The sequence below is a fragment of the Longispora urticae genome (assembly GCF_053902585.1).
In genome coordinates this window covers 1-54,802 of sequence record NZ_JAQZSH010000003.1, presented here as the reverse complement: position 1 = coordinate 54,802, position 54,802 = coordinate 1, and the positions used below count along the sequence as shown (strand labels likewise).

Here is a 54,802-nt window from a genome sequence, read left to right as displayed (position 1 = left end):
CACTGGAACATCTAGCAGGGGAGGCACGGCCATGGGTTTACTGCGCTGGATGCGTGGCGGCGACGAGGACAACGCCTCGGCCGGCTCGCTGTCTGCCGGCATGGCCGAGCTCGGCGGTTTCTTCTCCCCCGGGCAGCGCAAGCAGACCGAGCACGTGGAGCAGCAGAAGCGGCTCCGCAGGGACGTGACCTCGGCCGACGGCGGTAACCGGATCGATCTGGAGAGCGGCGTGGCCGTCATCCGCCGCGTGGCCCCCGCCGAGGGCTAGGCACCAGACCCGCCTAGAAGTGGGTCTTGACGTACTCCACGATCGCGTCCGCGATCAACTGCACCGCGATGGCCGCCAGCAGCAGGCCCGCGATCCTGGTCAGCACCTCGATGCCGCTCGGCTTGAGAATCCGCACGATGATCGTCGAGAACCGCAACACCAGGAAGATGATGAGGTGTACGGCCACGATCGCCCCCGCGATGGCCAGATAACCGCCGACCTCGTCCGTCCCGCGCACCGCGAGCATCGTCGCCACGATCGCGCCCGGCCCGGCCAGTAGCGGGGTGCCCAGCGGCACGAGGGCCACGTTCGAGGTGACCTCCCGGGACGGGTCGTCCGCCTTGCCGGTCAGCAGCTCCAGCGCCACCAGGAGCAGCAGGATGCCGCCCGCCGCGCGCAGGGCGAACAGCTCGATGTGCAGGTACTTGAAGATCTGCTCCCCGACCACCGCGAACGTCACGATCACGCCGAACGACAGCAGCACCGACTGGAGCGCGGCGCGCCGCCGGTTGCGGATATCCATGGTGGAGGTGAGCGCCAGGAAGATCGGCACCAGCCCCGGGGGGTCGGTGATCACGATCAGGGTCAGGAAGGTCGCCCCGAGCAGCTTGAGATCCACGAGCCCACTCTAGGGTCGCGGGCCCCGGGCAGGTCAGGAAACCCGGGGCGGCGTGCCGTGGCTCTCGGCGACGATCCGTTCGTACACCTCGGGGGCGGTCGTCCGGGCGCCGAGCCGGACCGTCTTGTTCGTGCCGTGGTAGTCGCTGGAGCCGGTGACGAACAGGCCCAGGTCGTGGGCGAGGGCGACCAGCTCGTCGCGTTCGGCGTCGGTGTGGTCGGTGTGCTCCGCCTCCAGCCCGAACAGGCCGTGCGCCGCCAGCTCCACGATCATCGAGTCCGGTACCACCCGGCCGCGTTTGGAGGCCCTGGGGTGCGCGAACACCGGCACCCCGCCGGCCGCGCGGACCAGGTCGACGGCCTCGAACACGTCCACGGCGGCCTTCGGCAGCTGCCACCGGGTGCCGAGGTACTCCGCCCCGAACGCCTCGTCGACCGTCCCGACCACGCCGAGTTCCACCAGGGCCCTGGCCAGGTGCGGCCGGCCCACGGAGCCGCCGGCCGCGTAGCCGAGGACCTGCTCCCAGGTGATGTCGACGCCGTCGGCGCGGATCAGGTCGACCATCCGCTCGCCGCGGTGCGCCCGGTCCTCGACCAGGCCGGCCATGGTGCCGGCCAGCTCGGCGTGCTCCGGGTCGAAGAGGTAGGCCAGCAGGTGCAGTTCCATGCCCTCGCGTTCGGCGGCGGGCCGGGCGGCCTCGCGGGCCTTCCACACGGACGCCCCGTGGTCGTCCCACTGGCTGTTCGAGGCGCCGCCGTCCCACACACAGGAGATCTCCGCGCCGGGGATCAACGTCAGGCCCGCCGGCAGCGCCTCGGTGGCCGCGTCCCAGCCGGCGGTCGTGTCGTGGTCGGTGAGGGCGACGATGTCCAGCCCGGCGGCGCGCGCCTCGGCCATCAACGGGCCGGGCGGCACCGTACCGTCACTCGCCGTGGAGTGGACGTGAAGATCGATCCGCATCGGGCCGACGCTACGCGTCCTCGCCGCCGCCGCTCTCCTCGCCCCGGCCGAGCCGTGCCTCGACGGCCTCCGGCTCGTACATCTCCTCACAGACCCGCAGGTAGAGCTCGTTCGGGTTCGGCAGGTGCTTGACCTCGCGGAGCGCCTGCTCCTGGCCCGCGGACTCCAGCACGAAGGTGCCGTAGTTGAGCATCCGGCCGACCGGCGACTGCTCGTACTTCATGTCGGTGACGCGCATCAGCGGCATCATGGCGACCTTGCGGGTGACGATGCCGGAGACGACCATGACCCGCTTGTTGGTGAGGATGAAGCGGTCGAAGTACCAGTCGAGGTGCTTCCAGCCGACCCACACCAGGACCGCGATCCACAGGGCCACGACGACCCCGGTGACCCCGCCCTGGTTGTGCTTGGCGAGCAGGCCCGACGCGTACCCCATCACGAACGTGGCCCCGACGCCGATGGCCAGCTCGGGGACCAGGTGGATCCAGTGCCTGCGCCACTCGCCCCGGTACCGCTCCGTGGGGAACAGGTAGCGCGAGACGAGCGGGCTCGGTTCTGGCTCGAGCGGCAGGACCCTGCGGGGACCCACCGGCAGGCCGGCGGCGTCGAAACGCAGACCCTCGAGCTCCTCCTCCGAGAGAACGGGAGGAGGAGCAAGGTAGTCCACAGACGTGGAGGCAGTCAGATCCTCCACCGATGGCTCCGGGCGTGCCCGGGGGATCGGCTCGGTATCCCGGTTCGGTGTCTCGTCCGGGCCGTTACGTCCGTCGTCGGCCATATCAGCGATCAGCCAACCACACCAGCGAGGAAGTCGCCCATTCCACTCAGCACTTCTCCGATCGTGTCGCCGATCTTCCCAGCCACACCGGCTGCGGAATCAGGCCGATACGCGATGAAGAAGACCAGGAACGCGAGGCCACCCCACGTGAGAATCTTTTTGACCATGGCGAGAATTCCCCTCCCCACTTGCATTGCCGCGGCGTTACCCAGAGTATCAGTTACGGCTCGTACGGTGAATGTCTCAGTAGAACTTCAGCCCTCCCCATGAAGATACGGGGACAGAGCCCCGAACACGAGTGCACTGGGGAGCGATTCCACGAGGTCGTGGAGGACCACTTCGTCCACCAGTACGTCACCCGCTGTAGTCGGTCGTGCCACCGCGTACCTCCGGAAGCCCGGGTCCGTCCACTTCTGCGCTGTGGTCCGGCGGTGTACCGGAGGCCCACAGTGGAGCGCGACGGGGACGGCGGTGGTACTTCTCCGCCGTGCTGCGGACAACGGACCGCGACGCTCACAAAGTCAGGCTACTCCGCATTGGAGAAGAAAATCCCTTCCGAAATTTTCATTCACGCGGACTGTCGGATACCTGGAGGCAGCGCCGCGGACACCGTGCATTCAGGCGTACCGGCGACGGCACGCGTGGCGTTCAGGCGTGCTGGCGGATCCACGCGTGCATCGCGATGCCCCCGGCGACCCCGGCGTTGATCGACCGGGTGGAGCCGAACTGGGCGATCGAACACACCAGGCTCGCCGCCGCGCGGGCCGGTTCGGAGAGCCCCGGCCCCTCCTGCCCGAACAGCAGTACGCACCGGCGGGGCAGCTCCACCGACTCCAGGGGCACCGCCCCGGGCAGGTTGTCGATCCCGACGATCGGCAGGTCCTCGGACTTGGCCCAGGCCAGCAGGTCATCGATGGTCTCGTGGTGGAAGACGTGCTGGTAGCGGTCGGTCACCATGGCCCCGCGCCGGTTCCAGCGCCGGCGGCCCACGATGTGCACGGCCCGGGCCAGGAACGCGTTGGCGGTCCGCACGACGGTGCCGATGTTCATGTCGTGCTGCCAGTTCTCGATGGCCACGTGGAAGTCGTGCCGGCGGAGGTCCAGGTCGGCGACGACCGCCTCGCGGGTCCAGTACCGGTACCGGTCCACCACGTTGCGGCGGTCGCCGAGTTCGAGCAGCTCCGGGTCGTACCGGGCGTCGTCCGGCCACGGGCCCACCCAGGGGCCCACGCCGACCTCGACCTCGTCCTCCGTCACCCGGTCAGGCTAGCGCCTCCGCCAGGTCGTCCATGAACCGCTGCTCGGCGGCCGTGACCCGGTCCCCGCCGATGCCGAGGAAACCGCCCGTCTGGGCCGCCTCCGCGACAGAACCGGCGATCCGGTGCAGCCAGACCCGGTACGCGGCGGCGTCGGCGGGCTCGGCCTTCTCGGCGAGCACCCGGGAGGCGCGGCGCGCGCCGTCGAGCACCTCCGCGAGGCCGGCCGCCCGGTTGTTGAACTCCTCGGCGGCCGGCAACTCGTCGGCGTCGGGGTCGGCCTCGTTGAGGAAGAGGTCCGCGTACACCGCGCGGACCAGGGCGCTGTCGTCCACCTCGCCGGCCTGGATGCCCGCGTGTCCCGCGAGGCCCTCGTTGACGGTGCGCCGGGCGCCGTCCGCCTCCGCCGAGGTCGCCGCGATCACCACCGCCCGGGGCAGTTCCACGAGCAGATCCCACTCGGTGCCGGTGTACTGGTCCCGCATGCCGACCTCCCTGTAGTCACCTGGTGACTCACAGGATATGGCTATTGGGGAGCTTTCGGCACCATGACGCGACGGCGGAAAATGCACACCATCGTGCCGTCCTGGTTGTACCCACGGGTCTCCACGTAGACGATGCCGCGGTCCGGCTTGGAGCTGGACTCCTTGACCTCGAGCACGGTCGTCTCGCCGTAGAGGGTGTCCCCATGGAAGGTCGGCGCGACGTGCTTGAGCGACTCGACCTCGAGGTTCGCGATGGCCTTACCGGACACGTCGGCGACCGACATGCCGAGGAGCAGCGAGTAGATGTAGTTGCCGACCACCACGTTCTTGCCGAATTCCGTCGACGTCGCCGCGTAGTGCGCGTCGATGTGCAGCGGGTGGTGGTTCATGGTGAGCAGACAGAAGAGGTGATCGTCGTACTCGGTGATGGTCTTTCCGGGCCAGTGCTTGTAGATCGCACCGACCTCGAACTCCTCGAAATACCGACCGAACTGCATCTGCGGGCTCCTCACGCGATGGGTTACCGGTCAGTAGCATAGTCGGATCCCTACAAACAGCAACGAGCGGCGAGGCCTATAGACGCCCGCCGCCCGCGCTTTTTGTTGTGCTGCCGATCCTGCTCTGTAAATCTTTGGTTTGCTGTGACCTGCGCCATAGTTACGCAAACGTAAGCACCCATCGACCGAAAGGACTACGTCCGCCCTGGCCGGGTGAAGGATCCACCCGATCCTAGAATCTCCGATATGCGACTCCGAGTGACGATCACCACACTCGTCGCGGTGGCTCTGCTCCTCGGGACCCTGTTCGGCTCCGATGACGATTTTCCCGTCGGCCCCTTCCGGATGTACGCGACGACCGACGTCCTCGACGCGCCCGTCCGCGACACCCGGGTCGCCGCCCTCGACGACACCGGGGCGGCCCTCGACCTGACCGAGACCAACACGGGGCTCCGCCGCGCGGAGGTCGAGGGACAGCTCGGCCGGCCGGACCTCCCCCGCCTGCTCGCGGTGGCCTACGAACGCCGCAACCCGGCCGCGGCCCCGATCCGCCGGGTCACCGTCGTGGTCACCTGGCACGAGCTGCGCGACGGCCGGCCGACCGGACGGGCCACCGAGGAGACGGTCGCCGCATGGGAACGGTGACCGCTACCCCGGTCCCGACCCAGGTGCCCGGGTGGCTGTGCGCGCCCGTACCCCTCGGCCGGGTCGCTCTGTTCCGGGTGCTCGTGTACCTGTTCGTCGCGGCCGACCTGGTGATCTTCACGCCCTGGGTCCGGGGCCACGCCACGGTGCCCGTCGAGCTGTACCGCCCGGTGTTCGTCGCGCGGATTCTGCACCTGCCGGCCCCCACCCCGGCACTCGTGCACGGCATCTTCTGGGTACTGCTCTGCGCGGCGCTCGCCGCGGCGTCCGGCCGGTGTCCCCGGCTCCTCGGCGGGACCGTCTTCCTGCTGTACGCCGAGTGGATGGTCCTCGCCATGAGCTACGGCAAGGTCGACCACGACCGGTTCGGGCTGCTCGTCGCACTCGCCGCCCTGCCCACGGCCGGCCGGGCCCGGTTCGGTTCCACGGAACCGTCGGCCGCCGGGGGCTGGGCGCTGCGGGTCACCCAGCTGGCGGTGGTCGCGACGTACTTCCTCGCCGGCTGGGCGAAGCTGCGGTTCGGCGGGATCGAATGGCTCACCGGGGCCACCATGACCCGGGCCGTGATCCGCCGGGGCACCTGGCTCGCCCAGCTGGTCGTCGGGGTGCCCGGGCTGCTCGTGCTGAGCCAGTTCGGCATTCTGGCGTTCGAACTCGCCAGCCCGGTGGTGCTGTTCGTCCGCGAGCGGGCCCGGTACGTCCTCGTCGGCGGGTTCTACCTGTTCCACGCGGTCGTGTTCGCCACGGTCACCATCACGTTCCTGCCGCACCAGGTGGCCATGGCCAGCTTCCTCCCGCTGGAGAGGGCGGTGAGTAGGCTGCTCGGGTGCCATACGGACTCGCGAAGGTGATCGCCGGCCCCCTGTTCCGGGTGTACTGCCGCGCCACCGTCACCGGCCTGCACCACCTGCCGGCCACCGGACCCGTCCTGCTCGCCTCGAACCATCTCGGCACCCTCGACCCGCTGATCCTGCCCGCGCTCCTGCCGCGCCGGGTGACGTTCGTGGCCAAGTCCGAATACTTCGCCGAGGGGCGGCTCACGGGAAAGCTGCTCCGGGCGTTCGGCCAGCTGCCCGTCGAGCGCCGGGCCGGGGCGGCGGCGACGGAGGCCCTGGAGACGGCCCTGGCGGTACTGCGGTCCGGCGAGGTGTTCGGCATCTACCCCGAGGGCACCCGCTCCCCCGACGGCCGGCTGTACCGGGGCCGGGTCGGGGTCGGCTGGCTCGCGCTCGCGTCCGGGGCGACCGTGGTGCCGGTGGGGATGGTCGGGACCGACCGGGTGCTGCCGCGCGGGGCCGCGCTGCCCCGGCCGGCGAAGGTGGAGATCCGTCTCGGCGCGCCCGTGGCGGTCAGCGGGTCGGAGACCAGCGCGCGGGACCGGCGGGCGGCGACCGACACGATCATGGCTGCGATCGGGGAACTGACCGGACAGGACCGCGCCGGGGTGTACGCGCCGCTGCCGGCCTAGAGGGCGTCGCGCTGGGCCTGGGGCAGCGAGCAGGCCGGGGTGCCGCCGGGCATCCGGTGCCGGTTGCGGGCGAGCAGGCGGTAGAGCGGCCAGGCCAGCCACAGCACCGGGGGCAGGCCCAGGAGCCAGCCGAGGGGGCGCCAGGGGCCGCCGGCGTCGCGCAACAGCCGGGCGATGCCGGCCGGCCCGGCGGACACCACCCCGCGCCCGTCGATCCACTGCACGGCGCTCTCCGCCTGCTCGCGGGTCACGCCGAGCGCGGCCAGGTCGGTGAACTGCCAGGGCACGATCCTGGCCCGGGTCGGGATCCGGCGCTCGATGAACTGCGCACAGGTGGAGCAGAAGGCGCAGTCGCCGTCGTACACGAAGGTGGCGCTCATGGCCCCATCATCCTCCCGTGTCGGGCCGGAGAAACGGTGAGTCGCGCCACGCGGTGAACATGGACAGTCCTTCGAACATGTGTTCTAGTATTGAGCATGCGCTGGAGTCACATGCAAGCCACCGAGCCGACCGCCACCGACGGCGAGCTGCCCCTGCGCCTCCCCGACGCCACGGTGCGGACCTTCGACACCCCCGGCTTCGCGGGCATGACCTTCTACGAGATCAACGCCAAGTCGATCATCAACAAGGTCCCGGGGGACGGCGCGATGTTCCAGTGGACGGTGAACCCCTACCGTGGCTGCTCCCACGCCTGCGTCTACTGCCTGACCGGCGACACCCCGATCCTGATGGCCGACGGCCGCACCCGCCCGCTGGCCGAGATCCAGGTCGGCGACGAGATCTACGGCACGGAACGCCAGGGCAACTACCGGCGGTACGTGACGACGACCGTCCTCGACCACTGGTCCACCGTGAAGCCGGCGTACCGGATCACCCTCGCCGACGGCACCTCCCTCGTGGCCAGCGGCGACCACCGGTTCCTCACCGAGCGCGGCTGGAAGCACGTCACGGGCGCCGAGCGCGGCTTCGGCAAGCGCCCCTACCTGACCACCAGCAACAAGCTGATGGGTACGGGGCGGTTCGCCACCCCGCCCGACGAGTCCGACGAGTACCAGCTCGGGTATCTGTCCGGCATCATCCGCGGCGACGAGGGCCTGAGCAGCTTCCCCCGCTCGCCGTACCGGTTCCGGCTCACCGTCGCCGAGGTCGAGGCGCTCGACCGCACCCGGGCGTACCTGGCCCACTTCGACGTCGCCACCGAACGACTCACCGCGTCCACCCGGCCCGGCCGGCCCCCGACGCTGCGCACCTCCCAGCGTGACGCCGTCGAGGCCATCGGCCGGCTGGTGTCCTGGCCCGGTTCGCCCTCCGACGACTGGTGCAAGGGCCTGCTCGCCGGCATGTTCGACTCCGCCGGCAGCTACTCGCGCGGCATCCTGCGGATCCCCAGCGCCGACAAGGACATCGTCGACGCGTTGGAGGCCGCCCTCACCGCCCTCGACTTCGACTACGTCATCGAGGACCGGGGCTTCGCGTGCTTCCGGCTGCTCGGCGGCCTGCGCGAACACCTGCGGTTCTTCCACACCGTCGACCCGGCCATCACCGGCAAGTGGACGATCACGAACACGGCGCTGAAGAGCAACGCGCCGCTCGGCATCACCGCCATCGAGGACCTGGGCGTGCAGCTGCCGATGTTCGACATCACCACCGGTACGGGGGACTTCATCGCCGACGGGGTGGTCAGCCACAACTGCTTCGCCCGCAACACCCACACCTACCTGGACCTGGACGCCGGCAGCGACTTCGACTCCCAGGTCGTCGTCAAGGTGAACTCCCCCGCCCTCCTACGCCGCGAGCTGTCCGCCCCGAAGTGGCGCGGCGCGCACATCGCCATGGGCACCAACGTCGACTGCTACCAGCGCGCCGAGGGCCGCTACGCGCTGATGCCCGGCATCATCGAGGCCCTCACCGACTTCCGGAACCCGTTCTCCATCCTCACCAAGGGCACCCTGATCCTCCGCGACCTCGACCTGCTCCGGGCCGCCGCCGAGGTGACCACGGTCGGGATCGCCGTGTCCGTCGGGTTCACCGACACCGCCCTGTGGCGGGCCGTCGAGCCCGGCGCGCCCAGCCCCAACCGGCGGCTCGACGTGGTCCGCCGGCTCACCGACGCCGGGCTGGCCGTGAGCGTCCTGATGGCCCCGGTGCTGCCCGGGCTCACCGACACCGCCGAGGAGATCGAGCACACCGTCGCCGCGATCGCCGCCGCCGGGGCCGTGAGCGTCACGCCGCTCGGGCTGCACCTGCGCCCCGGGGCCCGGGAGTGGTACATGGCCTGGCTCGCCAGGGAGCACCCGCACCTGGTCCAGGTCTACGAACGGCTCTACGGCAAGGGCGCCTACCTGCCCCAGGGCTACCAGCGGGAGCTCACCGCCCGGGTGCGCGCGGCCGGCCGGCGGCACGGGATCGGGGAGCCGGGGGCCGGCGGCGCGCGGAGTACGCCGGCGTCGCCCTCCCAGGCGCGGATCGCGGAGCTGGTGGTGACGCCGGAGAACGCTACGCAGCTGACGTTGCTGTAGGGGCCGAGCTGAGCCCGTAGAACTCGCCGAAGCTGAAGATGAGCGGGCTCCACGTGTCACCGTCGACGTACTGGTGCTGGCCGGGCACCAGAATGGACTCCTCGATGTGGGCGCGCACGATCCGGGCCTCGATGCCGACCAGCTGTTCGTCCGGGCTCCCGAAGGGGTGCACCGCCTCGATCACGGCCTCCAACTGGACGGGGCACTCGGCCACCCGGGGCGGCCTGACCAGTTCCGAGGCCACGGGCGTCAGCTGGGCGGCACCGAACTTGTCCGGCTCGTACCGGTAGCCGCGCGCCGCCTTGTCCGCGTGGACCGGGTTCAGTCCCGTGGTGTTCTGCAGGCGGTCGACGGCTCCGCCGAGGTCCCACGAGGGGAGGTTGAGCACGCACTGCCGCTCACGGCGCAGGTTCTGGACCGTCTTCCCCTTGGTGCTCAGGCCGAGCATGCAGGACCAGCGCATCCACCAGGCCGAGGACATCGGCGCCAGATTCGCGGAGCCGTCCTCGTTCAGCGTGCTGATGAGGACGACCGGGGTGCCGAAGAAGAAACTCCGTGGTTCGACGACGAGATGTGTCACCTTTGTCCGCCACCTTCCTAGCGCGATTCAGCAGCGAAGCTACCCACGGCCGGCGGCGGTGATCAACTTATTCGGAACATCTGACTTCAGTTCCCCGGACCGGGAGTCAGCCCTGGCCGAGGTAGCTCCGGATGCTCTCCATCACGACCGTGATCCGGCCGGGCGCCAGGCTGTAGAGCACGTAGTAGCCGGTCCGCCGGGTGGTCAGTACCCCCGCCTCCGCCAGGAGCCGCAGGTGCTTGGACAGCGCGGCCTCGCTGAGCCCCACCAGGGGAGCCAGCTCCTGGGTGCTCCGGGGACGCTCCGCGATCAGCCGGAGCGCCCGCAGCCGCGTCTCGTCGGCCAGCGCGCGCAGCACCCGGGGCAGGTCGCTGGGCGGCAGCGGCGGGTGCGCCGTCCGGGCCAGGTGGGCCACGGGGAAGACGAGGGTGGGCGCCCACGGCTGGTCGCAGTTGACCCGGACGTGCGGCCAGACGTACACGCTGGGGACGAGGACGAACTGCTCGTCCGGGCCGATCGTGACATCGTGCTCGTGCCGCCGGTCCAGCCAGAAGCGCTCCGTCGCCCTGTCGGTCCGGATCTCCGGCCACAGGCTGCGCAGGAACCCGTAGAGCCCGTGGGTGGCGAGGCTGGTACCCGCCTCGGCGACGCTGGCCGCCAGCAGGTCCTCCACGCGCGGCCACTCCGTGCGGAACGCCGCGTCCCAGTAGTCGGACAGCAGCGCCAGGAAACGGTCGAGCACGACGGCCGGGTCGTCCAGCGCCAGCCGGACGAGGCCCAGGCTCTTCGGCTCCCGGCGGGCCGCCTCGCTCAGGATCCGGTCGGTGGCCGCCGGATCCTCGGCCCGGGACAGCTGGCTCCGGGTCGCGGCGAAGGTCTCGGTGAACTCGAAACTGAGGACGTGCGGCGGGTGGACGCGCGCCCGGGCCAGCTCGTCCTCGAAGGTGGCGAACGTGCCCGTGGCCGGCGGGAACAGGAGCGCTGGGAAGTACGACCGGTAGGCGAACCCGAACGCCGCGATCTCCCGCCGGAGCGCAGGTGGCAGCCGGCGCATCTGCCGGACCCAGTCGTGCTGGAGCGGGTGGTGCTTGGGCTCGATCAGCACGTGCAGGCTGAGGACCGCCTCGAGGACCGGCGAGTACGCGAAGGCGAGGCGTTCGACGGCCGCGCCGGGGAGGTGAAAGGTGATCATCTCGTCCTCCCCGCCCGACCGCAGACGCGAAACCTACCACCGCCGCGGGGCCGTGCCGATCCGCCGACGCGTCGGGACGGCCCCGCGAACGGTGGGCGGTCAGCCCGGGTAGATGGGACAGCCCCGGCGGGCGGGGCGGCCCGGGCGGCCTGCCAGCCCGGGTAGACGGATCAACCCCAGGGCGGGGCGGCCCGGGCGGCCGGTCAGCCCGGGTAGGTGGGACAGCCCCGGCGGCCCGGGCGGCCGGTCAGCCCGGGTAGGTGGCGACGATGGTGGCCAGGTCGGGGGTCACCCGCACCTCGGCCGCGCGCAGCAGCGGATGGGTCAGCCAGTGCACCCGGGGCCCGTCGACCTCGCCCAGGAAGGTGGGCGGCCACCCGGTCGACGGGGTGAAGTCGTCAATCACGAGCAGCCCGCCCGGGCGGAGCCACTTCGCCGGGTCGATCGGCGGCTCGTCCTTCTTGCCCTGGCCGCCGCCGTCGAGGACCAGCAGGTCGAACGGGCCGTGCTCTTCGAGGAGGTGCCAGTCGCCCTCGACGACCTCGACGCCGGGCCGGTCGGCGAACAGGTCCGTCGCGACGGCGGCGCGGGCCGGGTCGCGTTCGACGCTGACGAGGCGGGCGTCCGGGTGCGCGGCGCTGGCCAGCCACGCGAGGCCCACACCGCAGCCGGTGCCGGTCTCGCCGATCCGTCCGGGGCCGACGCCCCGGGCGAGCACCCGGAGGAGTTCGCCGTGTTCGGGTACGCAGGACAGCGGGAAGTCGGCCTTCTCCGCCGCCTCGACGGCCGAGCGGACCAGGGCGGGCAGGTCGGTGAGTCCACTGTATGCGTCAGTTCCACCATGAGACATGCGCCCATTACTACCGCGCGTGGCGAGCCGGAGACAAGGCGTGCAGGTCCCGCGGGTAGGTGGGCGCGGATGGGGCCGGGGCTGAGCCGACGCGGGCAGGGGCGGAGGGCAGCGGACCGGCCCTGGGCCCGGGATACCTGGCCGACCCGGGCAGGGGGTCTCCGCGCAAACGGGGTCGGCGGGGGCGGCGCGGGCTCCCGGCAACGCCCGGAAGCAAGGCCGGCGCGGAAACGGGCTGCCGGGCAGATCCTGGGCAGTGCCTCCAGATGCCGGTCGCAGCCCCACTCGTAACCGGAAAATGGGTTTGATCTGCGGGGTTTCGCGGCCCGGGGTGAGCGCCCGGGCCGCGGTCGCACGTCTAGGCGCGGTAGTCGCGCAGCAGGCCCCGGGAGATGATCGTCTTCTGGATCTCCGAGGTGCCCTCGCCGATCAGCAGGAACGGGGCCTCGCGCATCAGGCGCTCGATCTCGTACTCCTTGGCGTAGCCGTAGCCGCCGTGGATCCGGAAGGACTCGGTGACGATCTCGGCGCAGTACTCCGACGCGAGCAGCTTCGCCATGCCGGCCTCGACGTCGTTGCGCTGCCCGGCGTCCTTGAGCCGCGCGGCGTTGACCATCATCGCGTGCGCCGCCTCGATCTTGGTGCCCATCTCGGCGAGCTTGAACGCGATGGCCTGGTGCTTGTACAGCGGCTGGCCGAACGTCTGGCGCTGCTGGGCGTAGGCGATGCCCAGCTCGAACGCGCGGATCGAGATGCCGCACGCGCGGGCGGCGACGTTGACCCGGCCGACCTCGACGCCGTCCATCATCTGGTAGAAGCCCTTGCCGGTCTCGCCGCCGAGCAGCGCGGTCTCGGGCACCACGTGGCCGTCGAGGAGCATCTCGGTGGTCTCGACGCCCTTGTAGCCCATCTTCTCGATCTTGCCCGGGATGGTGAGGCCGGGCGCGGTCTCGCCGAAGCCGGGCTCCTTCTCCAGGAGGAAGGTCGACATGTTGCCGTAGGGGGTGTCGGCGCCGAGCTCGGTGCGGACCAGGGTGGCGACGATCGAGGAGTAGCCGCCGTTGGTCAGCCACATCTTCTGGCCGTCGAGCCGCCAACCCCCGTCGACGGGTACGGCCTTGGAGCGGATCGCGGCCACGTCGGAGCCACAGCCGGGCTCGGACATGGAGAACGCGCCGCGCGCCTCGCCGGTGGCCATCCGGGGCAGCAGCCGGGCCTTCTGCTCGGGGGTGCCGTGCTGCTGGAGCAGGTACGCGACGATGAAGTGCGTGTTCACGATGCCGGAGACGCTCATCCAGCCCCGGGACAGCTCCTCGACCACGAGGGCGTAGGTCAGCAGGGACTCGCCGAGCCCGCCGTACTCCTCGGAGATGGTCAGGCCGAACAGGCCCAGTTCCTGCATGCCGGCGACGATCTTCTCGGGGTAGATGTCGCCGTGCTCGAGGGTCTGCGCGTGCGGGATGACCTCTTTGTCGACGAACTCCCGGACAGTCGACAGGATGTCGCGCTGCACTTCGGTGAGATCGCGGGTCTGCGCGAGGCGGGGCATGGCACCTCCAGGCCAATCCAATATTACTGGTGAGTATGAACGAGCGTTCAGGTGAGCGGGACGTGCCGCCATTGTGACCCTGGCCACCTGCTCCTCGTACTCGGGCCCCGGGCTCACGTCGCGTTCCCGACCCTTGCCCGCGACCCACTGCCCTCAGGCTATGCGCGGGTGGCGCGGTACAGGTACCGTCTGGCGGGTAGAGGGAGGAAAGTCAATGACGTACCCGCAAGATCCATATAACCCCCAGGGTCAGCAGCCGCCCCAGCCGGGCTACGGCCAGCCGAGCGGGTATGACCAGAGCGGCTACCCGCAGTACGAGCAGCCGTACAGCGCGCCGCCGAGCACCGGCGCCCCGTACGACCCGTACGCGCAGCAGCAGCCCTACGGTCAGCCGGGCTACCAGCAGCCGTTCGCCCAGCAGCCCTACGGGTACGTCCAGCCCCGGGGCACCAACACCATGGCGATCCTGGCCCTCGTGTTCGCCTTCGTGTTCGCCCCGGTCGCGATCGTGCTCGGCCACATGGCCAAGAAGCAGATCAAGGAGACCGGCGAGGACGGCGACGGCCTGGCGACGGCCGGCCTGGTGATCGGCTACATCTTCACCGGCTTCTTCGTGCTGTACTGCTGCGGCATCTTCGGCATCGGCTTCTTCGGGGCCATGGCGGACTCCAGCAACTACTAGACCTCCCGACACCACGGCGCGGACCCCACCCGGGGCCCGCGCCGTCGTCGTATAGCCGACACCCGGGGCCGCCCGGGGCCCAGCCTGGACGGCCCCGGACGGCTTTCCGGCTAGCGGTAGTTCGACTCGCGGACGCTGTTGCCGCCGTCGACCACGAGCACCTGGCCGGTCACGTACGACGCGGCCGGCGTGCAGAAGAACGTGATCGCCGCCGCCACCTCCTCCGGCAGACCCGGGCGGGCCATCGGGGTGTCCAGGCCGTGCCGCAGCTCCGCGACCGTGGACGAGCCGGTGCGGATCGTGCCCGGGGCCACCGCGTTGACCGTGATGCCGTCGGCGACGACCTCCATGGCCAGCGCGCGGGTGAGGCCGATGACGCCGGCCTTCGCGGCCGCGTACGCCGCCTCGGCGGGCATCGCGTTCAGGTACCCGGCGGTGGCGGCCACGTTGACGATCCGCCCCCAGCCGCGCTCGGTCATGCCGCCGACGAAGGCCCGGCTGACCAGGAACGCGGTACTCAGGTTCCGGTCGATCTCGGCCTTCCACTCCTCGTAGCTGAGCTGCGAGACGGGGCGGAACACCTCGGGGCTGCTCTTGCTGGCCAGGCCGGCGTTGTTGACGATGATGTCGACCTCGCCGAGCTGCTCGATCACGGCGTCGGCGAGACCGGCGACCTCCGCGTCGTCGGTCAGGTCGACGACGAATCCGAGCGCGTCGATCTCCTTGCTGCGTTCGTGGATCCGCTTGGTGGTCGACACGATGGCGACCTCCGCGCCGAGCGCGCGCAACCGCAGGGCGGTGGCGAACCCGATGCCGTCCGGGCTGCCGGCACCCGTCACCAGGGCTACCTTGCCGTCCAGTCGGTCAGTGGGGGCCATTGTGGGTGCTGGGGCGGCGAGTACCGCGGGCTGTGCTGCCATGCCGTGATCCTGCCCCTTAGACACGTTTGCCGGCAACCACCCGTCGGGCGAGTCGTCTTCGCCACGCCCCCGGGGCTGCGGATGCCGGGCTGAGGTACCACCATGGGTGCCATGACCTATCCGCACCCCCAGAATGACCCCTACCAGCAGGGCACGCCGCAGAACCCCCAGTATCCGCAGCAGGACCCGCAGTACCAGCAGCAGGATCCGCAGTACCAGCAGCAGCCGGACCCGCTGAACTTCCAGGTCCCGACGCCGTACCCGGATCCGTACGCGTACCAGCAGCCGCAGCAGCCGGCCGGGTACGACCCGAACGGCTACCCGGTGTACAACCAGCAGTTCAGCGCCCCGCCGGTCACCGGTGGCCCGTACAACCCGTACGGCCAGCAGCAGTACGGCCCGCCGAAGCAGAACGGCCTGGCCCTGGCCTCGATGATCACCTCGATCGCCGGGCTCGCGCTGGTGGTGTGCTGCTCGGTGGCCGGTCTGGCCGGCGCGGTCGGCGCGATCCTCGGCCACGTGGCGCGCAAGCAGATCCGCGAGCGCGGCGAGGGCGGCGCGGGCAAGGCGCTCGCCGGCATTATCTGTGGTTGGATCGCATTCGCGCTGTTCTTCGTGATGATTGCGGTAGCGCTGCTGCTGCCCGGCAATGACTGGTACCGCGATCTGACCACCAACAGATAACTTGCGGGCACCAGCACAATGGGGAACATGAGCTACCCCCCGCAGGACCCGAACCAGTGGGACCCGAACCAGCACTGGGACCCGAACCAGCCGGTCACCGGCGCGCCGTACCCGCCGCAGTACGCGTACGCCCCGCAGTACGTGGGCAGCCGGCCGACCAACGGGATGGCCATCGCCTCGATGGTCACGTCGATCGTCGCGCTGGTGCTGTGCACGGGCGTCTTCGGCTTCGTCGGCGCGATCCTCGGCCACGTCTCCCGCAAGCAGATCAAGGAGCGCGGCGAGGAGGGCGACGGCATGGCGCTCGCCGGCATCATCATCGGCTGGATCGGCACGGCGATCGGGGTGCTGGTGATCGGGTTCTATGTCGTGTTCGTCGTCTGGGCGATCAACGAGGCGAACACGAGCACGTACGACTACTGAGCGGGTGCCCCCGGCGCGGGGGCACCCCTCATCGAAACGGGCCGACGTCGCCCGGGCCGACCGGAGCCAGGCCAGCCGGAGCCAGGCCGGCCCGAACCAGGCCGGCCGGAGCGAGGCCCGTGGCCGCTAGGCCGGGGGCGTGAAGCTCGACGTGCGGGTCATCCCCGCCGCGCGCCCCTTCCCCGCGATCACCAGCGCCATCTTCCGGGAAGCCTCGTCGATCATCTCGTCGCCGAGCATGACCGCGCCGACCCGGCCGCCAGCCTCGGACGTGTAGTAGTCGTACGCGTCGAGGATGAGTTCGGCGTGGTCGTAGTCGCCCTGGTCCGGCGAGAACAGCTCGTTGGCGGCGTCGATCTGGCCGGGGTGCAGCACCCACTTGCCGTCGTAGCCGAGCGCGGCGGACCGGCCGGCGACCCGGCGGAAGCCGTCCACGTCGCGGATCTGCAGGTACGGCCCGTCGATGACCTGGAGGTCGTGCGCGCGGGCGGCCATCAGGAGCCGGGACAGGATGTAGTGGTAGGCGTCGCCGACGTCGTAGCCGGGCGGCTGCTCGCCCACGACCAGGGACTTCATGTTGATCGAGGCCATGAAGTCGGCCGGGCCGAAGATGATCGTCTCGACCCGGGGCGAGGCGCCCGCGATGTCGTCGACGTTCACCAGGCCGCGCGCGTTCTCGATCTGGGCCTCGATGCCGATCCCGCCGACCGGCAGGCCGAGGGTCTTCTCGACCTGGGTGAGCAGCAGGTCCAGCCACTGGACGTGCGCGACGGTCTGCACCTTCGGGAGCATGATCGCATCGAGGTGGGTACCGGCGCCCTCGACGATGTCGATCACGTCCCGGTACGTCCACTGGGTGGTCAGGTCGTTGACCCGGACGACCCGGGTCTTGCCCGCCCAGTCGCCCTCGGTGAGCGCGGCGACGATGTTCTTCCGCGCGTCGGCCTTGGCCAGCGGTGCGACCGAGTCCTCCAGGTCGAGGAAGACCTGGTCGGCGGGCAGTCCCTGGGCCTTGCCGAGCATCTTCACGCTCGAGCCGGGTACGGCGAGGCAGGACCGGCGGGGACGTCCGTGTGCACCCATTGTTCGATCTCCCTGGTTGTCGCGCGGGCGGGTCGGCGCTCTGCCGGGGCGTCGAGCGCGGAGTTACCCGTAGGTAGTCGGGAGCGTAACTTCAGCGCGGGACCGGGCAGAACAACCCTGTGGGATATAGCACACCCCGTAGCTCCCCGGTGACAGACAACCCCACTTCGACGGGTACGCGGCCCCCCTGCCCGGACCACGCGCGCGAATGCCGCTGGTCGGGACCGGGGCCGCCCGGCCCGGGGCACCCGGTCGGCCTGCACCTAGCATCGGCCCGTGACCACCCCCCGCGCCCACTGGCCCACCTACGCCGCGCTCGCCGTCGGCATCGTCGCCGTGTCGGCCTCCGGCCCGATGATCGCGGCGACGGCGGCCCCCGCGCTGGCGATCGCGTTCTGGCGGAACGCGCTGGCGGTCGGGGCGCTCAGTCCGGTCGTCGCGGTCCGGCGGCGCGAGGAGCTGGGCGCGCTGACCCGGCGGCAGATCGCGTTGTGCGTGCTGGCCGGGGTGGCGCTGGCCGCGCACTTCGGCACCTGGGTACCCAGTGCGACCCTGACCAGCGTCGCGACGGCCACCGCCCTGGCCACCACCCAGCCGATCTGGACGGGCGTGTTCGCGTTCTTCCGGGGCGAGAAGCTGGGCCGGTCGATGTGGCTGGGCATCTGGCTGGCGTTCGCCGGGGCGGTGGTGGCGACGGGCGCGGACCTCAACGGCAGCCCCGAGGCGCTGCTGGGGGACCTGCTGGCGCTGCTCGGCGGCCTGTTCGCGGCGGTGTACGTGAGCTTCGGCGAGAAGGTGCGCGCGGACGTGAGCACGACGACGTACACGTGGCTGTGCTACGGGGTGTGCGCGTTCGTGCTGCTCGCGGTGTGCGTGCTGTGGGACGTGCCGCTCATCGGGTACCCGTCGGGGGCCTGGTTGTTGCTCGTCGCCCTCACCGTGGGGCCGCAGCTGCTCGGGCACTCCCTGTTCAACTTCTCGCTGCGGCGGGTACCCGCGCATGTCCTGTCGGTGTTGATCCTGCTCGAGGTTCCGGGGGCCGCGCTGCTCGGCTGGCTGATTCTGGACCAGGTGCCGGCCGCCAGCTCCCTGCCGGGCCTCGCGCTGCTGGTCACCGGCGTGGCCGTGGTCGTCCTCAGCCCCAAATTGACCGCACGGCGGTCGTCCAGGGGATAACGCTGCGTTCATCCGATCGCTACCCTTTCGCCATGACCCTCGATCTTGGCGCCCCCGCGTCCGGTCCCGTCCGTGCCGTCCTCTTCGACTTCTTCGGAACCCTCACCCACGCCGTCGCCCGTGGCGCCGCGCACGAGCGGGTCGCCGACCTGCTCGGGGTCACGTCCGCCGCGCTCGGCGACGCCCTGAACGAGACGTTCTACTCCCGGGCGACCGGGGCCTGGGGCGACCTGCCGGCCACGATCAGGATGCTGGCCGCCCGGCTCGGCGTCACCCTCTCCGGGCAGCAGGTCCGCGACGTGTGCACCGCCCGGCTGGAGGTGCTGCGGCACGACGCCCGGCTCCGGGCGGACGCGGTGGCCACCCTGGCGGCGCTGCGGTCCCGGGACATCCGGGTCGGCCTGGTCAGCGACTGCACGAACGAACTGCCCCTGCTGTGGTCCACCCTGGCGGTCGCGCCGTACGTGCAGGCGACCGTCTTCTCCTTCGAGACCGGCTACTGCAAGCCCGACCCGGCGATGTACGCCACCGCCTACAAGGCCCTCGACGTGCTCCCCGACGAGTGCCTGTACGTCGGCGACGGCGGCAGCAACGAGCTCACCGGTGCCCTGCGCGCCGGCCTGCACCCGATCCGGCTGCTGGCCCCGGACAGCGCCGGGCACCTGACGTACAACGCGGAGCCCGACTGGCGGGGCCCGACGATCGCCAGCCTGTCGGCGGTGCTGGCACACTGTGGGGCATGACCGACCCGCAGACCGGCGCCCCGGCTGACGCCGCCCCCCGGCTCGATCCGCTGATCGAGGAGGCCGCCAAGAAGGCCGCCATCGCCTGGCTGACCCCGGGCGGGGCGGTCTGGTGCCTGTGGATCGACGGCGCGTTGTACGTGGTCAGCGGCCCCGACGAGCAGGCCGCGCCGGGGCTGTCCGGGGCCGGCACCGCGACCGTGACGCTGCGCGGGGACCACGGCGGCCGGATCGTGGACTGGACCGCCGACGTGTCGGCCGTGGCGCCGGGTACCGAGGAGTGGGACGCCGTGGCCCCGCAGCTCGCCGCGAAACGGCTGAACCTGTCGGCCGCCGAGGACACCGTCGCCCGGTGGGCATCGACGTGTGTGGTGCACAAGTTGGCACCCACCGGGGCGCTGGTCGCGCTGACCGACGCGTCGGGTGCCGCCGAGGCCCCGGCCACCCCCGCCGCACGCAGGACGAAGAGTCCGTTCAGGCTGCACCGGGTCAAACGCCCCCGCTAGGCTGGTGCCGTGACCACGGCGACTCGGGTATATGTCGCCCGGCTCGCCGGCATCGCTGTCTTCGACCCCAACGGCGACCAGGTCGGACGGGTCCGGGACGTGCTGGCCCGTGCCCGCACCGACGGCCAGCCCTGCCGGGTGATCGGCATCATCGCGGAGATCCCGGCCGTGCGGCGGATCTTCATCCCCATGGGCCGGGTGATCGCGATGGACGCCGACGCGGTCGCGCTGTCCACGGGCACGATCAGCCTGCGCCGGTTCGGCAAGCGCCCCGGCGAGCTGCTGGTCCTCGAGGAGCTGCTGGACCGGCGGGTGGACCTGCCCGACGGCAAGCACGGCACCGTGGTGGACATCGCGATGGAACGCGAACGGGCCGGCGACTGGATGCTGTCGAAGGTCGCGGTCCGCGAGCACACCGGCCGGCTGACCCGCCGGGGGCACCTCCAGCAGCTGAACTGGACGGACGTCCCGAACCTGGTCGGCGTACCCGAGGAGCAGGGCACCGCCTCGCTGCTGGCCACGATGGACGGCATGCGCGCCGCCGACGTGGCCAACGTGCTCCAGGACCTCGACGGCAAGCGCCGGTTCGCGGTCGCGGAGGCGTTCAACGACGAGCGGCTCGCGGACGTGCTCCAGGAGCTGCCCGAACACGACCAGGTGGAGATCCTCACCGCCCTGGACAAGGAGCGCGCCGCCGACGTCCTGGAGGAGATGGACCCCGACGACGCGGCCGACCTGCTGCACGAGCTGCCCCGGTCCGACCGGGCGGAGCTGCTCAGCCTGATGGAGCCGGAGGAGGCGCACCCGGTCCGCCAGCTGCTGGAGTACCTGCCGGGGACCGCCGGGTCGCTGATGACCAGCGAACCGATCGTGCTCACCCCGGACGCCACGGTGGCCGAGGCGCTGGCCCGGATCCGCGAGCCCCAGCTGCCGCCGGCCGTCGCCGCCCAGGTGTTCGTGTGCAGGTCGCCGATGCAGACCCCGACGGGGAAGTACCTCGGGGTCGCGCACTTCCAGTCCCTGCTCCGCGAGCCGCCGGCCGAGCTGGTGGGCGGGATCGTCGACAACGACATCGACCCGCTGTCCCCGGACATCACGACCCCGGAGATCACCCGGCGGATGGCGACGTACAACCTGGTGGCGATGCCGGTCGTGGACGACGCGGGCCGCCTGGTCGGCGCGGTGACCGTCGACGACCTGCTCGACCACCTGCTGCCGCGCGACTGGCGGGACCGCGGGCATGACTGAGGCGCGCGGCCGCCGCCTCGACCAGCCGGCCGAACGGGGCATGCGGCTCCCCCGGCTCGACGCGGACGTGTTCGGGAAGTTCGCCGAGACGTTCGCCCGGTTCATGGGGACGGCCCGGTTCATCCTCTACATGACGGTCTTCGTGATCGTGTGGATCCTGCTCAACGTGGTCGGGATCTGGGGACTGCACTGGGACCCGTACCCGTTCATCCTGCTCAACCTGTTCTTCTCCACCCAGGCCTCCTATGCCGCGCCGCTGATCCTGCTCGCCCAGAACCGGCAGGCCGACCGGGACAAGCTGTCCCTGGACGAGGACCGGCGGCGGGCGACGGCGCAGAAGGCCGACACGGAGTACCTGGCCCGGGAGATCGCCTCGCTGCGGATCGCCCTCGGCGAGGTGGCCACCCGCGACTTCATCCGCTCGGAGCTGGCGAAGCTGGTGGACGAGCAACGTAAGTAAGCTTGTTCACAATCAACCCCATTTTCTGGGTACTCCGGGGCACGGTTGTCCGATGGCGTCTCCCAAACTGGAACTGAATCTCGTCCAGGTTGCCGCCGGTACCCTCGCTGCGGTCTCCGCCGCGTTCGCCCTGTCGAAGCTCGGGATCGGCGGCACCCTCACCGGGGCGGCCGTGGCCAGCGTGGTGGCCGGCATCGGCAGCTCCCTCTACACCCACTCGCTGACGAAGGCGAAGGACAAGCTCAAAGAGGTCAGCGGGCTCGCCGTGACCGAGTTGGCGGAGCAGCACCCGGAGAGCTTCCCGACCGACGACGACGGCCCGCACACGGAGCAGCGCGACCCGGCCGACCCGGACCGCACGTCCACCGCCCCGACCGGCCCGACCTCGGACGGCCCCACCCTGACCGGCTTCGCCCCGGCCGGCTCCGGCGTGCCCTCGGCGGCCCGGCCCGGGGACGGCCCCGAGACCCGGGTGATCCGGCCGGCGGCGGTCGGCATGGCCCGGGTCCCCACCGGCACGCTCTACGCCCCGGCGCCCGCGAAGAAGCCGGCTCTGCCCACCTGGGTGAGCGTCACGATCGCGATCGTGGCCACGTTCCTGCTGGCCCTGGGCACGATCGAGGTGGTCGAGCGGTTCGTGCTCGGCGAGTCGATGTCCAGCCTGTTCAACAAGGACCAGCACCGGGGGTCGACGCTGTTCGGCGGGGGCGACCGCGGGGATCCCGGCCCGGTGCCGACGCCGACGCCGTCGGAGTCCCCGCACGAGCGGGAGTCGCCGTCGCCGTCGGAGTCGCCCAGCGCGACGCCGTCGACCGGTTCGCCGTCCCCGTCGCCGCCGAGCCCGTCGGCTTCCCCGAGCCCGTCGCCGTCCGCGACCCCGTCACCGAGCGGCAGCGCGCCCCGGACGCCGTGAGTCCGCGTCCCGGGCCGGGAAGGGTGGGCCGGGCCGCGCCCCGCGTGCCGGCCGGGCCAGGTGTGCAGCGCCCGGGTCCGAGTCACGACCCGTCGCGCCCCGCATGCCGTCGGCCGGCCGCGTCGAGGGACGGCCCCACCAGCCAGGGCGCCCCGCGGTTGATCCGGTGGTGTGCGTCACGTCCGGCGTCGGGTGTCCGGAGGCCCCGGGAGGGGGCCCGGGAAGCGACGTAGCATGAGAATCATGTCTGCCCCAGCAATTGCGCTCGAAGACGCGATCCGCGCCGCCCTCGCCACCGTCAACGACCCGGAGATCCGGCGGCCGATCACCGACCTCGGCATGGTCCGCGAGGTCATCGTGGGCGCGGACGGCCTGGTCACCGTGGGTGTCGACCTGACGATCGCGGGCTGTCCGCTCAAGGACAAGCTCACCTCCGACGTCACCGCCGCCGTGTCCGCCGTGCCCGGCGTGACGGGCGTCAAGGTCGAGTTCGGGGTCATGACGGACACCCAGCGCAAGGACCTGCAGTCCTCGCTGCGCGGCGGTGCGACGGCCGAACCGGTCATCCCGTTCGCCCAGCCGAACTCCCGCACCCGGGTCTACGCGATCGCGTCCGGCAAGGGCGGCGTCGGCAAGTCCAGCGTCACGGTCAACCTGGCCGCCGCGCTGGCCGCCAAGGGCCTCGCGGTCGGCATCGTCGACGCGGACATCTACGGCCACTCGGTGCCCCGGATGCTCGGCACGGACGCCCGGCCCACCCAGGTCGAGGACATGATCATGCCGCCGCAGGCGCACGGCGTGAAGGTCATCTCGATCGGCATGTTCACCCAGGGCAACGCGGCCGTCGTCTGGCGCGGACCGATGCTGCACCGCGCGCTCCAGCAGTTCCTCGCCGACGTCTACTGGGGCGACCTGGACGTCCTGCTCCTCGACCTGCCCCCGGGCACCGGCGACATCGCGATCTCCGTCGCGCAGCTGCTGCCGAACGCGGAGATCGTCGTCGTCACCACCCCGCAGGCCGCCGCCGCCGAGGTGGCGGAGCGGGCCGGGGCGATCGCCCTGCAGACCCACCAGCGGATCGTGGGCGTCATCGAGAACATGTCGTGGCTCGACCTGCCGGACGGCAGCCGGATGGAGCTGTTCGGCTCCGGGGGCGGCCAGCAGGTCTCCGACGCCCTGACCCAGATCATCGGCGCGCCCGTGCCGGTCCTCGGCCAGATCCCGATCGACACCCTGGTCCGCGAGGGCGGGGACGTCGGCCTGCCGGTCACGCTGAACCCGGACTCCCCGGCCGGCGCGGCCCTGCGCAAGGTGGCCGACAAGCTGGCGGTCCGGCGCGAGAGCCTGGTCGGCAAGCCCCTGGGCCTGTCCCCCTCGTCCCGCTGACCCGCTCCAAAAACGTCAGAGGGGTACTCCGACCGGAGTACCCCTCTGACGTTTGCTTTTGATCTAACGCCTTGGCCCGCTGAGGGCGGGGAGGCCCACCACCTACGTGGCGTCGAGGTCGAACTTGCGGACCCGGGGCTCACCACTGGACGGCTTGCTCTCCGCGATCACCGGCACGTACTCGTCCATCCGGACGTCCTTGCGCGGGTCCTTCAGCGCGTCGTTCAGCTCGCGGCGCAGGTCCTCGGCGTGGTTGCGGAACAGCGACTGGTCCTCGTCGCTGAGCACGTGCTTGCGGAGGAACGTCTTCGGGTTCAGGTCCTCGAGCTTGATGTCCGTGCCGATCTCCTTGCTCAGATCGGACGTCGCGTTGCTGGCCATCGCGCGGACGTTGCGCACGAACTTGAGGCCGTCGCTGATCGCCTTCGGGAGCTTCTCGGGCCCGTAGATGAACAGACCGACGAGGATCAGGACGACGATCTCCATCCAGCCGAGATTCTCGAACACCGCCGCTCCTTTCCCTGTGCACGCCAGCGGCCACGCCACGGATGCGTGCCAGCAGCCACGCTACCCGCCTCCGGCGCGACCGCGCCAGCCACCGGAAGGTGACTATTTGCTGTCGGCGGCGAGGGTGAGCTGAGCGGTCCGCTTCGCGCCGTCGCGCTGGAACTCGATCGCGACGACCGCGCCCGGGCCGGCCTTGGCGATCTGGGCGATCAGGTCGGGCCCGTCCTGGACGAGCCGGCCGGCGAACACCGTCAGCACGTCGCCGGCCTTGAGCCCGGCACGGGCCGCGGGGCCGCCCTCCGTGGCCGACAGGAGCTTCGCGCCGCCGGTCGGTCCCTGGTACGCCGGATCGATCGACGCGCCGATCACGGTCCTCCTGGCGGCCCCCGTGGACATGATCTCGGTGGCGACCCGGCGGGCCTGGTTGATCGGGACGGCGAACCCGATGCCGATGTTGCCGGAACCGGCCGCCTTGTCGTCCTTGCCGCCCGTGATGATCTGCTGGTTGACGCCGATCACCCGGCCGGCGGCGTCCACGAGCGGGCCGCCGGAGTTGCCGTGGTTGATCGCGGCGTCGGTCTGGATGGCCGCGAAGAAGGCGGAGACGCCGTTGACGTCGTTGGCGGGGGCGGGGCGGGCCCGGTTCAGCGCGCTGATGATGCCGAAGGTGACCGAGCGTTCCTGGCCGAGCGGGGTGCCCAGGGCCAGGACCGGGTCGCCGGCGGCGAGCTTGTCCGAGTCGCCGAAGGTGATCGGGGTCAGCCCGGTCCGTTCGATCTTGAGCACGGCGATGTCGGAGACGCCGTCGGTCCCGACCAGGGTGGCCGACACCTCCTCGCCGCTGTCGAGCTGCACGGAGAACTTGCCCCGGGGGGTCTCGGACACCACGTGCTGGTTGGTGACGATGTACCCGTCCGGGGAGACGATGAAGCCCGAGCCCGTACTCAGCGCGCGGGAGTCCTGCGCGTGCACGGTCACCAGGCTGGGCAGCACCTTCTTCACGGCCCCGGCCAGGGACTCCGGCGCCCGGTTCGTCACCGGGGCGGGCTTGCCGTCCGACTGGCCGACCAGGGTCCCGCCGCCGCCGACCCCGTTGCGGGCCGCGAACACGTAGCCCAGGGTGCCGCCGAGGGCCCCGGCGAGCAGGGCGGAGACCAGCGCCACGGTCAGGATCAGGCCGAGGCCGGCCCGCGCGGTGCCCGGGCGGGCGGGTGCGGGCGGCTCCAGGGCCGGCGCCGTGGCGGGCGGATGCGCGATCAACACCGCGGACGTGCCGGCACTGCGCCACGGGTCGTGCTGCCCATCGGACCACCAGGGTGATTCCGGGCCGTACACACGGGGCGATTCGGTGCCATTCGGTGTATTCTGCGGCGCAGTTCCGGAAAGGTGCGGCACCCCAGCTCCTCCCCTCAACGCGATCCTTTCCAGCATCGCACGTGGAGTCCAGTCCAGGGCCGCTGGTTGCCGCGAACCATCTAGGCTGGGTCCGACCAACAGGAGGTGTGCCATCGACAGGACCGTGCTCGCTCGCGAGGCGCGCGAGTTCGCGGAGTCGTACGTTGTCGAGGATGCCGTGTTGGCCGCCGCCCGGGCCAGGGGCACGGAACTGGGGCTCACCCCCATCCTGCCCGGTGGCGGGGCGGCCCTGCGGGCACTGGCCGCCGCGGCGCACGCGAAGGCGGTCGTCGAGATCGGCACCGGGACCGGCGTGAGCGGCGTGTGGCTGCTGCGCGGGATGCGCCCCGACGGCGTGCTCACCACGATGGACGCTGAGGCCGAACACCAGCGGTACGCGCGCCAGGCCTTCCTGGAGGCCGGTTTCGCGTCCGGCCGGACCCGGCTGATCACCGGTCGGGCGCTGGACGTGCTGCCCCGGCTGGCCGACGCGGCGTACGACCTGGTGTTCGTGGACGGCGAGAAGAGCGAGTACCCGCAGTACGCGGACGAGGCGGCCCGGCTGCTGCGGCCCGGCGGCGTCCTGGCCCTGGACAACGCGCTGTGGGGCGGCCGGGTGCTGGATCCGGCGGCCCGGGACGTCGAGACGGTCGCGGTGCGCGAGACGGTGAAGTGGCTGCGGGAGTCCAACGAGTGGATCTCCGCCTTGCTGCCGGTGGGCGACGGGCTGCTGGTAGCCGTCAAGGCGCTGTAAATGCCCTTGATCTAACGCGAAGTGGCCCGCTGAGGGCGGCGCTGGCAAGCGAATGGCTCAGAGGCTAGGGCAGCGCCCTGCCTCTGAGCCATTCGCGCAGTCCAGCGTCGTTCTCAGCGGGTCGAAACGGCCTCGAGCCAGCGGAGCAGGGTGCGGACGCCCCAGCCGGTCGCGCCCTTGGACAGGTCCTTGTCGATCCCGTCCGACCACGCCACCGAGGACATGTCCAGGTGCGCCCACTGCGGCCGCAGCGCCCCGGTGAACTCCCGCAGGTACAGCGCCGCCATCACCGAGCCCCCACCGACCTCTGTGGAGTTCACCCAGTCCGCGACGTCGCTGACGAGTTCCTCCACATAGTCCCCGGGCAGTGGCAGCCGCCACATCCGCTCGCCGGCCTCCGCGCCGGCGACGGTCAGCGCCTCGGCGAGGTCGTCGCTGTCGGCGTACAGGGCGGCGGTGCGCTTGCCCAGGGCCACGTTCTGGGCCCCGGTCAGGGTGGCCAGGTCGACGAGGACGTCGGGCTTGAGCTTCTTCACCGCGTACGCGAGGGCGTCGGCGAGCACGACCCGGCCCTCGGCGTCGGTGTTCAGGATCTCGGAGGTGGCCCCGCCGTAGTGCCGGACGACGTCACCGGGCCGGAACGCGTCGCCGCTGACCGCGTTCTCGGCAAGGGGGGCCAGGACCGTCACCTTGACGGGGAGCTTGAGCTGGGCGGCGCCGAGCAGGGCGCCCACGACGGCCGCCGCGCCGCCCATGTCCTTGCGCATCAGGAGCATGGCCGCGGCCGGCTTGATCGAGATGCCGCCGGTGTCGAAGGTGATGCCCTTGCCCACCAGTACCACATGCTTCGTGGGGTTTTTGGGGGTGTATGTGAGTTCTACCAGCCGGGGGCCGCGCGACGAGCCGCCGCCGACGGCCAGGATGCCGCCGAAGCCCTCGTCGGCCAGCTCCTTGGGCTCGCGGATCCGGACCCCGACACCCGGGACCTTCGCCGCGGCCTTCTGGATCCGGCCGGCGAGCCAGGCCGGGCTCTTGTCCGCGCTGTTCTTGTTCACCCAGTCCCGGGCCAGGGTCGTCACGTCGGCGGTGACCAGCCCGGCGGTGACGGCCGCCTCGTCGATCGGGCCCACGAGGTGCACCCTGCGCAGCTTGGGGGCCTTGTCCGCCGCGAGGGGCACCTCCCGGAACCGGTAGGAGGCCAGTTTCAGCCCCTCGACGAGGGCCCGCAGCCGGTCCCCGTCGAGGTCAGCCGGCAGTTCGACCGTGACGGAGGTCTCCCGTGACGCCGACCTGGTCACAGCGGCACCAAACGCCCGCCAACCCGCCGGGGACCCGTCGCCGACCCCGATCAGGAACACCTTGTGGGGCTTCCGGAGCGGCCTGGGCAGGCTCGAGATCTCACCCGGCCCGCCCTGGTGCTCGGCGTCGGCGAGGAAAGCGGTCAGTTCGTCGTCGAACTCCCGTTCCCCGGACGAGTACACCGGCAGCGCGAGCGCTCCCGGCGCGCCGCGAGCGGCGGAGAGACGGATGTCGAGCTGCACAGGGCCTCCATCAACTTCGGTTCAACGTGTCAGGCAGGACCGACAAGGCACAGGGATCGGTCCTTGGGTGGTGCTCCCGGCTCGCCGGACGCCGGGGACCGGTGGGCCCCAGGCGCGGCGGCCCCGGCTCGCCACATGTGCGTGTGGCAGGCTCGGGGCCGATCAGCCAGAGATGGGGACTACCCCACCACGTCCCGCAGTGCCTCCCCGAGCGCCTTTGCCTCGTCCGGAGTCATCTCCACGACAAGCCGACCGCCACCCTCCAGCGGAACGCGCATCACGATGCCGCGCCCTTCCTTGGTGACCTCCAGCGGACCGTCACCGGTCCGCGGCTTCATGGCCGCCATGCTGTCTCCCCTCAATCAAGCCGCCTAGTACCGCACACGCGGCCGGCCCCGTACCCACTGGGCGTGCCGGCACACGTGCCAACCAATGATTTTCCCTGATAACTGCCCCTGATCCCAAACCGCCCCAGCGCAAATGTGACAGAAGTTTGGATTTTCGGGCGTCCAACTGTCACACTCTGCGGATGCAAGCGCGCTCGGCGCTCTTCGATCTGTACGGAGACCACCTCCGGCCACGCGGCGGCGCCGCCCCCGTGGCCGCTCTCGTGCGCCTCCTCGCGCCTCTCGGCATCGCCGCCCCCGCAGTCCGGACCGCAGTATCCCGGATGGTGCGCCAGGGTTGGCTGCAACCGGTCAAACTGCCCGAAGGGCCAGGTTACCGACTCACGCTCAAGGCGTCCCGCCGTTTGGACGAGGCCGCCGCCCGGATCTACCGGACCGAGCGGCTCGGCTGGGACGGCCGGTTCGACTTGATCATTGTCACTCTCCCGCTCGACCGGGCCGAACGCGGCCGGCTCGCGGCGGACCTCGCCTTCCTCGGGTACGGCGCGCTGGACCCCGGAACCTGGCTGTCCCCGCGCCCCGCGCCCGAGATCGACGCGCTGCTCACCGACGCCGGGATCCGGTACGAACGGTTCACCGCCGAGCACTTCGCGGGCGCGGGCGGCGCGGCGGCCCTCGTCCGGCGGGCGTGGGACCTGGAGGACCTGGGGCGCAAGTACGCGGAGTTCGTGTCCGCCCAGCAGCCCATCGTGCGGCTCGGCCCGGAGGCCCCCGACGAGGCTGCGTACGCGGCCCGGTTCCGGCTCGTGCACGCCTGGCGTACTTTTCTCTTCCAGGACCCGCAACTGCCCCCGGCCCTGCTCCCCGAGCGGTGGGCCGGTACGACAGCGGCGACGTTCTTCGACCGACACGCCGGACGACTGCGCCCGGCCGCCGACCGATTCGTGGACACGTGCCTTCAGGAGTTCTCATGACCGACCCGCTGCTCGTCGAGTATTCCGACGGCATCGCGACGCTGACCCTCAACCGGCCCGAGGCGTACAACTCGCTGAACGTGGCCCTCAAGGAGAAGCTGCGCCTCGTCCTCAACGACGTGGCCGGCGACCGCTCCGTGCGCGCCGTGCTGCTCACCGGCGCCGGCAAGGCGTTCTGCGCGGGCCAGGACCTGCGTGAACACCTCGCCACCCTGGAGAGCGGCACCGGGAACCCGCTGCAGACCGTGCACGACCACTACAACCCGATCGCCCAGCGGCTGGCCAGCCTGCCCAAGCCCGTCGTCGCGGCCGTGAACGGCTCCGCCGCCGGGGCCGGGCTGTCCCTGGCCCTGCTGGCCGACTTCCGGATCGGCGGGCCGAAGACCAGCATGCTGATGGCGTTCGCGAAGGTCGGCCTCGCCGCCGACTCGGGTTCCTCGTGGATCCTGCCCCGGATGGTCGGGCACGCCAAGGCCACCGAGCTGCTGATGCTCGCCGAGCCGGTGGACGCCGCCGAGGCGCTGCGCCTGGGCCTGCTGACCAAGCTCGTGGACGACGACGCGGACGTGCTGCCCGCCGCCCGGGAGCTCGCGCTGCGGCTGGCGCAGGGGCCGACGATCGCGTACGGCGCGATCAAGCGGCAGCTGTCCATCTCCGAGGCCAGCGTGCTGGCGGACTCGCTCGCCGTGGAGGCCGAGGCGCAGTCGATCTGCGGGCGGACCGAGGACCACCGGGCCTCGACCATGGCGTTCGTGGCCAAGGAGAAGCCGGTCTACCAGGGGCGGTAGCCCCGACCCCGACCACTCCCGGGCCGGCTCCCGGGCACCTTTACCGAGGCCGGCCCGTTCTCCCACCGAAATCCCAGGATTCGGGGTCTACCGTCGGGCCATGTCCACCAGGACCGACGTTTCCCGACTCCTCCGGCGCGCCACCTTCGGGCCCCGCGCCGCCGACGTCGACGCCGCCGAGCGGGTCGGCCTCGCCGCCACCCTGACGGCGTTGCTCGACCCGCCGGGTGTCGACCCGGGCGCGGCGCGTACCCCGGTGCCGGTCCTGGCCCCCGGTACCGAGAAGAAGGACAAGGACGCCGTCCGGCAGACCGTCGCCTGGTGGTTGGACCGGATGGCGGCCGCCGAGCACTCCGCCACCGAGAAGCTGGTCCTCTTCTGGCACGGGCACTGGGCGACCAGCGTCAAGAAGGTCGGCCCCGCCCTGATGCTCCGCCAGCACGGGACCCTGCGCGCGCACGCCCGGGGCGACTTCCGCGACCTCGCCCGGGCCATGGTCACCGACCCGGCGCTGCTCTACTGGCTCGACGGCCAGCAGAACACCCGCAAGGCCCCCAACGAGAACCTCGCCCGCGAACTCATGGAGCTGTTCACCCTCGGCGTCGGCCACTACACCGAGGACGACGTCCGAGCCGGGGCGCGGGCGCTGACCGGGTGGAAGATCGACAGGAACTCCGGGGACGTGTCGCTGAATCCCAACCAGCACGACACGTCCCCGGTCACCATCCTCGGCCGGACGGGCGCCTTCACCGCACAGTCCTATGTGGATCTGCTCGTCGACCAGCCCGCGTGCGGCCAGCACCTCGCCGAGCGGGTCGGAAAGTTCTACGGAGCGACCCCTTCTCCGGGTACGGACATCCGCGCGCTCCTGGCCTCCGCCTGGACCCACCTCGCCGACGACCACGTGAAGTCCCCGGTCGACTGGCTCGTCGGCGCCTGCCGGCAACTCGGCGTCCGGCCCGGCGCGCTGAAGGGCAACCCGCTCGCCGCCCTCGGCCAGGTGCCGCTCGCGCCGCCCAACGTCGGCGGCTGGCCGACCGGCGCGGCCTGGCTGACCACCTCGGCGGCCCAGGCCCGGCTCCAGGTCGCCGCCCAGGTGGCCGAGGCCGCGGACCTCGCCGCGCTCGACGGCGTACCCCCTGGTCAGCGGCCCGACTTCCTGGCCCGGACCCTGGTCGTGGACGCCTGGAGCGACCGGACCCGGGCGGCGCTCGCGGAGGTGGCCGGGAATCCGCGCCGCCTGGTGACGACCGCCCTGGCCAGCCCCGAATACGTGACGTCGTGACCGGGTCGGGGGTCGGCCACGGGTCGGCGATGACCGGGCTCACGGCGGGCGGATCGGCGGGCGGATCCGCGGGGCGACCGATCAGGCTGGCCGCGAACAGATCGGCGGCCAGGCCCGTGCGGCTGCCGGTCGGGCCGATCGCGGTGTGGGTGGCCACGTCGCGGGGTGCCGGCGGGACCGGCGGAGGGAGAGGTCCGGAATGGACACTGTGACGCGGCGACGGTTCCTGCTCGGCAGCGGGGTCGTGGCGGCCGGGGCCATCGCGGCCGGCGGGGCGGCCCTGAGCCTGCCCGAGCTGCTGTCCACGGCCACCCCGACCTGGCGCGGCGGCCGCACCCTCGTGGTCGTCACCCTGTACGGGGGCAACGACGGGCTGAACACCCTCGTCCCGTACGCCGACGACGCCTACCACGCGGCGCGCCCCGACCTCGCGTACCAGCCCGACCAGGTGCTCGCCCTCGACGGGGAACTCGGGCTCAACCCGGCGCTCAAGGGCTTCCGGAAACTGTGGGACGCCCGGCGGCTGGCCGTCGTCCGCGGGGTCGGCTACCCGCGCCCCAACCGCAGCCACTTCAGTTCCATGGACATCTGGCAGACCGGCTCCCCCGAGACCCCGGTCCGGACCGGCTGGCTGGGCCGGTGGCTCGACGTGACCGGCGGCGCCCCGGTCGACGCGATCTCCCTCGACCCGGTGCTGCCGCCGATGCTGGCAGGGGCCGGGGTGGCCGGGGGCTCCGTACCCCTCAAGGGTCTGAAATCGCCCCGGGACCTGCCCGTCGCCGCGCTCGCCCGACCCGCGCCCGGCGAGTCCCCGCTGCGCGCCCGGGCCGCCGCCTCCTACGCCGACCTGCTGTCCGTGAACGCGCTGGTCACGAAGGTGCAGGGCACCGAACCGGAGGACCCCGACGCGATCGGCGCCCAACTGGACCTCGTGGCCCGGTGCGTCGAGGCGAACATCCCCACCCGGGTGTACTCCGTCAGCCACGACGGCTTCGACACCCACGCCGTGGAACGCGGCCCCGCCGAGCGGCTCCTCGGCGAGCTGGACACGGCGGTGACGGCGTTCCTGGACCGGATGGCGAAGACGCCGGCCGGCGAGGGGGTCGTCGTGCTCGTGTACTCCGAGTTCGGCCGGCGGGTGAAAGGCAACGCCTCGGAGGGTACGGACCACGGGACGGCCGGGGTGGCGTTCGTGGCCGGGGCGCCGGTCAGGGGCGGGTTCTACGGCCGGCAGCCGAGCCTGACCGACCTCGACGGCGGGGACCTCCGGGTGACCACGGACTTCCGCGACGTGTACGCGACCCTGCTCGAAGGGGTGCTCGACACCGATCCGGGGCGGGTGCTGTCGGGCTGGGCCGGGCGCGTGCCGCTGCTGTGAGCCGGCTGGGGCGGGCGGCATCGCGCGCCGAGGGCCAGCTGCGTGTCCTCCGCGTGAGGCCGGGCACGCCGGGCACGCCGGGCAGGGCAGGGCCGGGCGGGGCCGGGCAGGGCAGGCCGGCTGGGCCGGGCAGGGCGGGCGGGGCGGGGCGGGCAGGGCAGGGCAGGGCCGGGCGGGGCCGGGCAGGGCAGGCCGGCTGGGCCGGGCAGGGCGGGCGGGGCGGGGCGGGCAGGGCAGGGCAGGGCGGGCAGGGCAGGGCAGGGCAGGGCAGGGCAGGCGGCTGGGCCGGGCGGCCGATCCTTTGGCGCGCCGGACGGCCGTCGGTGAGGCCTCCGGATCGGGCGCGGCGCTGACGAGGTGACCGCGCCCCCGTCGCCCCCGGGTCAGGCCCGGTGCTGGCTCATCGCTCCCGGCGTGGACGGGCCCGGCTTCGGCGTCGACGGACCGGAGGGCGGGTCGTCGGGGCCGCACGCGGCGATGACGAAGAGGACCAGGGCGGCGAGGGGAAGTACCACGAGGCGACGCATCCTCGCAGGGTAACCAGGGACCCGGCCCCCGGGAAGTAGGGAAATCCCCATGGCCGCCCCTCGGCCCCCGACGGCACCACGCGGCGGAACAGGCCGCACCTACCCGATCGCTCCGCGCGACCATACGGGTCAGCCCAGGCAGGATGACCATGTCACCCCTCGCAGCGGCCCGGACCAGGCAGGCCACCCCCGACCCGGCGGGGCATCCGTCGGACCGGACCAGTCATCCCCGACCCGGACAGGTCAGCCCTGGGACGTGCCCGGCCTGGGCAGGTCAACCCGGAAGGGTCTGGGCCGGGTCGGTCAGCCCGGGAGGGTCTGAGCCGGGCAGGTCACCCCCGGGACGTGCCCGACCCGGGCAGGTCCCGGGAGGGTCTGGGCCGGGCAGGTCAGCCCGGAAGGACCCGGGCCGGGTGGGTCAACCCCGGAACGTGCCCGACCCGGGCAGGTCAACCCGGAAGAGTCTGAGCCGGGTCGGTCAGCCCGGAAGGACCCGGGCCGGGTGGGTCAGACGTTGACCGGGTAGGTCAGGGCGAGTTCGTCGCCCGGCACGCCCCGGATCCCCCAGTGGTTCTGCGGCGTCTCGAAGATGGTGATCTCCACGTCGTCCGGCGCCAGCCCGCACCGCTCCCCGAGCCGCTCGAACAGCAGCCTGATCAGCGTCTTCTTGGCCTCGACCGTCCGACCCTCGAACATCGACACCTCGATGATGGTGTACCGGTCGGTGCGCGGCTCCGGGTACACGAAGTCCTCGGCGGCCAACGGGATGAACCGCTGGAACTTCTTCGACTCCGGCATCGACAGGCCGTCGACGATGCACGAGTGCACGGTGTCGGACAGCTCCGCGCGGGCGGACGCCAGGTGGGTGTCCCGGGCGTAGATCTTGACCTGCGGCACGGCTACTCCTCCTCGGGGTCGAGGTTGACCTCGACGCCTGACACGTAGGCGGCCATGGCGAGCTCGTCGTCGGACGGCGACACGAAGACCGGCAGCTCCGCGGGGCCGAGCTCGCGGAGGAACGCCCAGAACTGCTCGACGGCCTCCGCCGGGGTCTCCGCCTCGATCGGCAGGTCGACACTCACCAACCAGGAACGCATGCCCCCACTCTAGGCCTGCCCGAAATCCAGTCGATCAAGTCCCGACCGAACAGGGCCCCGCACACCCGCCCGGGCCGCCTTCCCGAACCGGGCACGGACGAAGCCCCGGCCACCCACCCGGACGGCCCGGCCGCCGTCGCGGACCGGGCACGGACGCCGTCGCGGACCAGGCACGGCCCGATCCACCACCAGCGCGACCACCCGGCAGACGCCGCCCGGCACTCCACGGGCAGGCCTCGATCTGGCCGGTCACGTCGACTTACGGCCGCGCCCGAAGCACCACTCCCGCCCGATCCGGCCGCCCGGCCGGCAGCCCGCCAGCCCGCCAGCCCCGATGGTCCGCCTCGACCCAGGCGCTGACAGCCCGCCAGAGCGGCCCGCCTCAGCCCGGGCGCTGACAGCCCGCCAGGTGGTCGTTCGTCATCCCGGTGGCCTGCATCAGCGCATACGCCGTCGTGGGCCCGAAGAACTTGAACCCGACCTTCTTCAGCGCCTTCGCCATCGCCGTCGACTCCGGCGTGATCGCCGGGACATCCGCCCCGGTCGCGGGCCGGGCCCGGGGCGGGTCCACCGCGAAGCTCCACAGCAGCGCTGACAGCCCGTCGGGCAGCTCCAGAGCCGCGCGGGCGTTGTTGACCGCCGCCTCGATCTTCGCCCGGTTGCGGACGATGCCGGTGTCGGCCATCAGCCGGTCGACGTCCTCGGGGGTGAACTCGGCGACCTTCTCCAGCGAGAAGTCGACGAACGCGGCCCGGAAGGCGGGGCGCTTGCGCAGGATCGTGATCCAGGACAGGCCCGACTGGAAGGCTTCGAGGGTCAGTCGCTCGTACATCTGCTCGTCGCCCCGGATGACCTGGCCCCACTCGGTGTCGTGGTAGTCCAGGTATTCGGGTGCCGAGTAGGCCCAGTGGCACCGGGCGTGACCGTCGTCGCCGACAACCAGAGAAGTCATGCCCCGACCGTAGAGGACGGGTCTGACATTCCCGGGCAACCGCCCCGCCGGGGCTCAGCGCCGGAGCTACGCGTCGGTCTTCGGGGTCCCGACCGGCCCGGAGGCGTCGGACGCCTCCTCGGCGGGAGAGTCCGGGGCGACCTCCCCGGCGGTACCCGTCGGCTCCTGGTTGTCCGCCGAAGGCGAGAGCGCAGCCGATTCCGGGGCCTCCTCGACGGGAGGGGCCTCCTCGACGGGAGGGGCCACCGCGACCGCCCCGCCGCCCGCGGAAACCGAGGACTGCCGCCGCGCGTCCCGCAGGGCGTCGGCATCCCCCTGCCGCCCGGCCCGCAGCGCCGACACCTCCGACTCCAGGACGCTGATCAGCTCCTGCTTGTAGCCGACGTCGTAGCTGAGCCGCTCGATGGCCGCGTCGACCTGGTCGGGCCGGTACCCCCGCAGGCCAGTGTCGAAGCGCAGCTGGGACAGGTCGGGCTCGGCGAGCGGCCGGTCGCCGGGCAGCGGCACGGCGCGGCCGTCGGGGTCCACGTCCGCGAGGCCCGGGTCTGAGCCGGTCATCAGGGCGGCGACCCCGAAGACGATGCCACCGGCGACGAGCGCCACCACGAGAAGGAGCAGAAGCTGGCTCATACGGCTGATGCTAGAGGAACCCGGGCCCCGAACACAGCACTCACAACAGCGCCAGCGCCGCGTCCAGGTCGCCGACGACCGTGATGGCCTTCAGCGCCTCGCCCCGGACCATGTTCGCGGCGACGGTGCGGTCGAGCCAGGCGAGCAGGCCGTCGTAGAAGCCGCCGGCGTTGACCAGGATGATCGGTTTGGGGTGCAGGCCCAGGCCGGCGGTGGTCCAGACCTCGAAGAGCTCGTCGAGGGTACCGAGGCCGCCGGGCAGGACCAGGAAGGCGTCCGAGCGGTCGATCATCTCGGTCTTGCGGTCGGCCATCGTCTCGGTGACCACCAGCTCGTCGGCGTCGACGTCGGAGACCTCCAGGCTCTGGAGCTGGCGCGGGATGATGCCGACGGTGTGCCCGCCGGCCGCGCGCGCCCCGGTGGCGACGGCGCCCATCATGCCGACCCGGCCGCCGCCGGAGACGAGGACGTGTCCGGCGCGGGCGAGCGCGGCCCCGGTCTCCGTGGCCAAGGAGAGGAACTCGGCAGAAAGGGTCGTCGAGGACGCGCAGAACACGCAGATCGCGGCCATCCGGCTACCCTCCCGCGGCGAGGATGTGCCGCACGGCGTCGCCCACGTCGTCGGTGAGGTGGATGAGGTCCAGGTCAGCGGGGCTGATCTTGCCGTCGCCAAGCATCGAGGAGCGCAGCCAGTCGAGGAGGCCGGACCAGTAGTCGACGCCCATCAGGACGACCGGGAACTCGGTGACCTTGTGCGTCTGGACCAGGGTCAGGGACTCGAAGAGTTCGTCGAGGGTGCCGAAGCCGCCGGGCAGGACGACGAACGCCTGCGCGTACTTCAGGAACATCACCTTGCGGGCGAAGAAGTACCGGAAGTCGATCCCGATGTCGCACCACTCGTTGAGCCCCTGCTCGAAGGGCAGTTCGATGCCGAGCCCGACGGACAGCCCGCCGGCCTCGGAGCAGCCCTTGTTGGCCGCCTCCATGACGCCGGGGCCGCCGCCGGTGACGACCGCGTACCCGGCGCGGGCCAGCGCCGCGCCCAGTTCCTCGGCCATCACGCACTCGGGGCTGTCGGGCTTGCTGCGCGCGGAGCCGAACACGCTGACGGCCGGGGGCAGGTCGGAGAGGGTGTCGAAGCCCTCGACGAACTCGGCCTGGATCCGCAGTGCCCGCCACGCGTCGCCGACCCGCCAGTCCTGCCGGCCCCGGGAGTCGAGGAGGCGCTGGTCGGCGGTGACGACCTGGTCGGCCGCGGCGCGGCGCAGAGTGACCGGGCCCCGGTGGCGTTCGGGGCCTTTGTGTGAGTTTGTCATTTTTCCTTACCCAGCCAGTTCCGGAGCAGAGCGGCGCCGTCGATGATCTTCGGGATCTCGACGTTCTCGTCGCGCTTGTGCGCGAGGTTCGGGTCGCCCGGGCCGAAGTTCACGGCGGGCACCCCGAGCGTCGCGAACCGGGCCACGTCCGTCCAGCCGAGCTTGGCCCGGGGCTGCTGGCCCACCAGGGCGATGAAGTCGGCCACGGCCGGCGTGGTCAGCCCGGGCAGCGCGCCCGGCGCGGAGTCGGTCAGTTCGATCTCGAAGCCGTCGAACACCTCGTGCAGGTGGGCGAGCGCGCCCCGCTCGTCGCGGTCGGGCGCGAACCGGAAGTTGACCGTGACCACGCACTCGTCGGGTACGACGTTGCCGGCCACCCCGCCGGAGATCAGGACCGCGTTCAGCCCCTCCCGGTACTCGCAGCCGTCGAGCACGACCGACCGGGCCTCGTACGCCTCCAGGCGGCGGAGCACCTCGCCCATCCCGTGGATCGCGTTGACGCCGAGCCAGGACCGGGCGGAGTGCGCGCGCCGCCCCTTCGTGCTGACCCTGACCCGCATGGTGCCCTGGCAACCGGCCTCGACCAGCCCGTACGTCGGCTCCAGCAGGACCGCGAAGTCCGCCGCCAGCCACTCGGGGCGCTCCCGGGCGATCACGTTGAGCCCGTTGCGCTCGGCCTCGATCTCCTCGCAGTCGTAGAAGAAGTACGTCACGTCGTGGATCGGGGCGGTCAGCGTGGCGGCGAGGTGCAGGGCGATGGCGGTGCCGGACTTCATGTCGGACGTGCCGCAGCCCCACATCAGGTCGCCGTCGAGCCGGGACGGGAAGTTGTCGGCGTGCGGGACGGTGTCCAGGTGCCCGGCGAGCACGACACGGGTGTCGCGGCCGAGTTCGGTGCGTGCCATCACCGTGTTACCCAGTCTGCTGACCGTGAGGTGCGGTTTTTTCAGCGCCGCCTCCACCTGGTCCGCAATTTCTCTCTCGTCGCCGGAGACGGACGGGATATCGACGAGGGCGCGGGTCAACGCCACCGGGTCTGCGAGCAGGTCATCGGTCAGCACCCCCGTAGACTAGCCCGTCGTGAGCAGCGAATTCCTGAATGAGACCGCGTGGGGCGTCGGCCTCGCCACCGTCACCGCCGAGGGCCAGGTCCTGGAGGTGTGGTTCCCGAAGCTCGGGTTCGGCACCCCCGAGGACGTCACTCTGCCGGAGAGCGACCGGCCGTTGGGCATGCGCCGGGTCCGGGTCACCGCGACCGCGAGCCTGGCCGAACCGCCGAAGGACACCGCCGACGCGTACCTGCGGCTGCACCTGCTCTCCCACCGGCTGATCACCCCGCACCAGGCGAACCTGGAGGGGATCTTCGGCATCCTGCCCAACATCGCCTGGACGTCGGCGGGCCCGGTGCTGCCGGAGAAGGTCGACGAGCTGCGCCTGACCGTGCCGCACCTGACCGTGTTCTCGGTCGACAAGTTCCCGCGGATGGTGGACTACGTCGTGCCGTCCGGGGTGCGGATCGGCGACGCGGACCGGGTGCGGCTGGGCGCGCACCTGGCGCCCGGTACCACGGTGATGCACGAGGGTTTCGTGAACTTCAACGCCGGCACCCTGGGCACCTCGATGGTCGAGGGCCGGATCGTGATGGGCGTCGTGGTCGGCGACGGCTCCGACATCGGCGCGGGCGCCTCGATCATGGGCACCCTGTCCGGGGGCGGCAAGCAGGTCATCTCGATCGGCCAGCGCTGCCTGGTCGGCGCCAACGGCGGGATCGGCATCTCGCTGGGCGACGACTGCGTCGTGGAGGCCGGGCTCTACGTCACGGCCGGCACGAAGGTGACGCTGCCCGACGGCAGGACCGTCAAGGCCCTGGAGCTGTCCGGCTCGTCCGGCATCCTCTACATCCGCAACTCGGTCACCGGGGCGGTCGAGGCCCGGCCGCGCACCGGCGGCGGGATCACGTTGAACGAGGCGCTGCACGCGCACAACTGACGGCGGGCGGGCCGTCCCCCGGGGCGGCCCGAACCCTTTTTATGGGTACGGGAACCCGCGCGCCGCCTAGTCGCTCGACCCGCTGTTCCCGCTCGGGAAGAACGGCCGCAGCACCCCGGCCAGCGCCTCGATGTTGCGGGTCTGCATCAGGAGCGTCCCCGGCCCGGTGAACGTCGCCACCAGCCCCTCCCCCGAGGTCAGCGACCGGAACACGCTCTTGGTGGCCTTGTTGATCGTGTATGTCATCCCCGCGTGCCACGCCACCAGGTGCCCGGTGTCCACGACGTAGCGCTCCCCCTGGGCGAGCACCCGGCGGTGCAGGGCCCCGAACGCGGTCACCAGCAGCACCCCCGTGCCGCCGACCTGGAGCACGAACGCGCTGTCGCTGCCGAAGAAGCTGCGCGCGCCGCCCCAGCCCGTCTCCACGCCCAGCGCGGGCTCGGCGGCCAGGTAGCAGGACGCGGCCACGTTGTACGTGTCGCCCGCGACGTGCAGGGGCACCACGTCCCCGGGGGTGGCCGGCGCGAGGGTCAGTTCCCCGGGCCCGCCCCGCGCCGTGTACGTGGACACGAACGCGCTGCGCCCGCCCACCCCGCGCTTGACGGCCCCCCAGAGCCCGCCCTCCATCTTGGACGTCAGCTCCACGTTCCCGGACATGCTGACCATCGCGCCCGACTCGGTCTTCACCGACTGTTCGGGGCCGAGGACGAGCGTGGCCAGGGCGAACGCGGGCCGGTAGTCGATCCGGTAGCTGAACGTCCCGGCCTGGCCGGCGTCGGGCAGTACGTGCAGTTCGGTCATACCGCCCAGGGTAGTGCGGGGCGGCACACGAGGTGGGTGCTTCAGGACAGGCGGGTGGCGACGGCCGCGAACTGGGCGTCGGTGCCGGTCAGCGCGACCCGGACGTGCTTGTCGCCCGTCGGGCCGTACGTCGAGCCGGCGGCCACCAGGATGCCGTGGCCGGCGAACCAGTCCAGAGTGGACCAGCAGTCCTCGTCGCGGGTCGCCCAGAGGTACAGCCCCGCCTCGGAGTGGTCGATCCGGAACCCGGCCCGCTCCAGCGCCGGCTTGAGAACCGCGCGGCGGGCGGCGTACAGGTCGCGCTGGGCGGTCACGTGCGCGTCGTCGCCCAGGGCCGCGACCATGGCCGCCTGGACCGGGGCCGGCACGATCATGCCCGCGTGCTTGCGGACCGCGAGGAGCTCCCGGACGATCGCGGGGTCGCCGGCGACGAAGCCGGCCCGGTACCCGGCGAGGTTGGAACGCTTGGACAGCGAGTGCACGGCGAGCACGCCCGTGTAGTCCCCGTCGCAGACGGACAGGATCGACCGGGGCTGGGTCTCCCAGCCGAGTTCGAGGTAGCACTCGTCGCTGACCACCACGGCCCCGCGCTCGCGGGCCCAGGTCACGACCTTGCGCAGGTGCGCCTCGGGCAGCACCCGGCCGGTCGGGTTCGACGGGGAGTTGAGCCAGACCAGCCGCACCCGCTCGGGACCGGCGGCGGTCAGCGAGTCGGCGCGCAACAGCTTCGCGCCGGCCAGCTTCACCCCGATCTCGTAGGTCGGGTAGGCCAGCTCCGGGATCATCACCGTGTCGCCCGCGCCCAGCCCGAGCAGCGTCGGCAGCCAGGCGACCAGCTCCTTCGAACCGATCGTGGGCAGCACGTCGAAGCCCTCAGGGGACTCGCAGCGCCGCCCGACCCAGTCGGTCAGGGCCGCGCGGAGGGCCGGCGAGCCGGTGGTCACCGGGTAGCCGGGCGCGTCGGAGGCGTCGGCCAGGGCCTGACGGATGACGTCGGGCACCGGGTCGACGGGGGTGCCGATCGACAGGTCGACCAGCCCGCCCGGGTGCGCCCGAGCCTTCTCCTGGTACGGGATCAGAACGTCCCAGGGAAACTCGGGCAGCCCCTGCGAGACGGTCAGTGTCCCTCACCCATCGGCGGGAGCGACACGATGAAGGCCGCGTCCTTGTCGATCTTGCCGACCTTGGAGGCACCGCCCGGGGAGCCCAGGTCCTCGAAGAACTCGTAGTTCGCCGGGGTGTACGTGGTCTTCCACTGGTCGGGGACGTCGTCCTCGTAGAAGATGGCCTCGACGGGGCAGACCGGCTCGCACGCACCGCAGTCGACGCACTCGTCGGGGTGGATGTAGAGCATCCGGCCACCCTCGTAGATGCAGTCCACGGGGCATTCCTCAATGCACGCCTTGTCCAGCACGTCCACACACGGTTCGGCAATGATGTACGTCACGGTCGTCCTCTCCGCACTGAATCCACGGCTTTACCCGCCGACGAGTAAGCCTAAGGTGTCCCCGGCGGGCAATCCACCGGGAGGGGCACCGTGCTTTCGAAAGACGATGTTGGGCGGAGGGTCGTGATTCGCCGCAGGTTGCCAGGGACGCAGTTTACTGATGTCCTCGGCGAGCTCCGGGAGGTCCGTGACAAACATCTCGTCATCTGGACGGATGGCGGGCTGCTCGTGGTGGAAAAGACGGAGATCGCCGCTTCCAAGGTAGTACCTCCGCGCCCCGTGAAGTACTCCGAGATTGCCGCCCTGGAGCGCGCCGCGGCGGGTGGCTGGCCCGCGCCGGAGACCGGCCGGCTGGGCGACTGGCTGCTGCGGGCCGGCGCCGGGTGGACGAACCGGGCGAACAGCGCGCTGGCCGTGGGGGATCCCGGGGGCACCCTGGAGGAGGCCGTCGAACGGGTGCGGGAGTGGTACGTGGCGCGCGGGCTGACGCCCCGGTTCGCGGTGCCGTTGCCGTTGGGCCGGCGGACGGACGGGCTGCTGGAGCGGCTGGGGTGGGTGGCGTACATGCCGACCCTGGTGATGGTTCGTGATCTTTCGGACTCCACGCCCCCGGACGCCGGACCGGACATCCGGCTGGACACCGCCCCGGCCCCAGACTGGCTCGCCATGATGGCCGGGCACAAGGGCGCGCTCCCCGAGGTCGCCGCCCCGATCCTGACAGGCCCGGAGCTGGTCGTCTTCGCCTCCCTGGTCCTCGACGGCGAGCTGGCCGCGATCGGCCGGGGCGCGGTCACCGACGGCTGGCTGGGGCTGTCCCTGATCCAGGTCCGGCCGGAGCACCGCCGCCGGGGTCACGCGGCCCGCCTGGTGGCGGCCCTGTCCGACTGGGGCCGCGGCGTCGGCGCGACCAGGGCGTACCTCCAGGTGGAGGAGGGCAACGACCCTGCGGTGGCGCTGTACGGACGTCTGGGCTTCGAAGTCCATCATAATTACATACACCGCAAAATGGACTCCTGAGATAATATCGGGCGATGTTCAACGTACTGTTGACCCTCGTCCTCGCAGCCGGGCGGATCGCCAGCCCCGTGGAGCAGTACCCCGTCGACGGTGTCGACATCGCGAGCTGGCAACACCCCTGGGGCGCGGCGATCGACTGGCCCCGGGTGCGCGAGGCGGGCGTGGACTTCGCCACCGTGAAGGCCACCGAGGGCTCACCGGTCGACGGCACCGCGTACGTGAACCCGTGGTTCCGGCCCGACTTCGACGGGGCGCGGGCGGCCGGCCTGCCCGTCGCGCCGTACCACTTCTACCTGGGCCGCACCGCCGGCACCGGTACCGCCCAGGCGGCCTTCTTCGTCAGCGAACTCCGCGACGCCGGCTACTCCGGCCACGGCCCCCTGGAACTGCCGCCGATCCTCGACCTCGAATGGGACTGGAAGGCGCGGAGCTGCCCCGCGTACGCGACGGTCGACGACGCGCTGGACTGGCTGCGGGCGGTCGGGGAGGCGTTCGGCCGCCCGCCGATCGTGTACACGAACCGGTACTTCGTCACCGACTGCCTGGCGGGCGCGACGGCGCTCGGCGGGTACCCGCTCCAGGTGGCCCAGTACCGCAACACCGAGCCCACGGAACTGCCCGACGGCTGGTCGGACTGGCTGTTATGGCAGTGGACGGCCCGCGACGAGGTGCCGGGCATCCCGGCGGACCGGGTCACCCGGAGCGTCTTCAAGGGCGGCCAGGCCGAGCTGGACGCGCTGGCGAACCTGGAGCCAGGGGGCTAGCGCACCCGGTTCCGCTTGGCGTTCAACGACTCCTCGTGCCGCTTCCAGGCCCGGGTCTTCCAGTCCCGCCCGACGGCGATCACGCCCAGGATCCCGAGCCCGGCCCCGAGCCCGGCGAGCGCCAGGTACAGCACGAGCTGGCCGAGGACCATCCCGAACCCGCCGTCGAACACCGGCTTGCCGCTGAACAGCGGGCCGAGGACGACCGAGAGCACGGCGGCCGTCAGGCCCGCGGCGAGCAGGTCGGCGGCAACCCGGTCCAGCGGGTAGCGGAGCGCCCACCAGGCGGCCGCCGCGACGCACAGCACCGAGATCGCCCCGAACGTGATCATGCCGATCCGGGTCTGTTCGGTGTCCTTCGCGATGTCGGCCTTCCACACGATCAGCCGGGCCACCGCGTTGATGACGAAAAGCGCGGCGGCGAGCGCGGCCACCGGCATCCATCGTTGTCTCATCGGGAATTCATACCGCATCCACCGGGTACCGCTCAACCGGTCGGCGGGGCACCGGGGGCACCATGACCTTGTACGCGCCATATGCGGCGGCCGCCGAGCCCGCCAGCAGGTAGACCAGCCCCGTCCACTCCCCGGTGATGACGTGGTCGCCCTCGCGCGGGGTCGTCGACCAGTACACGGCGGTCAGCAGCCACAGGACCGGCGGGACCACGGAGAGGCGCCGCCGACCGGTCAGGCGGAACGTCAGGGTGGCCAGGAACGGGGTGATCAGCAGGGCCCCGACCGCGGCGACCGGGAGCTGGACCCCGAGCACCCGGAACGGGGTCCAGAACGCCTCGACGGTCGCGGAGAACACGGCCAGCCAGGAGGCCAGCACCACGATCGCCCCGTCGTGCAGGGGGTGCCACCAGCGGGGCGCGGCAGGGTCGGCGGGTACCACCCACGGCACGTCGAAAGACCCGGGCTGGCCGTAGCCGTCGACCGCGGCGGGCTGGCCGGACGCTTCGCCGGCCTGGCCCGCGTCCCCGGGCCGCTCGAAGGAAGTCACCCGGACAGGGTAACGCCCGCGAACAGGTCGTTCTCCCAGCCGTAGGGCCCCACGCCGGGCCCCTTCTCCCCCACCGGGAGGGTGTAGTACTCCACGCCCATCATGTCGGGCCCGGACCCTGCGGCCAGCGAGAACATCCACGAGGTGGGCGGGACCTGGGTGGCGTGCGCGCGCAGGGCGGTCATCTTCTCGTCCGCGTACCCCGTCGCGTCGATCCGGGCCGCGATCTGCTCGTCCGGCGTACCGAAGGGCAGGTCGTCGACGTTCTCCACGCCCGCGAACGGGTTGTCCGAGGAGGCGGAGAACTCGGCGATGCCGGCCTCCATGACGCTGCGGGGGACGGCCGTCCAGTACACCTTCACGGGGGCCGCGTCGCCGGCGAGCTCGACGGCCCGCATCGTCACCCGGTGTGCCTGGATGTGGTCGGGGTGCCCGTAGAAGCCGATCTCGTCGTAGGTGACGACGACCTGCGGCCGGACCTCCTCGAACACCTTCACCAGGTGGGCGGCCGCCTCGTCGAGGTCCGCGCCCCAGAACGCGCGCGGGTGGCCGTTCGCGGGGGTGTCCATCATTCCGGAGTCGCGGTAGCGGCCCGCGCCGCCCAGGAACCGGACGTCCGACACGCCGAGCGCCCTGCAGGCCCCGGTCAGCTCGGAGACCCGGAAACCGCCCAGCTGGTCTGCTTCGGCAGCGGCGAGCCCGGCCAGTTCGGGCACGTGGATCTCGCCTTCCTCACCCAACGTACACGTCACCAGCGTCACGTTCGCGCCCTCTGCGGCGTATCGGGCCATGGTGGCTCCGGTGCCGATGGTCTCGTCGTCGGGATGAGCGTGCACGAATACGATGCTGCGGGAGGTCACTCGGCTACTTTAGACCGTATGGTGGACTTTCCCGAGCTCGCCGCACGGACCCACGGGTTCAGCAGCGGCACGCCGCGCGCCGTCACCGTTTCCCCCGACGGCTCCCGGGTCGTCTTCCTGAGATCGACCGGCGCCACTGATCCGTACGACCAACTCTGGATCATGGATCTACCTGCGGGTACGGAGCGCCGGATCGGCCCGCGGGTCACCGAGGACACCCCGACCCCCGCCGAGGCGGCCCTGCGCGACCGGCTCCGGCTGTCCGCGAAGGGCATCGGGGGGTACTCGACGGACGCCGACACCCGGCACGCGGTGTACGCGCTCTCGGGCCGGCTGTTCCGCGCGGACCTGACCACCGGCGAGGTCGTCCGGCTGGCCACGGCGGGCCCGGTCACCGATCCCCGGCTGGACCCGACGGGCCGCCGGATCGCGTACGTCACGGACGGTCAGCTCCGGGTTCTGCACCCGGACGGCACGGACGTGCTGCTCGCCGGGGAGGAGCGGGTGACCTGGGGGCTCGCGGAGTTCGCGGCCGCCGAGGAGTTCGGCCGGTCCCGGGGCTACTGGTGGGCCCCGGACGGCGAGCGGCTGCTCGTGGCCCGGGTGGACGAGAGCCGGCTGCCCCGCTGGCTGCTGTCGGACCCGTCCGACCCGACCGCCGAGCCCCGGGTGAAGCACCACCCCGTGCCGGGCGGCGACAACGCACAGGTCTCGCTGCACGTCCTCGACCTCGACGGCGGCTGGGTGGACGTGCACTGGGACCGGGTGGCGTACCCGTACCTGGTGGCCGCCGAGTGGGGTGCCGCCGGCCCGCTGGTGACGGTGCTCCGCCGGCTCCAGCAGCACGGCCTGGCCCTGACGATCGATCCCCGGACTGGCGAGACCCAGGTGCACGCGGAGCTGTCCGACCCGCACTGGGTCGAGCCGGTGCCCGGTACGCCGGCCCGGCTGCCCGACGGCCGGGTGCTGCTGTCCGGCGAGCTGGTCCGCGACGGGCTGGACGCGCGCTGCCTGTTCGCGGACGGCGCGCTGCTCACCCCGCCCGCGTTGTACCCGCGCCGGATCTGCGGCCTGCTCGACGACGGGCTGCTGGTGGCCGCGAGCGAGGGCGACCCCGGCGAACAGCACCTCTACCTGGTGAGCCTCGCCCCGAGTACGGCCCCGCGCCGGTTGACGTCCGCGCCCGGCTGGCACACGGGCTTCGCGGCCGGCTCGACGTACGTGCGGGTGTCCACCTCCCTCGACCACCCGCGCTCGGAGTGGACGGTGGTCACCCCGACCGGGGAGCACGGGATCGAGAACCTGGCCGCCGAGTACCCGTATGCGGCCCGTCCCGCGCTCGCCCGGGTCACCGACCGGGAGATCCCGACGTCGGTGCTCTACCCGACCGCGCACGTCACCGGCCAGCGCCGCCTCCCGGTGCTGGTCAACAGCTACGGCGGCCCGTCGGGGCAGATGGTGCGCTCGGCGCGGGGCTTCTGGCAGGAGCGCCAGTGGTGGGCGGAGCAGGGGTTCGCGGTGGTGACGATCGACGGGCGGGGCACCCCGGGCTGCTCCCCGCAGTACGAGAAGATCATCCACCACCGGTTGGCCGACATCGCGCTCGCCGACCAGTGCGACGCCCTCGCCGCGCTCGCCGCCAAGCACCCCGACCTGGACCTGGACCGGGTCGCGATCCGGGGCTGGTCCTTCGGCGGTTGGCTGGCCGCCGCCGCCGTGCTGCGCCGGCCCGAGGTGTTCCACGCCGCGATCGCCGGCGCCCCGGTCACGGACTGGCTGCTCACGGACACGGCGTTCACGGAGCGCTACCTGGGCCTGCCGGAGGAACAGCCCGAGGTCTACGCCCGGCACAGCCTCCTCGACGAGGCCGAATCCCTGACCCGCCCGCTGCTGCTGATCCACGGCCTGGCCGACGACAACGTGCACGTGGCGCACACGCTCCAGTTCTCGGCGGCGCTGACCGCCGCGGGCCGGCCGCACTCGGTGATCCCGCTGGTGGGGGCCACCCACATGGGCCTGGGCACCCTCCCGCTGGAACTCGACTTCCTCAGAAGGGCGCTCAACCTCTGACGGGTACCGCTCGGCGGGGCCGCGTGGGCCGGGACCCGGCGGGGCTGCGCGCACCGGCACCCGGCGGCTAGATTCGGCCGGTGCAGACTCCTGAGATCACCGCGTCCGCAGCGGGTACCTGGACCCTCGGCGACCTCCCCGTCCACCGGCTCGGCTTCGGCGGCATGCGCCTGACCGGCAGCGCGGCGTTCGACCTGGGCACGCCCAGCGACCGCGACCGGTCGATCCGGGTGCTCCGCCGGGCCGTCGAGCTGGGCGTGAACCACATCGACACGGCGGCGTTCTACTTCTCGCCGACCCGGTCCGCCAACGAGCTGATCAACCGGGCCCTCGCCCCGTACGCCGACGACCTGGTCATCGCCACGAAGGTCGGGCCGATGCGCGACGCGGCCGGCGGGTGGCTGGACCTGGCCCGGCCCGACCAGCTGCGCGGGCAGGTCGAGGAGAACCTGCGTCAGCTCGGCCGGGATCATCTGGACCTGGTCAACCTGCGGGTGCACGGCCTCGACTCGATCAGCGAGCACTTCGGCGCGATGGCCGAGTTGCGCGACGCCGGCCTGGTCCGGCACCTGGGGCTGTCCAACGTCCGGGCCGAGCACGTCGCGCAGGCGCGGGCCATCGCCCCGGTCGTGTGCGTGCAGAACAGGTACGGCCACGACAAGCGCAACGGGGACGTCGTGCTGCGCGCCTGCGAGGAGCAGGGCATCGCGTTCGTGCCGTTCTTCGCGGTCACCGGCGACGGGCGCGAGGCCGGCGGTGTGCTGCCCGACGACCGGATCGACACGGTCGCCCGGGACCGCAGGGTGACCGCCGCGCAGGTCCGGATCGCCTGGACCCTCAGCCGGGGCCCGCACATGCTGGCCATTCCCGGCACCGGCAACCCCGACCACCTGGACGAGAACGTGGCCGCCGGGGCGCTCCGCCTGACCGCCGAGGAGCTGGCCTTCCTCGAATAGACCCCTCTTCCGGGTACGGCGGGCGCCAGATCCGGCTGAACGCCTCGGCCGGGCTAGACGTCGTTGTGGGGCACCCCGAGTTCGGCGTGCAGCGCCGCGCTCTCCGCCGCAGGTGCCGGGTCCCCGGTGGCCTCGCCGAGTACCGCGAGGCTCCGGGCCAGCGCGATCCGGTACCCGTAGGCCCGGCTGTCCCGGGCGGCGCGCGCGGCCTGCTCGGCAGCCGCCGCCCGGTCGCCGGTGGCCAGCAGCACCCGGGCCAGGACGGCGCGGGCCCTGGCCTCGCTGACGGGGAGCTTGCCGCACAGCCGGACCGCCTCGTACGCGTGGGCCAGCGCCCGCTCCGGCTCGCCGCACTCGGCGTGCAGTACGGCGAGGACCGACCGGGCCTCGGACTCGATGGCCGCCGCAGGCAGGCGCTCGCACAGTTCCAGCGCGGCCTCCGCGAACCGGCGCGCCTCCTCGGGCCGGCCGAGCCTGCGGTGCGCGCAGCTCAACCGGGGCAGCACCTGCAGTTCGGCGGACACGTGCTCCATCGCTCGCGCGGCCTCGACGACCCCCTCGAAGTGCGCCAGCGCCTCCGCGTCGCGGCCCAGGTCGAGAAGGATGCTGCCGAGGTTCGTGACGTTCAGGGCGGCCATGTTCGGCCGCAGCTCCTCGAGCGTCGCGATGCCCTCGGTCATCAGGGCCTCCGCCTCGGGGTACCTGCCCAGGTAGCGGTACAGGTCACCCAACAGGCACTGGGTGACCGCGTACCCGTCGCGGTCCTCGTCCTTCAGTGCGAACAACGGCAGCGCCTCAGCGAACCGGTGCGCCGACTCCGCCAGCCTGCCGTCGTACCGCAGGCTCGTGCCGGCCCGCAGCAGGTACACGGCCTGTTCGGTGGTCAGGCCGCCCTCCCTGGCCAGGACGAGCGCCCGGTCGAAGTGCGTCCGGGCCCCGACGAAGTCCTCACGCTCCATCAGCTGGGTGGCCACGCTGTAGTGCGTCGCGGCCAGCACCCGGGGGTCGGGGCAGTCCCGGGCGGCGTCCAGCGCGGCGTACGCCATCTCCAGTGCCGGCCCCATGTACAGCCGGAAGAGGAAGTAGTACCGCACGCCCTCGGCGAGCAGCCACACCGCCTCCGGGTCGGTCCCCTCCGGCGGGGCGGTGACCGCGGCGTGGAAACTGTCGCGCTCCGCGTCGCACCATGCCAGGGCCCGCTCCCGGTCGGCGAACTCCACCGGCTCCGACGGGCTGAAGTGCGCCGGGATCGGCAGGTGCAACCGTTCCGGGGACAGCCGCCACGCCGCCGCGTCGGCCGACACCACGTACCAGTGGTAGAACCGGCGGACCGCGGACCCGCGTTCGGGGTCGCCGACGAGCTGGTCGGCGGCGTACAACCGCATCAGGTCGTGGAAGCCGTACCGGTCACCGCCCTGCGGCTCGATCAGGTGCGCCGTGACCAGCGCGTTCAGCAGCCGGGTGGCCTCGGGCCGGCCGATGCCCCCGACCGCGGCGGCCGCACCGGCACCGAAGTCGGGCCCCGGTACCAGGGCCAGCAGCCGGAACAGCCGGGCCGCCTCCGGCTTGAGCCCGGTGTAGGAGTGCCCGAACGCGACCCGGACCGACGCGTCGTCGTCCTCCGGCAGGGCCAGCGCGGCGAGCCGGTCGCCGGCCGCCAGGTCCGCCGCGTGCCGGGTGAGCCGCAGCCCCGGCCGCTCGGCCAGTTGCGCCGCCGTGATCCGGATCGCCAGCGGCAGCCGGCCGCACAGCTCGACCAGCCGGCCGGCGGCCTCCGGCTCCGCGGCCACCCGCTCCGGACCGATCACCGCGACCAGCAGGTCCACCGCCTCGGCCGGCGACAGGATGTCCAGGGTGAGCCGGCGCGCCCCGTCCCGGGCGGTCAGGCCCGGCAACCGGTCCCGGCTGGTGATCAGGGCGAGGCTGCCCGGGCCCGAGGGCAGCAGGGGGCGGACCTGATCGGCGTGCCGGGCGTTGTCGAGCACCACGAGCAGCCGCAGGTCGGCGGTCCGGCTGCGGTACAGCGCCGCCGCCTCCTCCAGCTCGGGCGGGACCTGCTCGGGCGGTACGCCGAGGGCCCGTAGGAACCGGCTCAGCGCCTCGGTCGCGGTGACCGGCGCGGAGGTCGAGTAGCCGTGCAGGTTGATGTGCAGCTGGCGTCCGGGTAGGAGTGCCTGCTCCGGTGCGCCCAGTGCAGCGCCAGGGCGGTCTTGCCGACCCCGCCCACCCCGCCGACGGTACTGATCACCACCGCGCCCGGCTGGTCCGCCAACCCGTCGAGGGCGTCGAGCTGGTGGCCGCGCCCCGTGAAGTCCGGCACGGCCGGCGGCAGTTGGGCGGGCCGGGCGCCGACCGCCCGGGGTGCGAGGTCCAGCGCCGGGTCGGAGTGCGTGATCGCGCGGTGCAGGTCCCGGAGCGCGGGGGTCGGGTCCAGGCCGACGCGTTCGGCGAGTTCCCGGCGCGCGGCGTCGTACACGGCGAGGGCGTCCTGGCGGCGGCCCGCGCGGTACAGCCCGAGCATCAGGAGTTCGACGAGCCGTTCCCGGTGCGGGTACTCGACCACCAGCGCGCGCAGCTCGTCCACGACGTCTTCGTCCCCGCCGAGGGACAACTGGCAGTCGAGCCGCCCCTCGGTGGCGGCCAGGCGCAGCTCCTCCCACCCGGGCAGCACTTCCCGGCGGACCTGCTCGGTGGCCGCGTCGGCCAGGGGCGGCCCCTGCCAGAGGGCCAGGGCCTCGCGGAGCAGCGCGAGCCTGCCGGCCGGGTCGGGGACGGTCCGCGCCCGGTCGCACAGCCGGCGGAACCGGTGGGCGTCGACCCGCTCGGGGTCGCCCTCCAGGACGTAGCCGCCGGCCCGGGTGACCAGGCGGACGCCGTGCCGTTCGGCGCCGGCCGCCGCGAGTCCGGAGCGCAGCCGGGAGGCCAGCACCTGGAGGGCGGCCCGGGGCCGGGCCGGCGGGTGCTCGCCCCACAGCAGATCGGTCAGGCGTCCGAAGGGGACGGTCGCGCCGAGGTTCAGGACCAGGACGCCGAGCAGGCAGCGTTCTCTCCTGCGGCCGGCCAGCTCGACCGGCGCACCGTCGACGACGACCTCGACCGTGCCGAGGACCCGGAACTCCATGCCGTGAGGCTAACCGCCGGGGCCGGGCGGCGTGGCCCGGAAAGGTCCAGGGTGGACGCCCGGTACCCGTCGAAAAAGACATGTGCCCCGGAGGCCGAAGCCTCCGGGGCACACGATCAGGCCTGACTAGACCCGCTCGACCTCCGGGAAGTGGCACGCCGCGGCCTGGGCCGGGCCGCCGACCTGGAGCAGCTGCGGCTCCTCGGTCGCGCAGATCTCCTGCGCCTTCCAGCACCGGGTGCGGAACCGGCAGCCCGAGGGCGGGTTCAGCGGGGTCGGGACGTCACCCTTGAGCAGGATGCGGCCGCTCGACGCGCCCAACCGGGTCACATCCGGCACCGCGGAGAGCAGCGCCTTCGTGTACGGGTGGGACGGGTTCTTGTAGATGTCCTCGCGCTCGCCGATCTCGACCATCTTGCCGAGGTACATCACGCCGATCCGCTGGCAGAAGTGCCGGACGACGGCGAGGTCGTGCGCGATGAACACGAACGCCAGGTTGAACTCGCGCTGCAGGTCCCGGAGCAGGTTGATGACCTGCGCCTGGATCGACACGTCGAGGGCCGAGACCGGCTCGTCGGCGACGATGATCTTCGGACGGAGGGCGAGGGACCGGGCGATGCCGATCCGCTGGCGCTGGCCGCCGGAGAACTCGTGCGGGTACCGGTTGTAGTGCTCCGGGTTCAGACCGACGATCTCGAGGAGCTCCTGCACCCGCTTCTTCACACCACCGGGCGGGTTGACGTTGTTGACCTCGAGCGGCATGGCGATGATCTTGCCGACCGTGTGCCGCGGGTTCAGCGACGAGTACGGGTCCTGGAAGATGATCTGCATGTCCTGGCGCAGGGAGCGCATGCCCTGGTTGCCGACCCGCGTGATGTCGCGGCCCTCGAAGGTGATCTTGCCGGAGGTCGACTCGAGGAGCCGGACCAGCATGCGGCCGGTCGTGGTCTTGCCACAGCCGGACTCACCGACGAGACCCAGGGTCTCACCCGCGTTGACGTGGAAGCTGACCCCGTCGACCGCCTTGACGACCTGCTTCGAGCCGAAGAAGCCACCGCGCACCGGGAAGTGCTTGGTCAGGTTCTCGACCTTGAGCAGCGGCTCCACCGAGGAGGCCGGGACGACGGGCGCCGGGGCGCCGTTCTCGATGGTTGTCACTTCGCCACTCCCGTGTGTGCCACGTCGCGCTGGTAGGTCTCGGCCCGCTCCTGCTCCGGCAGGTGGCAGGCGACGCTGTGACCGCGCTCCTGCACCTGGAGCAGCTGCGGGATCTCGATGTCACAGGGCTTGCCGTCACCCAGCATCGCGTACCGGCAGCGCGGGTTGAACGCGCAGCCCGACGGCAGGTTGATCAGCGACGGCGGGTTGCCCTTGATCGGGACGAGATCCTCGCCGGCGTCCCCGTGCAGCGACGGCACGCTGGAGAGCAGGCCCCACGTGTACGGGTGCTGCGGGCGCCGCAGAACCTGCTCGGCGGTGCCCTTCTCGACGGCGCGGCCGCCGTACATCACGAGGACGTCGTCGGCGATCTGGCTGATGACGCCCAGGTCGTGCGTGATCATGATGATCGCGGAGTTGAACTCCTTCTGCAGGTCCAGCAGCAGATCGAGGATCTGGGCCTGGACCGTCACGTCGAGCGCGGTGGTCGGCTCGTCGGCGATGATCAGGTTCGGGTCGTTCACCAGGGACATCGCGATCATGGCGCGCTGGCGCATACCGCCGGAGAACTCGTGCGGGTACTGGTCCGCCCGCTTCGCCGGCTGCGGGATACCCACCCGGTCCAGCATCTCGACGGCCCGCTTCTTCGCCTCGCTCTTGCTCACCTTGTGGTGGACCTGGTAGGCCTCCACGATCTGGTGGCCGATCGTGTAGAAGGGGTGCAGCGCCGACAGCGGGTCCTGGAAGATCATGGAGATCTGCTTGCCGCGCAGCTCGCGGAGCTTCTCCTCCTCCAGGTTCAGGATGTTGCGCCCGTTGACGAGGACCTCACCGGTCATCGCGGTCCGCTTGCGGTTGTGCAGGCCCATGATGGACAGGCTCGTCACACTCTTGCCGGAACCGGACTCGCCCACGATGCCGAGCGTCTTGCCGCGCTCGACGGAGAAGGACACGCCGTCGACGGCCTTGACGATGCCGTCTTCGGTCTTGAACTGCACTCGCAGGTCCTTGACCTGGAGGTACGGGTTCTGGTCAGCCATTGGTGTCACTCCTCTCAGGCCAGCTTGACGCGGGGGTCGATGACCGCGTACATCATGTCGACGATCACGTTGAACAGCACCACGAACACGGCGGCGAGCAGCACCGTCGCCATGACGATCGGCAGGTTGTCGTCGCCGACGGCCTTGACCGCGAGCTTGCCGACGCCGGCCATGTCGAACGTGGTCTCCGTGATCACGGCGCCACCGAGCAGGCCACCGAGCTGCAGGCCGAAGATCGTGATGATGGAGCTGAGCGAGGCGCGCAGCGCGTGCTTGATGTTGACGTCACGCGGGGCCAGGCCCTTGGCGCGGGCGGTGCGGACGAAGTCCTCGGAGAGGATCTCGAGCATCTCGGCCCGGGAGAAACGGGCGTAGGTCGCGGCGCTCAGGAAGCCGAGGGTGATCCACGGCAACAGCATGCCCATCAACCAGCCGCCGAAGTCCTCAGCAGGGCTGACGTACACCGGTCTGGGGAGCCAGCCGAGCTGGTACACCAGGACCATCTGCAGGATCAGGCCGAGGAAGAAGATCTGGAGGGACGCGCCCGTCAGGGCGAATCCGATGGAGAACTTGTCGAGCCACCCGCCGCGTTTGAGGGCAGAGGCCACACCCAGCCCGACGCCCATCAGCACCGAGATCACAGCGCCGCCGATGGCGATGCTGGCCGTGATCGGCAGACCGCGGGCGAGGATCGTCGAGACCGGCTCGTTGCTGCGGAAAGAAACACCGAAGCACGGGGCGGGGCACTCGATCTTGTCGACGCCGTCGCCGATGGTGCGGCCGGTGAAGATGCCGGTCATGTACTCGGAGTACTGGACGTGATAGGGCCGGTCAAGGCCGAGCGCCTTCGTGATCCGCTCGATCTTCGCCGCGTCACAGGCCTTGCCACCACACATGGAGGCGGCCGGGTTGGCGGAGCCGGCGAAGAAGAGCAAGAAGGTCGTCACGGAGATGACGGCGAGCGTGAGCACCGCGATCAGTGAACGCTTGATGAAATACCGCAGCATTGGGGGCCTTCCAAGGTCCTGCCCGGGCGTCCGGTCGGAGCGGAACGGGGTTGAAGCTTGGCATGCCGCGGGCGACCGGTGAAGAACTCCGGTCGCCCGCGGCGTGCGGCGCCCCCTACTCGGAGGAGACGCCGCTCGCCAGGGTCACCGTCAACTACGCCTTGACGTAGACGTTGGTGAGGTTGACCT

The 54,802-nt window shown here is 71.8% G+C and carries 61 protein-coding genes and 2 pseudogenes; 26 read left to right on the top strand and 37 right to left on the bottom strand.

Translation table 11 applies throughout. From position 1 onward, the window contains the following. Positions 1-31: 31 nt before the first annotated feature. Positions 32-268 carry a DUF6191 domain-containing protein gene (locus tag PT931_RS01885; protein WP_456243965.1) on the top strand — a complete coding sequence of 79 codons (237 nt, stop codon included), beginning with the start codon at positions 32-34 and terminating at the stop codon, positions 266-268. Positions 269-281: 13 nt separating this feature from the next. Here PT931_RS01885 and PT931_RS01880 read toward each other — a convergent pair whose 3' ends face one another. From PT931_RS01880 to PT931_RS01850, 7 genes are all read right to left on the bottom strand, one after another. Beyond that, complete coding sequence (locus PT931_RS01880; protein WP_456243964.1) at positions 282-887, bottom strand: MarC family protein; 606 nt, start codon at positions 885-887, stop codon at positions 282-284. A gap of 33 nt (positions 888-920) precedes the next feature. Beyond that, complete coding sequence (locus tag PT931_RS01875; RefSeq protein WP_456243963.1) at positions 921-1,847, bottom strand: PHP domain-containing protein; 927 nt, start codon at positions 1,845-1,847, stop codon at positions 921-923. 10 nt (positions 1,848-1,857) lie between these two features. Next, the gene (locus tag PT931_RS01870; RefSeq protein ID WP_456243962.1) at positions 1,858-2,625 is read right to left on the bottom strand and encodes a PH domain-containing protein; all 768 of its coding nucleotides are present in this window, start codon (positions 2,623-2,625) and stop codon (positions 1,858-1,860) included. Between the two features lie 8 nt (positions 2,626-2,633). Further along, entirely contained in the window at positions 2,634-2,792 is a 159-nt protein-coding gene (locus PT931_RS01865; RefSeq protein WP_197005521.1) for a hypothetical protein, read from the bottom strand. 481 nt (positions 2,793-3,273) lie between these two features. Then, positions 3,274-3,882, bottom strand: a complete 609-nt coding sequence (locus PT931_RS01860; RefSeq protein WP_456243961.1) for a TrmH family RNA methyltransferase — start codon at positions 3,880-3,882, stop codon at positions 3,274-3,276. A gap of 4 nt (positions 3,883-3,886) precedes the next feature. Next, positions 3,887-4,366, bottom strand: a complete 480-nt coding sequence (locus PT931_RS01855; protein ID WP_456243960.1) for a hypothetical protein — start codon at positions 4,364-4,366, stop codon at positions 3,887-3,889. A 41-nt stretch (positions 4,367-4,407) separates the two neighbouring features. After that, a complete protein-coding gene (locus PT931_RS01850) occupies positions 4,408-4,863 on the bottom strand; it encodes a MaoC family dehydratase (protein WP_456243959.1) in 456 nt (151 codons plus the stop codon). A gap of 246 nt (positions 4,864-5,109) precedes the next feature. On the opposite strand from PT931_RS01850, the gene PT931_RS01845 reads away from it, so the two are divergent. Genes PT931_RS01845 through PT931_RS01835 form a run of 3 tightly spaced genes read left to right on the top strand, consistent with a single transcriptional unit; the run spans position 5,110 to position 6,976 of the window. Continuing rightward, positions 5,110-5,508: a hypothetical protein gene (locus PT931_RS01845; protein ID WP_456243958.1), complete on the top strand. Its 399-nt coding sequence runs from the start codon at positions 5,110-5,112 to the stop codon at positions 5,506-5,508. After that, positions 5,496-6,359: an MFS transporter permease gene (locus tag PT931_RS01840; protein ID WP_456243957.1), complete on the top strand. Its 864-nt coding sequence runs from the start codon at positions 5,496-5,498 to the stop codon at positions 6,357-6,359. The genes PT931_RS01845 and PT931_RS01840 overlap by 13 nt, the downstream gene beginning before the upstream one ends. Then, positions 6,335-6,976, top strand: a complete 642-nt coding sequence (locus PT931_RS01835) for a lysophospholipid acyltransferase family protein (RefSeq protein WP_456243956.1) — start codon at positions 6,335-6,337, stop codon at positions 6,974-6,976. Before PT931_RS01840 ends, PT931_RS01835 begins: the two co-directional genes overlap by 25 nt. On the opposite strand, the gene PT931_RS01830 is transcribed toward PT931_RS01835, so the two are convergent. Then, positions 6,973-7,356, bottom strand: a complete 384-nt coding sequence (locus PT931_RS01830) for a thiol-disulfide oxidoreductase DCC family protein (RefSeq protein WP_456243955.1) — start codon at positions 7,354-7,356, stop codon at positions 6,973-6,975. The genes PT931_RS01835 and PT931_RS01830 overlap by 4 nt on opposite strands. A gap of 96 nt (positions 7,357-7,452) precedes the next feature. Here PT931_RS01830 and PT931_RS01825 point away from each other — a divergent pair, with 96 nt between their 5' ends. Continuing rightward, the gene (locus PT931_RS01825; RefSeq protein ID WP_456243954.1) at positions 7,453-9,495 is read left to right on the top strand and encodes an intein-containing Rv2578c family radical SAM protein; all 2,043 of its coding nucleotides are present in this window, start codon (positions 7,453-7,455) and stop codon (positions 9,493-9,495) included. Here PT931_RS01825 and PT931_RS01820 read toward each other — a convergent pair. The 4 genes from PT931_RS01820 to PT931_RS01805 all read right to left on the bottom strand — a co-directional run bounded on the left by PT931_RS01820 (position 9,473) and on the right by PT931_RS01805 (position 13,666). Beyond that, complete coding sequence (locus tag PT931_RS01820; protein WP_456243953.1) at positions 9,473-10,075, bottom strand: flavin reductase family protein; 603 nt, start codon at positions 10,073-10,075, stop codon at positions 9,473-9,475. The genes PT931_RS01825 and PT931_RS01820 overlap by 23 nt on opposite strands. A 106-nt stretch (positions 10,076-10,181) precedes the next feature. Next, the gene (locus PT931_RS01815) at positions 10,182-11,267 is read right to left on the bottom strand and encodes a DUF5937 family protein (protein WP_456243952.1); all 1,086 of its coding nucleotides are present in this window, start codon (positions 11,265-11,267) and stop codon (positions 10,182-10,184) included. Positions 11,268-11,514: 247 nt separating this feature from the next. Continuing rightward, on the bottom strand, positions 11,515-12,117 hold the full coding sequence (locus tag PT931_RS01810; protein WP_456243951.1) for an O-methyltransferase: 603 nt from the start codon (positions 12,115-12,117) through the stop codon (positions 11,515-11,517). A gap of 358 nt (positions 12,118-12,475) precedes the next feature. After that, positions 12,476-13,666, bottom strand: coding sequence for an acyl-CoA dehydrogenase family protein (locus tag PT931_RS01805; RefSeq protein WP_456243950.1), 1,191 nt, complete (start codon positions 13,664-13,666; stop codon positions 12,476-12,478). 214 nt (positions 13,667-13,880) lie between these two features. On the opposite strand from PT931_RS01805, the gene PT931_RS01800 reads away from it, so the two are divergent. Continuing rightward, positions 13,881-14,348: a DUF4190 domain-containing protein gene (locus tag PT931_RS01800; RefSeq protein ID WP_363730242.1), complete on the top strand. Its 468-nt coding sequence runs from the start codon at positions 13,881-13,883 to the stop codon at positions 14,346-14,348. 110 nt (positions 14,349-14,458) lie between these two features. Here the strand turns inward: PT931_RS01800 and PT931_RS01795 are convergent, their stop codons facing one another. After that, the gene (locus PT931_RS01795) at positions 14,459-15,268 is read right to left on the bottom strand and encodes an SDR family NAD(P)-dependent oxidoreductase (RefSeq protein ID WP_363730243.1); all 810 of its coding nucleotides are present in this window, start codon (positions 15,266-15,268) and stop codon (positions 14,459-14,461) included. 111 nt (positions 15,269-15,379) lie between these two features. Between PT931_RS01795 and PT931_RS01790 the strand changes: the two genes are divergently transcribed. Next, positions 15,380-15,952 (top strand): DUF4190 domain-containing protein, encoded by a 573-nt coding sequence (locus PT931_RS01790; RefSeq protein ID WP_456243949.1) that lies wholly within the window; start codon positions 15,380-15,382, stop codon positions 15,950-15,952. A gap of 27 nt (positions 15,953-15,979) precedes the next feature. Beyond that, positions 15,980-16,375, top strand: a complete 396-nt coding sequence (locus PT931_RS01785) for a DUF4190 domain-containing protein (RefSeq protein ID WP_456243948.1) — start codon at positions 15,980-15,982, stop codon at positions 16,373-16,375. A 126-nt stretch (positions 16,376-16,501) separates the two neighbouring features. Here PT931_RS01785 and PT931_RS01780 read toward each other — a convergent pair whose 3' ends face one another. Further along, positions 16,502-17,458 carry an HpcH/HpaI aldolase/citrate lyase family protein gene (locus tag PT931_RS01780; protein ID WP_456243947.1) on the bottom strand — a complete coding sequence of 319 codons (957 nt, stop codon included), beginning with the start codon at positions 17,456-17,458 and terminating at the stop codon, positions 16,502-16,504. 276 nt (positions 17,459-17,734) lie between these two features. On the opposite strand from PT931_RS01780, the gene PT931_RS01775 reads away from it, so the two are divergent. The 7 genes from PT931_RS01775 (at position 17,735) to PT931_RS01745 (ending at position 23,890) form a co-directional block, all read left to right on the top strand. Continuing rightward, positions 17,735-18,634, top strand: coding sequence for a DMT family transporter (locus tag PT931_RS01775; RefSeq protein ID WP_456243946.1), 900 nt, complete (start codon positions 17,735-17,737; stop codon positions 18,632-18,634). Positions 18,635-18,666: 32 nt separating this feature from the next. Beyond that, positions 18,667-19,377 carry an HAD family hydrolase gene (locus tag PT931_RS01770; RefSeq protein ID WP_456243945.1) on the top strand — a complete coding sequence of 237 codons (711 nt, stop codon included), beginning with the start codon at positions 18,667-18,669 and terminating at the stop codon, positions 19,375-19,377. Continuing rightward, a complete protein-coding gene (locus PT931_RS01765; RefSeq protein ID WP_456243944.1) occupies positions 19,374-19,883 on the top strand; it encodes a hypothetical protein in 510 nt (169 codons plus the stop codon). Before PT931_RS01770 ends, PT931_RS01765 begins: the two co-directional genes overlap by 4 nt. Positions 19,884-19,892: 9 nt before the next feature. Continuing rightward, a complete protein-coding gene (locus PT931_RS01760) occupies positions 19,893-21,131 on the top strand; it encodes a magnesium transporter MgtE N-terminal domain-containing protein (RefSeq protein WP_456243943.1) in 1,239 nt (412 codons plus the stop codon). Continuing rightward, on the top strand, positions 21,124-21,591 hold the full coding sequence (locus PT931_RS01755) for a DUF1003 domain-containing protein (RefSeq protein WP_456243942.1): 468 nt from the start codon (positions 21,124-21,126) through the stop codon (positions 21,589-21,591). Before PT931_RS01760 ends, PT931_RS01755 begins: the two co-directional genes overlap by 8 nt. A gap of 52 nt (positions 21,592-21,643) precedes the next feature. Then, complete coding sequence (locus PT931_RS01750; RefSeq protein ID WP_456243941.1) at positions 21,644-22,504, top strand: hypothetical protein; 861 nt, start codon at positions 21,644-21,646, stop codon at positions 22,502-22,504. Positions 22,505-22,747: 243 nt separating this feature from the next. Next, positions 22,748-23,890: a P-loop NTPase gene (locus tag PT931_RS01745; protein WP_456243940.1), complete on the top strand. Its 1,143-nt coding sequence runs from the start codon at positions 22,748-22,750 to the stop codon at positions 23,888-23,890. 102 nt (positions 23,891-23,992) lie between these two features. On the opposite strand, the gene PT931_RS01740 is transcribed toward PT931_RS01745, so the two are convergent. Together PT931_RS01740 and PT931_RS01735 are read right to left on the bottom strand one after the other, a co-directional pair. Further along, positions 23,993-24,397, bottom strand: coding sequence for a Sec-independent protein translocase subunit TatB (locus PT931_RS01740; protein ID WP_456243939.1), 405 nt, complete (start codon positions 24,395-24,397; stop codon positions 23,993-23,995). A gap of 102 nt (positions 24,398-24,499) precedes the next feature. Then, positions 24,500-25,660: a S1C family serine protease gene (locus PT931_RS01735; RefSeq protein WP_456243938.1), complete on the bottom strand. Its 1,161-nt coding sequence runs from the start codon at positions 25,658-25,660 to the stop codon at positions 24,500-24,502. A gap of 310 nt (positions 25,661-25,970) precedes the next feature. Here PT931_RS01735 and PT931_RS01730 point away from each other — a divergent pair, with 310 nt between their 5' ends. Continuing rightward, positions 25,971-26,546 carry an O-methyltransferase gene (locus PT931_RS01730; protein ID WP_363730593.1) on the top strand — a complete coding sequence of 192 codons (576 nt, stop codon included), beginning with the start codon at positions 25,971-25,973 and terminating at the stop codon, positions 26,544-26,546. Positions 26,547-26,659: 113 nt separating this feature from the next. On the opposite strand, the gene PT931_RS01725 is transcribed toward PT931_RS01730, so the two are convergent. Beyond that, a complete protein-coding gene (locus tag PT931_RS01725; protein WP_456244067.1) occupies positions 26,660-28,033 on the bottom strand; it encodes a leucyl aminopeptidase in 1,374 nt (457 codons plus the stop codon). A gap of 233 nt (positions 28,034-28,266) precedes the next feature. Then, a complete protein-coding gene (locus tag PT931_RS01720) occupies positions 28,267-28,434 on the bottom strand; it encodes a DUF3117 domain-containing protein (protein ID WP_197005545.1) in 168 nt (55 codons plus the stop codon). A 182-nt stretch (positions 28,435-28,616) separates the two neighbouring features. On the opposite strand from PT931_RS01720, the gene PT931_RS01715 reads away from it, so the two are divergent. The 4 genes from PT931_RS01715 (at position 28,617) to PT931_RS01700 (ending at position 32,859) form a co-directional block, all read left to right on the top strand. Next, positions 28,617-29,408, top strand: a complete 792-nt coding sequence (locus PT931_RS01715) for a PaaX family transcriptional regulator (RefSeq protein WP_363730275.1) — start codon at positions 28,617-28,619, stop codon at positions 29,406-29,408. Further along, positions 29,405-30,196: an enoyl-CoA hydratase/isomerase family protein gene (locus PT931_RS01710; protein ID WP_456243937.1), complete on the top strand. Its 792-nt coding sequence runs from the start codon at positions 29,405-29,407 to the stop codon at positions 30,194-30,196. The genes PT931_RS01715 and PT931_RS01710 overlap by 4 nt, the downstream gene beginning before the upstream one ends. Positions 30,197-30,296: 100 nt before the next feature. Continuing rightward, positions 30,297-31,481, top strand: coding sequence for a DUF1800 domain-containing protein (locus tag PT931_RS01705; protein ID WP_456243936.1), 1,185 nt, complete (start codon positions 30,297-30,299; stop codon positions 31,479-31,481). 199 nt (positions 31,482-31,680) lie between these two features. Beyond that, positions 31,681-32,859 carry a DUF1501 domain-containing protein gene (locus PT931_RS01700; protein ID WP_456243935.1) on the top strand — a complete coding sequence of 393 codons (1,179 nt, stop codon included), beginning with the start codon at positions 31,681-31,683 and terminating at the stop codon, positions 32,857-32,859. Positions 32,860-33,242: 383 nt separating this feature from the next. On the opposite strand, the gene PT931_RS01695 is transcribed toward PT931_RS01700, so the two are convergent. The 8 genes and pseudogenes from PT931_RS01695 to dapE all read right to left on the bottom strand — a co-directional run bounded on the left by PT931_RS01695 (position 33,243) and on the right by dapE (position 38,442). Next, positions 33,243-33,386 carry a hypothetical protein gene (locus tag PT931_RS01695; protein WP_456243934.1) on the bottom strand — a complete coding sequence of 48 codons (144 nt, stop codon included), beginning with the start codon at positions 33,384-33,386 and terminating at the stop codon, positions 33,243-33,245. Positions 33,387-33,893: 507 nt separating this feature from the next. Further along, complete coding sequence (locus tag PT931_RS01690) at positions 33,894-34,283, bottom strand: tautomerase family protein (protein ID WP_456243933.1); 390 nt, start codon at positions 34,281-34,283, stop codon at positions 33,894-33,896. Positions 34,284-34,285: 2 nt separating this feature from the next. After that, positions 34,286-34,474, bottom strand: a pseudogene (locus tag PT931_RS01685) (hypothetical protein); the annotation flags it as partial. Positions 34,475-34,865: 391 nt separating this feature from the next. Further along, positions 34,866-35,435 carry a DNA-3-methyladenine glycosylase I gene (locus PT931_RS01680; protein ID WP_456243932.1) on the bottom strand — a complete coding sequence of 190 codons (570 nt, stop codon included), beginning with the start codon at positions 35,433-35,435 and terminating at the stop codon, positions 34,866-34,868. A gap of 66 nt (positions 35,436-35,501) precedes the next feature. Continuing rightward, complete coding sequence (locus PT931_RS01675) at positions 35,502-36,065, bottom strand: DivIVA domain-containing protein (protein WP_456243931.1); 564 nt, start codon at positions 36,063-36,065, stop codon at positions 35,502-35,504. Between the two features lie 40 nt (positions 36,066-36,105). Continuing rightward, positions 36,106-36,636, bottom strand: coding sequence for an LOG family protein (locus tag PT931_RS01670; protein ID WP_456243930.1), 531 nt, complete (start codon positions 36,634-36,636; stop codon positions 36,106-36,108). A gap of 4 nt (positions 36,637-36,640) precedes the next feature. Then, the gene (locus PT931_RS01665) at positions 36,641-37,381 is read right to left on the bottom strand and encodes an LOG family protein (RefSeq protein WP_456243929.1); all 741 of its coding nucleotides are present in this window, start codon (positions 37,379-37,381) and stop codon (positions 36,641-36,643) included. After that, positions 37,378-38,442, bottom strand: a complete 1,065-nt coding sequence (dapE, locus tag PT931_RS01660) for a succinyl-diaminopimelate desuccinylase (RefSeq protein ID WP_456243928.1) — start codon at positions 38,440-38,442, stop codon at positions 37,378-37,380. Before dapE ends, PT931_RS01665 begins: the two co-directional genes overlap by 4 nt. A 19-nt stretch (positions 38,443-38,461) precedes the next feature. Between dapE and dapD the strand changes: the two genes are divergently transcribed. Continuing rightward, positions 38,462-39,370, top strand: a complete 909-nt coding sequence (gene dapD / locus PT931_RS01655) for a 2,3,4,5-tetrahydropyridine-2,6-dicarboxylate N-succinyltransferase (RefSeq protein WP_456243927.1) — start codon at positions 38,462-38,464, stop codon at positions 39,368-39,370. Positions 39,371-39,436: 66 nt separating this feature from the next. Here the strand turns inward: dapD and PT931_RS01650 are convergent, their stop codons facing one another. From PT931_RS01650 to fdxA, 3 genes are read right to left on the bottom strand one after another with little or no spacing between them, the layout of a single operon-like run. After that, a complete protein-coding gene (locus tag PT931_RS01650; RefSeq protein ID WP_456243926.1) occupies positions 39,437-40,171 on the bottom strand; it encodes a TIGR00266 family protein in 735 nt (244 codons plus the stop codon). Between the two features lie 41 nt (positions 40,172-40,212). Further along, positions 40,213-41,292: a succinyldiaminopimelate transaminase gene (dapC, locus tag PT931_RS01645; protein WP_456244066.1), complete on the bottom strand. Its 1,080-nt coding sequence runs from the start codon at positions 41,290-41,292 to the stop codon at positions 40,213-40,215. Then, on the bottom strand, positions 41,289-41,618 hold the full coding sequence (gene fdxA, locus PT931_RS01640; RefSeq protein WP_363730311.1) for a ferredoxin: 330 nt from the start codon (positions 41,616-41,618) through the stop codon (positions 41,289-41,291). Before fdxA ends, dapC begins: the two co-directional genes overlap by 4 nt. A gap of 90 nt (positions 41,619-41,708) precedes the next feature. Here fdxA and PT931_RS01635 point away from each other — a divergent pair. The 3 genes and pseudogenes from PT931_RS01635 to PT931_RS01625 form a co-directional block, all read left to right on the top strand. Further along, positions 41,709-41,867 (top strand): annotated as a pseudogene (locus tag PT931_RS01635) (putative acetyltransferase); the annotation flags it as partial. Positions 41,868-41,897: 30 nt separating this feature from the next. Further along, a complete protein-coding gene (locus PT931_RS01630; RefSeq protein ID WP_456244065.1) occupies positions 41,898-42,635 on the top strand; it encodes a GNAT family N-acetyltransferase in 738 nt (245 codons plus the stop codon). A 14-nt stretch (positions 42,636-42,649) separates the two neighbouring features. Beyond that, positions 42,650-43,399, top strand: a complete 750-nt coding sequence (locus PT931_RS01625; RefSeq protein ID WP_456243925.1) for a glycoside hydrolase family 25 protein — start codon at positions 42,650-42,652, stop codon at positions 43,397-43,399. Here PT931_RS01625 and PT931_RS01620 read toward each other — a convergent pair. From PT931_RS01620 to mshB, 3 genes are read right to left on the bottom strand one after another with little or no spacing between them, the layout of a single operon-like run. Next, complete coding sequence (locus tag PT931_RS01620) at positions 43,396-43,854, bottom strand: hypothetical protein (protein WP_456243924.1); 459 nt, start codon at positions 43,852-43,854, stop codon at positions 43,396-43,398. The two genes, PT931_RS01625 and PT931_RS01620, sit on opposite strands and share 4 nt — an antisense overlap. 7 nt (positions 43,855-43,861) lie before the next feature. Continuing rightward, a complete protein-coding gene (locus tag PT931_RS01615) occupies positions 43,862-44,401 on the bottom strand; it encodes a DUF6113 family protein (RefSeq protein WP_456243923.1) in 540 nt (179 codons plus the stop codon). Next, positions 44,398-45,261, bottom strand: a complete 864-nt coding sequence (gene mshB / locus PT931_RS01610) for an N-acetyl-1-D-myo-inositol-2-amino-2-deoxy-alpha-D-glucopyranoside deacetylase (protein WP_456243922.1) — start codon at positions 45,259-45,261, stop codon at positions 44,398-44,400. Before mshB ends, PT931_RS01615 begins: the two co-directional genes overlap by 4 nt. Positions 45,262-45,282: 21 nt before the next feature. Here mshB and PT931_RS01605 point away from each other — a divergent pair, with 21 nt between their 5' ends. Together PT931_RS01605 and PT931_RS01600 are read left to right on the top strand one after the other, a co-directional pair. Beyond that, the gene (locus PT931_RS01605) at positions 45,283-47,331 is read left to right on the top strand and encodes a prolyl oligopeptidase family serine peptidase (protein ID WP_456244064.1); all 2,049 of its coding nucleotides are present in this window, start codon (positions 45,283-45,285) and stop codon (positions 47,329-47,331) included. A gap of 80 nt (positions 47,332-47,411) precedes the next feature. After that, positions 47,412-48,287, top strand: coding sequence for an aldo/keto reductase (locus PT931_RS01600; protein ID WP_456243921.1), 876 nt, complete (start codon positions 47,412-47,414; stop codon positions 48,285-48,287). 53 nt (positions 48,288-48,340) lie between these two features. Here the strand turns inward: PT931_RS01600 and PT931_RS01595 are convergent, their stop codons facing one another. The 5 genes from PT931_RS01595 to PT931_RS01575 form a co-directional block, all read right to left on the bottom strand. After that, positions 48,341-50,272, bottom strand: coding sequence for a tetratricopeptide repeat protein (locus PT931_RS01595; RefSeq protein ID WP_456243920.1), 1,932 nt, complete (start codon positions 50,270-50,272; stop codon positions 48,341-48,343). Positions 50,273-50,379: 107 nt separating this feature from the next. After that, positions 50,380-51,408, bottom strand: coding sequence for an AfsR/SARP family transcriptional regulator (locus PT931_RS01590; protein WP_456243919.1), 1,029 nt, complete (start codon positions 51,406-51,408; stop codon positions 50,380-50,382). A 126-nt stretch (positions 51,409-51,534) separates the two neighbouring features. Continuing rightward, on the bottom strand, positions 51,535-52,566 hold the full coding sequence (locus PT931_RS01585) for an ABC transporter ATP-binding protein (protein ID WP_456243918.1): 1,032 nt from the start codon (positions 52,564-52,566) through the stop codon (positions 51,535-51,537). Beyond that, positions 52,563-53,606 (bottom strand): ABC transporter ATP-binding protein, encoded by a 1,044-nt coding sequence (locus PT931_RS01580; RefSeq protein WP_456243917.1) that lies wholly within the window; start codon positions 53,604-53,606, stop codon positions 52,563-52,565. The genes PT931_RS01585 and PT931_RS01580 overlap by 4 nt, the downstream gene beginning before the upstream one ends. Before the next feature lie 14 nt (positions 53,607-53,620). Further along, positions 53,621-54,613: an ABC transporter permease gene (locus tag PT931_RS01575; RefSeq protein WP_456243916.1), complete on the bottom strand. Its 993-nt coding sequence runs from the start codon at positions 54,611-54,613 to the stop codon at positions 53,621-53,623. Positions 54,614-54,802: the final 189 nt, after the last annotated feature.

Coding starts and splice junctions, on each gene's coding strand:
- PT931_RS01885 (WP_456243965.1), top strand. CDS start 32: ATGGGTTTACTGCGCTGGATGCGTGGCGGCGACGAGGACAACGCCTCG.
- PT931_RS01875 (WP_456243963.1), bottom strand. CDS start 1,847: ATGCGGATCGATCTTCACGTCCACTCCACGGCGAGTGACGGTACGGTG.
- PT931_RS01870 (WP_456243962.1), bottom strand. CDS start 2,625: ATGGCCGACGACGGACGTAACGGCCCGGACGAGACACCGAACCGGGAT.
- PT931_RS01865 (WP_197005521.1), bottom strand. CDS start 2,792: ATGGTCAAAAAGATTCTCACGTGGGGTGGCCTCGCGTTCCTGGTCTTC.
- PT931_RS01855 (WP_456243960.1), bottom strand. CDS start 4,366: ATGCGGGACCAGTACACCGGCACCGAGTGGGATCTGCTCGTGGAACTG.
- PT931_RS01850 (WP_456243959.1), bottom strand. CDS start 4,863: ATGCAGTTCGGTCGGTATTTCGAGGAGTTCGAGGTCGGTGCGATCTAC.
- PT931_RS01845 (WP_456243958.1), top strand. CDS start 5,110: ATGCGACTCCGAGTGACGATCACCACACTCGTCGCGGTGGCTCTGCTC.
- PT931_RS01840 (WP_456243957.1), top strand. CDS start 5,496: ATGGGAACGGTGACCGCTACCCCGGTCCCGACCCAGGTGCCCGGGTGG.
- PT931_RS01830 (WP_456243955.1), bottom strand. CDS start 7,356: ATGAGCGCCACCTTCGTGTACGACGGCGACTGCGCCTTCTGCTCCACC.
- PT931_RS01825 (WP_456243954.1), top strand. CDS start 7,453: ATGCGCTGGAGTCACATGCAAGCCACCGAGCCGACCGCCACCGACGGC.
- PT931_RS01815 (WP_456243952.1), bottom strand. CDS start 11,267: ATGATCACCTTTCACCTCCCCGGCGCGGCCGTCGAACGCCTCGCCTTC.
- PT931_RS01810 (WP_456243951.1), bottom strand. CDS start 12,117: ATGTCTCATGGTGGAACTGACGCATACAGTGGACTCACCGACCTGCCC.
- PT931_RS01805 (WP_456243950.1), bottom strand. CDS start 13,666: ATGCCCCGCCTCGCGCAGACCCGCGATCTCACCGAAGTGCAGCGCGAC.
- PT931_RS01800 (WP_363730242.1), top strand. CDS start 13,881: ATGACGTACCCGCAAGATCCATATAACCCCCAGGGTCAGCAGCCGCCC.
- PT931_RS01795 (WP_363730243.1), bottom strand. CDS start 15,268: ATGGCAGCACAGCCCGCGGTACTCGCCGCCCCAGCACCCACAATGGCC.
- PT931_RS01790 (WP_456243949.1), top strand. CDS start 15,380: ATGACCTATCCGCACCCCCAGAATGACCCCTACCAGCAGGGCACGCCG.
- PT931_RS01785 (WP_456243948.1), top strand. CDS start 15,980: ATGAGCTACCCCCCGCAGGACCCGAACCAGTGGGACCCGAACCAGCAC.
- PT931_RS01780 (WP_456243947.1), bottom strand. CDS start 17,458: ATGGGTGCACACGGACGTCCCCGCCGGTCCTGCCTCGCCGTACCCGGC.
- PT931_RS01770 (WP_456243945.1), top strand. CDS start 18,667: ATGACCCTCGATCTTGGCGCCCCCGCGTCCGGTCCCGTCCGTGCCGTC.
- PT931_RS01765 (WP_456243944.1), top strand. CDS start 19,374: ATGACCGACCCGCAGACCGGCGCCCCGGCTGACGCCGCCCCCCGGCTC.
- PT931_RS01755 (WP_456243942.1), top strand. CDS start 21,124: ATGACTGAGGCGCGCGGCCGCCGCCTCGACCAGCCGGCCGAACGGGGC.
- PT931_RS01750 (WP_456243941.1), top strand. CDS start 21,644: ATGGCGTCTCCCAAACTGGAACTGAATCTCGTCCAGGTTGCCGCCGGT.
- PT931_RS01745 (WP_456243940.1), top strand. CDS start 22,748: ATGTCTGCCCCAGCAATTGCGCTCGAAGACGCGATCCGCGCCGCCCTC.
- PT931_RS01720 (WP_197005545.1), bottom strand. CDS start 28,434: ATGGCGGCCATGAAGCCGCGGACCGGTGACGGTCCGCTGGAGGTCACC.
- PT931_RS01715 (WP_363730275.1), top strand. CDS start 28,617: ATGCAAGCGCGCTCGGCGCTCTTCGATCTGTACGGAGACCACCTCCGG.
- PT931_RS01710 (WP_456243937.1), top strand. CDS start 29,405: ATGACCGACCCGCTGCTCGTCGAGTATTCCGACGGCATCGCGACGCTG.
- PT931_RS01705 (WP_456243936.1), top strand. CDS start 30,297: ATGTCCACCAGGACCGACGTTTCCCGACTCCTCCGGCGCGCCACCTTC.
- PT931_RS01700 (WP_456243935.1), top strand. CDS start 31,681: ATGGACACTGTGACGCGGCGACGGTTCCTGCTCGGCAGCGGGGTCGTG.
- PT931_RS01695 (WP_456243934.1), bottom strand. CDS start 33,386: ATGCGTCGCCTCGTGGTACTTCCCCTCGCCGCCCTGGTCCTCTTCGTC.
- PT931_RS01680 (WP_456243932.1), bottom strand. CDS start 35,435: ATGACTTCTCTGGTTGTCGGCGACGACGGTCACGCCCGGTGCCACTGG.
- PT931_RS01675 (WP_456243931.1), bottom strand. CDS start 36,065: ATGAGCCAGCTTCTGCTCCTTCTCGTGGTGGCGCTCGTCGCCGGTGGC.
- PT931_RS01670 (WP_456243930.1), bottom strand. CDS start 36,636: ATGGCCGCGATCTGCGTGTTCTGCGCGTCCTCGACGACCCTTTCTGCC.
- PT931_RS01665 (WP_456243929.1), bottom strand. CDS start 37,381: ATGACAAACTCACACAAAGGCCCCGAACGCCACCGGGGCCCGGTCACT.
- PT931_RS01650 (WP_456243926.1), bottom strand. CDS start 40,171: ATGACCGAACTGCACGTACTGCCCGACGCCGGCCAGGCCGGGACGTTC.
- PT931_RS01625 (WP_456243925.1), top strand. CDS start 42,650: ATGTTCAACGTACTGTTGACCCTCGTCCTCGCAGCCGGGCGGATCGCC.
- PT931_RS01620 (WP_456243924.1), bottom strand. CDS start 43,854: ATGAGACAACGATGGATGCCGGTGGCCGCGCTCGCCGCCGCGCTTTTC.
- PT931_RS01590 (WP_456243919.1), bottom strand. CDS start 51,408: ATGGAGTTCCGGGTCCTCGGCACGGTCGAGGTCGTCGTCGACGGTGCG.
- PT931_RS01580 (WP_456243917.1), bottom strand. CDS start 53,606: ATGGCTGACCAGAACCCGTACCTCCAGGTCAAGGACCTGCGAGTGCAG.
- PT931_RS01575 (WP_456243916.1), bottom strand. CDS start 54,613: ATGCTGCGGTATTTCATCAAGCGTTCACTGATCGCGGTGCTCACGCTC.